The organism is Klenkia sesuvii, assembly GCF_037083825.1.
GTDB lineage: Bacteria > Actinomycetota > Actinomycetes > Mycobacteriales > Geodermatophilaceae > Klenkia > Klenkia sesuvii.
The window spans coordinates 1-56,942 of the sequence record NZ_JBAPLU010000019.1 but is presented as its reverse complement, the minus strand read 5'-3'; the positions used below and the strand labels follow the sequence as shown (position 1 = coordinate 56,942).

The following is a 56,942-nucleotide window of genomic DNA, read 5'->3' as shown; positions in this document are numbered from 1 at the left end:
CAACCCGGCGGCGTGCAGGCCGGGGACGACGCCGTCCCAGCTGCCGGCGTGCTGCGGGAAGCCGTGCAGCAGCACCACCGGCTCGCCGTCGGCCGGCCCGGCGTCGCGCACGTCGAAGGTGAGTCCGGAGCGGGTGAAGGAGTCCACCCCGACAGCATGCCTGGCACCTCCGACACGGGTGCGTCCGCGCGCATCCGGTTGAGCACGGCCAGATGGGGCATCACCGGCCCATGCCGATCACACCCACGGGGTTCGCCCACGTCCGCCTGACCGTCACCGACATCGAGCGCAGCAAGCAGTTCTACGACCAGGTCCTCGGCCTGCCCGTGGCCGTCGACGGCCGGGACGGCGACCCGGCGTGGACGTTCGGCGGCGTCGTCTACCAGATCGACGAGCAGACCCTGCTCGGCCTGCGCCCCGTCGGCGGGGACCGGTTCGACGAGGACCGCACCGGTCTGGACCACCTGTCGCTGTGGGTGGAGTCCAAGGAGGCCCTCGACGACGCCGTCCGGCACCTGGATGCCCTCGGCATCCCGCACGAGGACGTCAAGGACATCGACCTCATGTGGATCCTCGAGTTCCGCGACCCCGACGGCGTGGCCCTGGAGCTGTCGGCCCCCAAGTAGGAGGCGGGCCTCGTAGGGTGCGGGGGGTGGGGGCACTCGGCGGGTTGGTCGATCGGGGCTTGATGGCGCCGGACTGGGCGGAGGCCATGGCCCCCGTCGAGGAGCGCATCGCCGCCCTCGGCCAGTTCCTGCGCGACGAGGTCGCCGCCGGCCGTCCCTACCTCCCGCACGGCGACCAGGTGTTCCGGGCGTTCCAGGCGCCGCTGGCCGACGTCCGGGTGCTGGTCGTGGGCCAGGACCCCTACCCGACACCCGGGCACCCCATCGGGCTGAGCTTCGCCGTCGACCGGCACGTGCGGCCGCTGCCGAAGTCGCTGGTCAACATCTACCGCGAGCTGCGCGACGACCTCGGCATCGAGCCCGCGGCCCACGGTGACCTGACGCCGTGGCGCGACCGCGGGGTCATGCTGCTCAACCGCGCGCTCACCGTCCGCCCCGGTGAGCCGGCCTCGCACCGCGGGCAGGGCTGGGAGCACGTGACCGCGCACGCCATCTCCGTGCTCGTCGAGCGGGCCGTCGCCGGTCAGCCGATGGCCGCGATCCTCTGGGGCAAGGACGCCCAGGGCCTCGAGCCGCACCTGGGCCCGGTGCCGTTCGTCGCCTCGCCGCACCCCTCGCCGCTGTCGGCCTCCCGCGGCTTCTTCGGGTCGAAGCCGTTCAGCCGGGTGAACGCCCTGCTCGCCGAGCAGGGCGCCCCGGGGATCGACTGGTCACTGCCGGCCGCCGACGACCTCGGCTGAACCCCGGGCACGGGAGCCCGTGCACCCGGTCGCGGGGCCCGTCGCCGGGTGCACGGGCTCCCATGCCGGCCAGCACGGGGTGGCCGGCCGGCGCGGGGTGTCCGGGACAGCGCGGGGTGGCCGGTTCGGGCGCAGCGGGCTGGCCGGGTCAAGCGGACGGCGGCGGCCACTCCTTCGCGACCATCGTCAGGACGTCGTAGGTGGCCACCGGCTGGCCCTGCGAGTCGACGACGACGGCATCCCAGCGGACCTCGCCGTGCTCGGCGCCCCCACGCGGGGTGATCTGCTTGCAGGTCAGCGTCACGGTGACCTGCTCGCCGGGCTTCACCGGGGTCAGGAAGCGCAGGTTGTCCACGCCGTAGTTCGCCAGCACCGGGCCCGGGTCGGGGTCGACGAACAGCCCCGCCGCCCAGCTCACGATGAGGTACCCGTGCGCCACCCGGCCGCCGAACAGCGGGTTGGCCGCGGCGGCCACCTCGTCCATGTGCGCGTAGAAGGTGTCGCCGGTGAACTCGGCGAAGTGCTCGACGTCGGCCAGCGTGATCTCCCGCGGGCCGGCGGTGACCGAGTCACCGATCCGCAGCTCGGCCAGCGACTTGCGGAAGGGGTGCACGCCGTCGTCGTTGCGTGCAGCGCCGGTCACCCAGCGTCGGCCGACACCGGTGAGCACGTCGGGGGAGCCCTGGACGGCGGTGCGCTGCATGTGGTGCAGCACGCCGCGGGCGCCGCCCAGTTCCTCGCCGCCGCCGGCGCGCCCGGGGCCGCCGTGCACCAGCACCGGCAGCGGGGAGCCGTGGCCGGTGGACTCGCGGGCGTCGTCCCGGTCGAGCACGTGGATGCGGCCGTGCGCCGAGCCCGCACCGAGCACGAACTGCCGGGCCACGGCCGGGTCGTGGGTGACCAGCGAGGCCACCAGGGACCCCTGGCCGCGGCGGGCGAGGGCGACTGCGTCGTCCAGGCCGTCGTAGGTGAGCACGGTGGAGACCGGGCCGAAGGCCTCGACGTCGTGCGGCTCGGGAGCGGCCGGGTCGTCGCAGCGCAGCAGCATCGGCGGCAGGAACGCGCCGCGCTCGCGGTCGGCGCCGACCACCCGGAAGTCCGAGGGGTCCCCGACGACGAGCGAGGCGTGGGTGCGCAGCCGCTCGACGGCCCGCAGCACCTCGTCGACCTGGTCGCGGGAGGCCAGCGCCCCCATGGTCACGCCGTCGGCGCCCGGGGCGCCCACGACGACGTCGGCCAACCGCGCCCGCAGCGCCTCGACGACGGCGTCGGCGTGGTCGCGGGGCACGATCGCGCGGCGGATCGCGGTGCACTTCTGGCCCGCCTTGACCGTCATCTCGGTGACCACGCCGTCGACGAACAGGTCGAACTCCGGCGTCCCCGGGCCGGCGTCGGGGCCCAGCACCGAGCAGTTCAGCGAGTCGGCCTCGGCGTTGAACCGCACGGCCCGCTCGGTGACCGCGGGGTGCGAGCGCAGCAGCGCGGCGGTCGACGCCGAGCCGGTGAACCCGACCAGGTCCTGGCCGTCGAGGTGGTCGAGCAGCCCGGACCCCGAGCCGGCGAGCAGCTGCACCGACCCCTCGGGCAGCAACCCGGTCTCCACCATCGCCCGGAACACCGCCTCGGTGAGGTAGGCGGTCTGCGAGGCCGGCTTCACGATGGTCGGCATCCCGGCCAGGAACGCCGGCGCGAGCTTCTCGAGCATCCCCCAGACCGGGAAGTTGAAGGCGTTGATCTGCACCGCGACACCGGTCAGCGAGGTGTACACGTGCTGGCCGAGGAAGGTTCCGCGCTTGCCGAGCGGGGTCGGGAGGCCGTCGAGCACGAGGACGTCGTCGGGCAGCTCGCGGCGACCGGTGGAGGCGTAGGAGAGCAGGGTGCCGAAGCCGCCGTCGACGTCGACGAGGTTGTCGGCGGCCGTGGCCCCGGTGCGGTGGGAGACGGCGGAGAACTCGTCCTTGCGGCCCATGAGGTGCAGGCCGACCGCCTTGAGCAGCGCGGCTCGCTGGTGGAAGGTCAGCTCGCGCAGCGCCGGGCCGCCGACGGCCCGGGCGTGGTCGACCATGGCGCCGACGTCCAGGCCTCGGCTGCCGATGCGGGCCACGGTCTCGCCGGTGACGGCGTCGGGCAGCGGGGTGCCCTCGTCGGCCGAGGCCCACCAGCGGCCGGCGACGTAGCTCTCGAGCAGCGGGGCAGCGGTCACGAGGTGCTCCTCAATCCGGAGAACAGGGTGGTGACCAGGCCGTCGGCGAGGTCGTCGGACCCGAGGTCACCGCCGGGGCGGTACCACTCGGTCAGGGAGTTGACGGTGCCGAAGAGCAGCCTGCTGGTGAGCGCGGGGTCGACGTCCGGGCGCACGGAGCCCTCGGCGACGCAGGCGCGCACCAGCTCGGTGACCGCCCGGTCGAACTCGCGCCGCCGTCCGAGCGCCCGGGCCTCGACCGGGGAGTTGCCCCGCACCCGCAGCAGCAGGGTGACGAAGGGCAGCTCGGTGGTGAGCACGCGGACCGACCCGCGGACGACGGCCTCCAGCCGGTCGATGGCCGGGCCCTCGCCGGCGTGGTCGAGCACGGCGAACAGCCCGTCCAGCGCGCGGTCCAGGGCCAGCTCCAGCAGCTCGACCTTCGAGCGCACGTGGTGGTAGATCGCCGACTTCGTGACCCCCAGCCGCTCGGCCAGGACGTCCATCGAGGTGGCCTCGTAGCCGCGCTCGATGAACACCGCGACGGCGGTGTCGAGCAGGGAGTCCAGCGAGTGGCCCGGCCGTCCGCGCCGGACGGGTGCGGTCACCGGCTGCGCTTGTCGGTCAGCCGCTGCAGCTTGCCCATCGACCGGGGGAGGGTCTCGGGGTCGACGACGACCACCTCGACGCTGGTGCCCACGGTCTCCTTGAGGCCGACCTGCACCTCGGCCGCCGCCGGGGCGCGCCGGTCGGGTGGGCAGTCGGGCCGGGCCTCGACGCTGACGACGAGGTGGTCCAGGCGGCCGCGGGTCGACAGCTCCAGCGCGAAGTGCGGCGACAGGCCCGGGGTGCGCAGCACGACCTCCTCGATCTGGGTGGGGAAGAGGTTCACCCCGCGCAGGATGATCATGTCGTCGGTGCGGCCGGTGACCTTCTGCATGCGCCGCATCCCCGGCCGCGCGGTGCCCGGCAGCAACCGGGTGAGGTCGCGGGTGCGGTACCGGATGATCGGCAGCGCCTCCTTGGTGAGCGAGGTGAACAGCAGCTCGCCCTCCTCGCCGTCGGCGAGCGGTTCGGCGGTCAGCGGGTCGACGACCTCGGGGTAGAAGTGGTCCTCCCAGACGTGCAGGCCGTCCTTGGTCTCGACGCACTCCTGGCTGACGCCGGGGCCCATGACCTCGCTCAGCCCGTAGATGTCGACCGCGTGGATGTCGAGCCGGTCCTCCATCTCGCGGCGCATCTGCTCGGTCCACGGCTCGGCGCCGAAGATGCCGATCTGCAGGCTCGACGAGCGCGGGTCCACGCCCTGCCGCTCGAACTCGTCGACCAGGGCGAGCATGTAGGACGGCGTCACCATGATGATCCGCGGGCCGAAGTCGCCGATCAGCTGCACCTGTCGCGGGGTCATGCCACCGGAGATCGGCACGACGGTGCAGCCCAGCGCCTCGGCCCCGTAGTGCGCACCCAGGCCCCCGGTGAACAGCCCGTAGCCGTAGGCGTTGTGCAGCATGTCGCCGCTGCGCCCACCGGCCGCCCGGATCGAGCGGGCCATGACGGTGGCCCAGGTGTCGACGTCCTTGCGGGTGTAGCCGACGACGGTGGGCTTGCCGGTGGTGCCCGAGCTCGCGTGCACCCGGGCGACCTGGTCCTGCGGGACGGCGAACATGCCGAAGGGGTAGTTCTCGCGCAGGTCGGCCTTCGACGTGGTGGGGAACTTCGCCAGGTCGGCCAGCTCGTGGCAGTCGTCGGGGTGCACGCCGTGCGCGTCGAAGGACCGGCGGTAGTGGGGCACGTTCTCGTAGGCGTGCCGGAGCGTCCACTGCAGCCGCTCCAGCTGCAGGGCCCGCAGCTCGTCGGTGCCCATCCGCTCCGCCGGGTCCAGCAGGGCCGGGTCGGGGGCCTCGCCGAGGCGCTGCGGTGCGGACGTCGTCACGTGGTCTCCCGGGTCTGACGATTACTGACCGATCGGTCAGTCATGCAAGACCCGGGGACGGCGGCTGTCAACCCGCGGTCATGTCCCCGGTGGCCGGGGTGCCCTCGCCCAGGCCGTAGCGCAGCAGGACCGTGCCGGTCGGCGTCGCGGCCGGCGGGTCGAGCAGGTGCAGGTTGGTGGGCACCGCGCCGTCGGCGACGACCTTCTTGCCGGCGCCGAGCGTGATCGGGTGCAGCCACAGATGCAGCTCGTCGAACAGCTTCTCCCGCAGCAGGGTCTGCACCAGGTCGAGGCTGCCGACGACCTTGACCACCTCGTGCCGTTCCCGGACCTCCCGGACGGCGGCGGGCAGGTCCGGGCCCAGCAGGGTGGACCCGGCCCAGCTCAGCTCGGGGGCGCCGCGGGAGGCCACGTACTTGGGGACGGCGTTGAACAGCTCGGCGAACGGGCCGGTCTGTCGCGGCCAGTACGCGGCGAAGATGTCGTAGGTGCGCCGGCCCAGCAGCAGCGCATCGGTGCCCGCGTAGGACGCCTGCACCTGCGCGCCGGCGTCGGGGTGCATCAGCGGCGCCTGCCAGCCGCCGAAGCCGAACCCGCCGCTGGGGTCCTCGTCCGGCCCGCCGGGCGCCTGGCCCACGAGGTCGAGGGTGGCGAACAGCTCGAGGTGGATCTGGCCCATGGCGTGCTCCCGGGTCTCGGTGGTGTCTGCGTGCTGTCGGGGTGGGGACCGGTCGCCGCGCCGGGACTCATCGGGGTTGTGCGGCGCCGCGATCCGGGGCACACTCATTACCGACCGGATGGTCAGTAATTGCCGCAGGAGGTTCGCCGGATGTCCGCACCGACCGCTGTCCGCCCGACCGAGGACGAGCTGCAGGCGCAGTTCGACGCCACCATCGCCGCCGACCGCCGCATCGAGCCGCGCGACTGGATGCCGGAGAAGTACCGGGCCGGCCTGGTGCGCCAGATCGCCCAGCACGCGCACTCGGAGATCATCGGCATGCAGCCCGAGGGCGACTGGCTGCTCAAGGCCCCCTCGCTGCGCCGCAAGGCCGTGCTGCTGGCCAAGGTGCAGGACGAGGCCGGCCACGGCATGTACCTCTACTCCGCGGCCGAGACGCTCGGCGCCGACCGGGCCGACCTCACCGACAAGCTGGTCAACGGCAAGCAGAAGTACTCCTCGATCTTCAACTACCCGACGCTGACCTACGCCGACTGCGGGGTCATCGGCTGGCTGGTCGACGGCGCGGCCATCTGCAACCAGGTTCCGCTGTGCCGCTCCAGCTACGGGCCCTACGCCCGCGCCATGATCCGGGTCTGCAAGGAGGAGTCCTTCCACCAACGGCAGGGCTACGAGCTGCTCATGACGATGATGCGCGGCACCGACGCGCAGCGGGCCATGGTGCAGGACGCCGTGGACCGCTGGTGGTGGCCCTCGCTCATGATGTTCGGCCCGCCGGACGACGACAGCCCCAACTCGGCGCAGTCCATGGCCTGGGGCGTGAAGCGGCACAGCAACGACGAGCTGCGCCAGCGCTTCGTCGACATGTCGGTGCCGCAGGCGGAGGCCCTCGGCGTCACGCTGCCCGACCCCGAACTGGCCCTGGACGAGACCACCGGCCGGTACCGGTTCGGCCAGATCGACTGGACCGAGTTCAAGCAGGTCATCTCGGGCAACGGCCCGTGCAACGAGGAGCGGATCACCCGCCGCCGGGCCGCGCGCGACGACAACGCCTGGGTCACCGAGGCCGCCACCGCCTACGCCGCGAAGCACTCGGCATGAGCGACCCGACCGCCGAGACCACCGCGGAGGGCGGGCACGGCGCCGTCCCCACGAGCCCCGAGGTGCCCAGCGGCGCCCACCCTTCGCCCTCGGGCGCGGCGCGCCGGGACTGGCCGCTCTACGAGTGCTTCGTGCGCGGCAAGCGCGGGCTCAACCACGTGCACGTCGGGTCGCTGCACGCCCCCGACGACGAGATGGCCGTGCACGCCGCCCGCGACCTGTTCACCCGCCGCAACGAGGGCGTGAGCATCTGGGTGGTACGGGCGTCCCACATCACCGCGTCGAGCCCCGACGAGAAGGACCCGATGTTCGCCCCCGCCGGCGACAAGGTCTACCGCCACCCCACGTTCTACGAGATCCCCGAGGACGTCCCCCACATCTGAAGGACCCCCTCCCACCCCCGGACGCCCTCGTTCCTCGGTCGCCCGGGGCCCCTGGGAGGGGGCCGTTCCAGACACCGGCTGCGAGAACCAGGAGCGTTGCGTTGGCGCACGAGGAGACCGTCTACGACGCGTTGGACCACGCCCACGGGGGCGAGGGCCAGTGGGCGTTCGGCACCGGGTTCGACGACCCGCTCGCCGGGGTCGACACGACGATCCCGGACGGCGTGGACGCGGCCGACCTGGGCGCCTACTGCCTGATGCTCGGCGACGACGCCCTGGTGCTGTGCCAGCGGCTCACCGAGTGGGCCACCCGCGCGCCGGAGCTCGAGGAGGAGGTCGCGATCGCCAACTGCGGCCTCGACCTGCTCGGCCAGGCCCGGCTGCTGCTGGCCCGCGCCGGCAGCTGCGGGGTGCTCGGCCGCAGCCGCCAGCACGCCACCGACTCGATCCCCGACGAGGACGCGCTGGCCTACTTCCGCGACCCCGACGAGTTCGTGAACCACCAGCTGGTGGAGGCCGACGGCGGCGACTTCGCGCAGACCATGGTGCGGCTGCTGGTCGCCAGCACCGCCCGCTTGGCGCTGTTCGTCCGGCTGCGCGAGTCCCGCGACCCCGTGGTCAGCGCCATCGCGGCCAAGGGCGTGCCCGAGCTGACCTACCACCGCGACCACGCCGCCCGCTGGGTGCTGCGCCTCGGCGACGGCACCGCCGAGTCCCACCGTCGCGCGCAGGCCGCCGTCGACGCGGTGTGGCCGCTCACCGCCGACCTGTTCACCGCCACGGACGTCGAGCGGCGCCTGGTGGAGCAGGGCGTGGCCGTGGACCCCGCGCCCACCCGCGACGAGGTGCGCGACGTCCTCACCATGGTGCTCGAGCGGGCGACCCTGACCGTGCCCGCGTGGCCGGCCGACCGGCCCAGCCCGGGCCGGGCGGGGGAGCACACCGACGAGCTGGCACCGCTGCTGGCCACCCTGCAGGGCCTGGCCCGCGAGCACCCGGCGGCCACCTGGTGAGCACCGCGCTCGAGGTGGCGCAGACCGTCACCGACCCCGAGTTGCCGATGCTCACGCTGGCCGACCTCGGCGTGCTGCGGGACGTCCGCACCGAGGGGGAGCAGGTGGTCGTCGAGATCACCCCCACCTACTCGGGCTGCCCGGCGATGGGGGTCATGCGCGCCGACCTGGTGCACGCGCTGCACCGGGCCGGGTTCGCCGACGTCGACGTCCGCACCGTGCTCTCGCCGCCGTGGTCGACCGACTGGATCAGCGACGAGGGCCGCCGCAAGCTCGCCGCCGGCGGCATCGCCCCGCCCGGCCCGGCCACGAGGCACACCGGCCCGATCCCGCTGTCCCTCGGCCCCACCCGCCGGACGGCGACCTGCCCGGTGTGCGGGTCGGCCGACACCGAGGAGCTCAGCGAGTTCAGCGGCACCGCCTGCAAGGCGCTGCGCCGCTGCCGCACCTGCCGGGAACCGTTCGAGCACGTCAAGGAGATCTAGTGGCGCGCACCCGTCCGACCTTCCACCCGCTGACGGTGGCCCGGGTCGAGCAGCTCACCGACGACGCCGTCGCGGTCACCTTCGACGTGCCCGACCACCTCGCCGAGGACTACGCCTTCGCCCCCGGCCAGGCGCTCACCCTGCGCCGCGTGGACGGCGACCGCGACGAGCGCCGCTCGTACTCCATCTGCGCGCCGGTCGGCGCCGCCCCGCGGGTGGGCGTGCGCGAGGTGCCCGGCGGCTACTTCTCGGCGTGGTTGGTCAACGAGGTGCGACCCGGCCAGCAGATCGACGTCCTGCCCCCGTCGGGCACGTTCACCGCCGACCTGTCCACCCCGGCCGACCACGTGTTCGTCGTCGCCGGGTCCGGGGTCACCCCGGCGCTGAGCCTGGCGGGCACCGTGCTGCGCGACGGCGAGTCCATGGTGACGGTGTTCTACGGCAACCGCCGCACCAACACGGTGATGTTCGCCGACGAGCTGGCCGACCTCAAGGACCGCTACGGGGCTCGGCTGCAGCTGGTGCACGTGCTCTCCCGCGAGCCCCGCGACGCCGAGGTCACCAGCGGCCGGCTGGACGGCGAGCGGCTGCGCACCCTGGTCGGCGCCCTGGTCGACGTCCCCGAGGTCGACCACTGGTGGCTGTGCGGCCCGCACGGCATGGTCACCGAGGCCCGCGACCTGCTCGCCGAGCTGGGCGTGCCGCGCGAGCGGGTGCACCAGGAGCTGTTCTTCGTCGACGACGCGCCGCCGGAGCCGGTGCGCGGCGACGAGCAGACCGTGGACGGCCCCTCCAGCCAGGTGACGATCGTGCTCGACGGCCGGTCCACCACGCTGGCGCTGGAGCAGGGCGTGCCGGTGCTCGACAGCGCGCAGCGGGTGCGCTCGGACCTGCCCTTCGCCTGCAAGGGCGGCGTCTGCGGCACCTGCCGGGCCAAGGTCACCGCCGGCGAGGTCGAGATGCGGCGCAACTACGCCCTCGACCCCGACGAGGTGGCCAAGGGCTACGTGCTCACCTGCCAGACGGTGCCGGTGTCCCCGGAGGTCACCGTCGACTTCGACGCCTGACTACCCTGGGCTCGTGACGCGGAGAGTGGGGGCCGGGGGCTCCCGCGAGGAGCGGCAGGGGGGCTCGTCGCAGGCCGGGAGGGCCGTCGGCCGCGGTGGTCGTCCGGAGGACGACGGTGCCACCGAAGAGCTGATCGTGCTGCTGGACGACGACGGCACCGAGATCGGGACCATGCCCAAGCGGCTGGTCCACCACGGCGACACCCCGCTGCACCGGGCGTTCTCCGCCTACCTGTTCGACGACGCGGGCCGGCTGCTGGTGACCCGCCGCGCGCTGGACAAGCAGACCTTCCCCGGCATGTGGACCAACACCGTGTGCGGGCACCCCGGCCCCGGTGAGCCCGACGCCGACGCGATCGCCCGCCGTGCCGCCGACGAGCTGGGCCTGGCGGTCTCCGACCTGCGGCCGGCGCTGCCGGACTACCGCTACCGGGCCGAGCTGTTCGGCATCGTGGAGAACGAGATCTGCCCGGTGTACCTGGGCGTCTTCCGGGGCGAGCCGGTGCCCGCCGCCGGTGAGGTGGGGGAGTGGGAGGTGCTCGACTGGGCCGCCTTCCGCGCCCGGCAGGCCGCCGAGGGCGACGCGTGGTCGCCGTGGTGCCGTGAGCAGGCCGGCCTCATCGAGTCCCGAGGCCTGCTGCCGGCGGCCGGGGGGCCGGGCTCAGCTGCCTGACCCGGGGTCGTCCTCGGGGTGGCGCGGGTCGATCACCAGCCGGACGACGCACCCGTCGCCGTCGCGCAACGGAGCCGTGGTCATGCGGTCGACCGCCCGCCGGGCCAGCCACAGGCCCATGCCGCCGACGCTCAGGTCGCGGCCGTGGGCCGGCCCGTAGCCGGCCAGCGGCTCGTCGAAGCCGGGCCCGCGGTCGGCGACCGCGCACAGCACGCGGTGCTCGGTCACCCACAGCCGCACGTCGACCGGTGGCATGCCGTGCTCACCGGCGTTGACCACCACCTCGTCGATGGCCAGCACCAGGTCCTCGGCCTCGTCGGGGTCCAGCGGGCCGTCGGCCAGCGCCCCGGCCAGCGCCCGGCGCAGCTCCCGCATGCTGCCGACGTCGGCCACCTCCAGGGTGGGCGGGGTGGCCTCGACGGGGTCGGGGCCGGGCTCGGTCCACAGCGACCGCAGCACGTGGGCCGGCTCGCGCCACCCCTGGTTGCCCACCACGTCGGCGTCGGCGTCGGCGGGCAGCAGCCACGGGTGGCACGACTGCGCCGTCGTCAGGTCGTCGCCGAGCCGGGCGGGGTCGAGCACGCAGAAGTGGTCGACCGGCCGGTCGACGAGCACGTGGTTGAGCAGGGCCTCGGTCTGCAGCCACGCCACCACGCCGGCGGTGGACTGGCAGTCGCTGTCGGTGATCAGCTGCAGCCGGGTGCCCGGGGCGGTGAACCGGTCGAGCACCGACGTGTAGCCGGCCAGCGCGTCGGGGGCCCGGCCGGCCAGCAGGTCGGGGTCGACCACGTGCACCGCGGCCGGGGCCAGCTGCGCCTCCAGCGCGGTGCGCAGCCCGGGCGAGCAGGCCAGCAGCACCGGCGCCCCGCCGTCGAGGCCCCGTCGCAGCGCCGGGAGCAGGTGCTGCGCGCACCCGGCATCGGGCGCTCCCCGGTGGGCGACGTGCCGGTACCCCTCGACCTGCACGACCTCACCCCGTCCTCGACCTGACCGAGACCACTGCTTGCCCGCTGGAGCGCGTCGCACACATCAGCAGGCGCAGATCACGCGCCGCGCGGTTGGCACCCCCCTCGCGCAGGGCAGCAGGGGCAGGTGACGACGACCACCGCCGGGACCACCGCCGGGACCACCGCCGGGACCGCTCCCGGGGATGCTGCCTGCCCCAAGCGCATGGTGCACGGTCCCTGTGGCGGTGTGCGCGACGACGGCCGCTGCGAGGTCGCCGACCACCCCTGCACCTTCCTGTACCACCCCCTGCCGAGCTGGCCCGTACCCGTGCCCGCGCCCGCGCCCCGCCCGGGCGGTCTGCTCGACCGGGCCACCCGCGGCGCGGTGGTGCTGACCGACCTGACGGTCGCCCCGTTCGACCCCGCGTCGGTGCGGGCCGTGGTCGCCGAGGTCGGCGGCGTCAGCGACGCCGTCCTGGTCGGGGAGCACCAGAACCGCCCCGACCTGCCGCCGGTGCAGATGGCCGCCGAGGTGCTCGCCGCCGGTGGTCGGCCGTGGACGACGCTGGCCTGCCGCGACCGCAACCGGCTCGTGCTGGAGCAGGAGCTGGTGGGTCTCGCGCTGACCGGGGTGGACGGGGTCCTCTGCGTCACCGGTGACGGCCGGGGCCCGGGCGTGCGCCCCGGCGTCACCCAGGTGTTCGACCTCGACGGCCCCCGGCTGACCGCGCTGGCGGCGGGAACAGGCCTGTCGGTCGCCGTGCCCGAGTCGCCCGAGGCCCCGCCGCGGGACCTCCGCCCCGCCCGGGTGGCCCGCAAGCAGCGGGCCGGCGCCGCGCTGTGCGTGCTCAACCACGTATCCGGTGCCGACCGGGTCGCCACCTTCGTGCGGGCGGCCCGGGCAGCCGGTGCCACGCTGCCGTTCATCGCTGCGGTCGCGGTCTACAGCGACGAGCGCTCGGCCCGGGTGCTGCAGGCCTTCCCCGGCCTGCACCTCGACGGCGCCGCCGTGCAGCGGGTGCTCGACGCCCCGGACCCCGTCGAGGCCGGCATCGCCGCGGCGGTGGCCGAGGCCCGCGCCCTGCTCGCCGTGCCCGGGGTGATCGGGGTCAACCTCTCCGGGCTGGCGTCCGACCGCGGGGTGCTCGCCGGCGCGCGGGTCAAGGCCGAGGTCGCCCGCCGGGTGCGCGGGGCCGGGGGTGCGGCATGAGCGCGATGGACGACGAGTTCGACGTCGTGGCGGCCTGGACGGAGGAGGCGGCGCGGGCGCTGGGACCCGGGCACGCGGTGCCGGCCGGCTGCCGGGGTTCGGGCAGCCTGGGCTCGCTGCGGTGGTTGGCCGACCGGCTGGACCTGCGACCGGGGGCGCGACTGGTCGACTCCGGCTCCGGCGTCGGTGGGCCGGCCGCCTGGCTGGCCGGGGACCGGCAGGTGCAGCCGGTGTGCGTCGAGCCCATGGTCGGGGCGGTGCACGCCTCACGGCGGTTGTTCGGCCTGCCCACCGTGCTCGGCGCGGCCCAGGCCCTGCCGCTGGCCGACCGCACGGCGGACGGAGCCTGGTGCCTGGGCGTGCTGTGCACCACCGACGACAAGGCCGGTGCGCTGGCCGAGCTGCACCGCGTGCTGGTGCCCGGTGGCCGGCTGGGGTTGCTGGTCTTCGTGCAGGACGGGCCGCTGCACGCACCCGCCCCGGAGGGCAACGTGTTCCCGTCGTCGGCCGAGCTGACCACGCAGCTGGCCGAGGCCGGGTTCGCCGTCCGGGAGCGGGCCGTCGCCGACCTGCACGACAACCCGCACGAGTGGGCCGACGCCGCCGACGCCGTCGAGGCCGAGGTCGAGCGTCGGCACGGCGACGACGCCCGGTGGGCGCGGGCGCAGGAGCAGTCCGGCCGCATGGGCACGCTGTTGGGGTCCGGGGACCTCGAACCGCTGCTGGTGGTGGCGCAGCGCTCGGCATGAGCCGGCCCGCCGCGCTGTTGGGCGCGGTGTGCACGCGGACGTGGTGGTGGTCGGGGCCGGGCAGGCCGGCCTGTCGGCGGCGCACCACCTGCGGCGGGCCGGGGCCGACTTCGTCGTGCTCGACGCCGACGACGCGCCGGGCGGGGCCTGGCAGCACCGCTGGGACTCCCTGCGCCTGGACCGGGCCAACGGCATCGCCGACCTGCCCGGGCTACCGCTGACCGGGGACCCGCAGGAGCGGGCGTCGGTCGCGATGGCCCGGTACTTCGGCGAGTACGAGGCGCACTTCGACCTGCCGGTGCGGCGCCCGGTCGCCGTCCGCCGGGTGACCCGGACCGAGGACGGGTTCGCCCTCGACACCACCGCCGGCCGCTGGACCGCGCGTGGCCTCGTCAACGCCACCGGCACCTGGACCCGGCCGTTCTGGCCGGCCTACCCGGGCCGGGAGACCTTCCGCGGTCGACAGCTGCACGCCGCGCAGTACCCGGGCGCGGCGGCCTTCGCCGGGCAGCACGTGCTGGTCGTGGGCGGCGGGATCTCGGCGCTGCAGCTGCTCCTGGAGATCGCCGAGGTCACCCGCACCACGTGGGTGACCCGGCGGCCACCGGTCTGGCGGGACGGCGACTTCGACCCCGACGCCGGGCGCGCCGCCGTCGCACTGGTCGACCAGCGCGTGCGGGCCGGCCTGCCGCCGGGCAGCGTCGTGTCGGTGACGGGCCTGCCCGTCACGCCGGACGTCGTCCGGGCCCGCGAGCGGGGGCTGCTCGACCCGCTGCCGGCGCCCTCCCGCCTGACCCCGACCGGGGTCGCGTGGGACGACCCGCCGCGGACCCTCGACGTCGACGTCGTCCTGTGGGCCACCGGCTTCCGGGCGGCCCTGGACCATCTGGCCCCCCTGCACCTGCGCGCCCCCGGCGGCGGCATCGCCGTCGAGGGCACCCGGGTGGTCGCCGAGCCCCGGCTGCACCTGACCGGCTACGGACCCTCGGCCTCCACCATCGGCGCGAACCGGGCCGGCCGCACCGCCGTCCGGGAGCTGCTGGCCACGCTGGCGGCGTGAGTCACCGGTCGGGACGCGGGCGGTCCTGCTGGTGCATGCGGACGGCGAGCAGGGCGACGTCGTCCTCGGCGCGCTCGGGCAGCAGCTGGCCCAGCAGCGCGTCGACCAGCTCGTGCACCGGGAGGTCGCCGAGCGCGGACAACCGCCGGCGCAGGTCGGTGATGCCGTCGTCGAAGACCTGGTCGCGGCGCTCGACCAACCCGTCGGTGTAGAGCAGCACCGTCGAGCCGCGCGCCAGGACCGCCTCGTGCTGCTGGCGGGGCAGTGCCGGCTGCACGCCCAGCAGCAGGTCCGGCTGGTCGGCGTCGAGCAGCTCGGTGGACCCCTCGGGGGTCAGCACCACCGGGGGGAGGTGCCCGGCGTTGGACCAGACCAGCCGGGTGACCCCCTCGCCCTTCTCGTCGGAGGTCTGCTCGAGGCGGGCCACCAGCACCGAGGCCATGGCGTCCATCTGCAGCCCGGCCGCGGTGTGGTCGAGCCGGCGCAGCACCTGCGCCGGCCCGTCGCCGGTGTCGTAGGCGATGCCGCGCAGCAGGCCGCGCAGCTGGCCCATGACCGCGGCTGCCTCGGTGTCGTGGCCCACGACGTCGCCGATCACCAGCATCGTGGCGCCGTCGGGCTGCACGAACACGTCGTACCAGTCGCCGCCGACCTCGGCCTCGCGGGCGGCCGGGACGTAGCGCACGGCCATCTGCAGGTGGTCGGGCTGCGGGGGCTCGGACAGCATGCTGCGCTGGAGCGTCTCGGCGGCGCGGGCCACCCGGCGCGACCGTGCGTAGAGGGCCTCGAGCAGGTTGTGGCGCAGCTCCTTGGCCTCGGCCAGCTCGGCCTGTGTCCACGGCTCGGAGCGGCCGCGCACGGTCTCCTCCCACCGGGCGAAGGACTTGCGCGGGGAGATGCGCACCTCGTCGCCCTCGACCACGACGTCGGCCTTGCGGGTGGGGTCACCGCCCCAGTCCACGGTGCGGATCTTCTCCTGCCGGGCCCAGAGCACGTACTGGCCGTCGGGCAGCGGCACCACCAGCGCACCGCAGACGGTGTCGGTGGGGATCGCCAGGGCGGCGGCGTCGGCCACCAAGCTGTCGGTGGCGGCCACCTCGGCCGCCCGGTCGGCGGCCCAGCCGGCGATCGCGGCGTGCAGCTCGGGGGCCAGCGGCGCACCGCGCAGCGCCGTGTGGCCCTGCAGGTCGACCACCACGGTGTCGGCGTCGACCAGGTCGAGCAGGTCGGGGGTGCCGAGCAGGGCATCGGCCAGCGGCCGCTCCTCGTCGAGCGTCGCCGCGGTGAGCCAGGCCAGCGTGGAGCGCGCCCGCAGCGCCCGGCGCACCTCCTCCTCGGCGGCCCGGTCGACCAACCGCAGCGACAGGGTGGAGCCGAGGAACTCGGCGGCCGCGCGGGTGGCGTAGGGCGGGGCGTGCGGACCGCTGTAGTGGTGGCACGCGATGAGCCCCCACAGCTTGTCGTCGCGCAGCAGGGACAGCGACATCGACGCGGTGACGCCCATGTTGAGCAGGTACTCCACGTGGATCGGGGAGACGCTGCGCAGCGTGGAGAACGTGAGGTCCAGGGGCTGGCCGGTGGCCGGGTGGTCGACCGGGTGGATCGGCGCGGGGGTGTAGGGCACCTCCGAGATGAGCCGGATCCAGTTCTTCTCGTACAGCGCACGCGCCTGCGCCGGGATGTCCGAGGCGGGGTAGTGCAGCCCGAGGAAGGTCTCCAACCCGCCGTGCTGCGCCTCGGCGACCACCTCGCCGTTGTAGTCGGCGTCGTAGCGGTACAGCATCACGCGGTCGAAGCCGGTGAGGCTGCGCACCGCCTCGACGGTGGTGTCGTACAGGGCCTGCAGGTCGGTCGTGCGGTTGAGCTCGGCGATGGTGCTCCGCACGGCCTGGTAGGTGTTCGGGAAGCTGAACGGCCGGGGGCCGAAGGCCGGTTCGAGCTCCACGACCAGGCTGGTGGTCGGCGCCTGCCCGACACCCTCGCCCGGGTGCTGGGTGGCTCCCGCCGGGCCGTGCACGGCGCGGTGCAGGATCGCGTCCACCGGCACCGGGGTGCCGTCGAGGTCGAGGGTCAGCTCGACCGGGTTGCGCTCGCGCAGGTCGCCGAAGGCAGCCGCACTGCGTGCCACGGCCTGCGCCGGCACCGTGCCGATGACCTCGGCCAGCGGGCGGCCGAGGGCGGTCTCCCACGCCGTGCCGACGACGTCGGCCAGGTTCGCCGACACCTGCTCGACGACCAGGTCGGGCTCGCTGACGGCGATGAGCACCCCGCGCGGCTGGATGCTGCCCGGGACGTGGATGGGTTCGCGCTCGCAGTTGGACAGGTCGACCTGGGTGCCTGGGGCCAACCACTGCACGGGCTGGGTCTCCGTCACGCGGGGACACCTCCACCGGGTCGCGTGGGATCGGCGGGGGACGGCGACGCACTCTGCTGGACGTCGCGGCACCACAGCGCCATGGATCGGAAGGTACGTCGTGCCGCCGACACGAGCGCGTCGGCGTCGCCGCCGCGGGCCACGTGGTCGCGGGTGACGCGCCGGAAGGCGGCCCACCGGGCGCCGGTCGCCTCGCCGTACGGGCTGAAGGACGCCAGGGGCCCGACCCCGGCCATGGCCGGCAGGCCGGCGAGGTGCCGGTCGATGAACACCCCGCCCAGGGTCGAGCCCTCCAGCACGTAGAGCGTCCCCAGCGCCTCGTCGGTGGTCCCCGGCACGGGGACGTCGGCGGGCCGGGTGGGGTCGGGGGTGCCGCCCAGGGCGGCGAGGTCGGCGGCGAGGACGTGCGCGCGCCGGCGGTCGGCCCACTCGACGGCGGCGGCGTCGGCGGGCTCGGTCGCGGCCCAGGCGTCCAACCCGGCCTCCACCTCGACCCAGAAGGCGTGCATGCGCTGCAGCACGGCGCCCAGCCGCCGCGGCGTGAGGTCCGGGTCCAGCAGGTCGAGGGTGCCCTCGAGCTCGCGGTGCTCGTCGGTGGTCGCGGTGCGCAGCCGCAGCATGACGTCGGCGGCGGACTGCGGGTCGGGGCCGGGGTCGTGCGTCATCGGTCCCCCCTCATCAGACCGTCGACCCTAGTTGACCCCCGCGCGGTCGTCCGCGAGCCGTGGTCACCGGCGGTCAGCCGGGCGCTGCGCAGGGTCAGGTGCAGGGCCAGCCGGTCGCCGCCGTCGGCCAGGTCCAGCCCGGTCAGGGCGGCGATGCGGCCGAGCCGGTAGTACAGCGTCTGCCGGTGCACGACCAGCTCGGCGGCTGCCCGCTGGGGGGACCCGGCCCGGTCCAGCCACACCTCGGCGGTGCGGGTCAGCACCGGGTCCTCCAGCAGCGCCGCGAACGCCGGGTCCGGGCCGGCCAGCTGCACGACCTGGCGCCACGCCCCGAGCTCCCCCCACGACGCGACCGGGGCCAGCGCGGGCTCGACCGCGGCCACCCGGGCGGCGTCCACCGCCTCGCGCCACTGGGCCGGCAGCGACCGGCACCCCCGACGCGGTGCGGCCACCCCGGCGGTGCTGCCCGCGGGCAGCCGGTGCAGGGCCGCCGCGGAGAGCGCCACCGCCGGCCGGTCGTCGGCCACGTGCGGCAGCGGAAGCAGGACGGCGACCAGCGGCCCCACGGCGGCGCTGCGCGCACCGGCGCCGGGTGGCACCCAGGTGCCGGGCAACCCGGCCTCACCGGGCCGCAGCGCCACGAGGGTGACCGGGGTGTCCGCGCCCAGCCGGTCGGCCAGGCGGTGCGTGGCCGGCTCGTCCCCGGCCAGGGCCGGGTGCAGGTCGGCCGCGTCGTCGCTGCCGGGCCGGGTGGCCAGCAGCTCGCCGGCCCGGTCGGCCAGCCGGCGGGCCTCGGCCAGGCCGGGCTGGTCCGGGTGCTCGAGGTCGGTGCGGCCCTCGTCGAGCAGCCACAGCCAGCCGTGCAGCCGACCGCGGTGCCGCACCGGGAGGCACAGCCGGGTGAGGATGCCGGCGTCCGGGTCGGCGGGGGTGCGCAGCGGGCCGGTGGCCCGGTCGATGCCGAAACCGGCGAACCAGCGCCGGGTGTCGGCGGTGGACCCGCGGGTCAGGATCGACCGCGTGCGCACGGCGTCCAGACCCGTCAGGGCCTCGTCGCCCTGGGCGCAGAAGGCCAGCAGGGTGAAGTCGGGGTCCTCGAGCGTCGCGGGCGCGTCGAGCAGGCGGGAGACCTCGTCCACGATCTCCTGCAGGTCGTCGCGCACCAGACGATCGTACGAACGGATCCCGACAGCTGTCCGTGGCGATGGCCGCCGCACCCCTCCTAGGTTCCAGTCACCCACTGCTGCTGGAGGTCCCGTGCTCGGTCAGGCCCTGCTCGTCGCGTCCCGCCGACCCGGCCTGCGCCGCGTGGTCGTCGGCACCCCGGTCACCCGCCGGGTGGTCGACCGGTTCGTCGCCGGGGAGCAGCTGCCCGACGCGTTGGCCGCCGTCCGGGCGCTGCGGTCGGCCGGCCTGGCCGTCACGCTGGACCACCTGGGTGAGGACATCACCTCCCGCGCCGCGGCCGTCGCCTCCCGCGACGCCTACCTGGCGCTGCTGGACGCGCTGGCCCCGCTGCAGCTCGGCTCGGCCGCCGAGGTGTCGGTGAAGCTGTCGGCGTTCGGCCAGGCGCTGCCCGGTGGGCACGACCTGGCGCTGCAGCTGGTCCGGCCGGTCGCGGAGGCGGCCACGGCGCTGGGCACCACGGTGACCCTGGACATGGAGGACCACACCACCGTCGACTCCACCCTCGCCGTCCTCGCCGAGCTGCGTCGTGAGCACCCGGGCACCGGTGCGGTCCTGCAGTCTGCGCTGCACCGCACGGAGGCCGACGCGCGCGACCTGGCCGTCGCCGGCTCCCGGGTGCGGCTGGTCAAGGGTGCCTACGCCGAGCCGCGCACCGTGGCCTTCACCGACAGGGCCGAGGTGGACGCCGCCTACCTGCGCTGCCTCGACGTCCTGTTCCGGGGCGAGGGCTACCCGATGGCCGGCACCCACGACCCGGCCATGATCGCCCGGGTGCTGGAGCTGGTGCACGAGACCGGCCGCGCAGCCGACAGCTACGAGTTCCAGCTCCTCCACGGCATCCGCACCGGCGAGCAGCGGCGGCTGGCCCGCGAGGGGCACACCGTGCGCACCTACGTGCCCTACGGCGCCGACTGGTACGGCTACTTCATGCGCCGGCTGGCCGAGCGCCCGGCCAACCTGCAGTTCTTCCTCCGCTCCCTCGTGAAAGGCTGATCACCCCGTGGACGGCATCACCCAGGTCCCCGCCCCGCGCAACGAGCCGGTGCTCGACTACGCCCCCGGCTCGCCGGAGCGCACCGCGCTGCAGGCCGAGCTGACCCGCCTGGCGGCCTCGCCCGAGGAGCTCACCGCCACGATCGGCGGCCGGCAGCGGATGGCCGGCGGCGCGCCGTTCGACGTCGTCGCCCCGCACGCGCACGCCCAGGTCCTGGGGACGTCGGCGCACGCCACCGGCGACGACGCCCGCGACGCGCTGGCCGCCGCGAAGGCCGCCGCCCCCAGCTGGGCCGAGCTCTCCCAGGACGACCGCGCCGCGGTGTTCCTCAAGGCCGCCGACCTGCTGGCCGGGCCGTGGCGGCAGACCCTCAACGCCGCCACGATGCTGGGCCAGTCCAAGACCGCCCAGCAGGCCGAGATCGACAGCGCCTGCGAGCTGGCCGACTTCTGGCGCTACAACGCGCACTTCGCCCAGCGCATCCACGCCGAGCAACCGGTCAGCTCGCCCGGGGTGTGGAACCGGGTCGACCACCGCCCGCTGGAGGGCGTCGTCTACGCGGTCACCCCGTTCAACTTCACCGCCATCGCCGGCAACCTGCCCACCGCGCCCGCGCTGATGGGCAACACCGTGGTGTGGAAGCCCGCGCCCACCCAGCAGTTCGCGGCCCACCAGCTGATGCGGTTGCTCGAGGCCGCCGGGCTGCCCGACGGCGTGGTCAACATGCTGCCCGGCGACGGCGTGGCGGTCTCCGACGTCGTGCTCGCCGACCGCGACCTGGCCGGCATCCACTTCACCGGCTCGACCGCGGTGTTCCAGCACCTGTGGCGCACGGTGGGGCAGAACATCGCCGACTACCGCACCTACCCGCGCATCGTGGGCGAGACCGGCGGGAAGGACTTCGTCTTCGCCCACCCGTCGGCCGACCTCGAGGTGCTGCGCACCGCGCTGGTCCGCGGCGCCTTCGAGTACCAGGGGCAGAAGTGCTCGGCGGCCTCGCGCGCCTACGTGCCCCGCTCGCTGTGGACGAAGCTGCGCGACGACCTCGCCGGGCTGGTCGACTCGCTGCCGATGGGTCCGGTCACCGACTTCTCGAACTTCCTGGGCGCGGTGATCGACGCGACGTCCTTCTCGAAGCTCTCCGGCGTGCTGGACCGGGCCCGCACCGACGACGCGCTCACCGTGGTCGCCGGCGGCACCTGCGACGACGCGGAGGGGTACTTCGTGCGGCCCACCGTGCTCGAGGGCACCGACCCCGGGCACGACGTGTTCCGCACCGAGTTCTTCGGGCCGGTGCTCGCCGTCCACGTGTACGAGGACGCCGACCACGACGCCGTCCTGGCCCAGATGGAGTCGGTGGCCCCCTACGCCCTCACCGGCGCGGTCATCGCCCAGGACCGCGCCGCCATCGCGCACGCCACCCGGGCGCTGCGCAACGCGGCCGGCAACTTCTACGTCAACGACAAGCCCACCGGCGCCGTCGTCGGCCAGCAGCCCTTCGGCGGGGCCCGCGCGTCGGGCACCAACGACAAGGCCGGCGCCCCGCAGAACCTGCAGCGCTGGACGAGCACCCGGGTCATCAAGGAGACCTTCGCCCCGCCGCGGGACCACCGGTACCCCTATCAACTGTGACCCTCCGGGTCACACCGCGGCCAACGGCCGTCCCCGGCTGCGCTGAGCCGGTCCGCTCCCTCCTCGGGGAGGAGACCTCGTTCCTCGGCCCCTCCCGTCGTCGGGACGGGCTGTGGTCAGCTCCGGCGCTCGGTCTCCAGCTCGGCGAGGAGGGCGTCGACCGTCTGCTGGGCGGAGCCCTGGCCGGAGTAGGCGTGGCCGGGCTCGTCGGCGGCCAGCGGCTCGAGCGTGGCCAGCTGGCTGTCCAGCAGCGACCCGGGCATGTAGTGGCCCTTCCGCTGCCGCAGCCGCTCGACCAGGACGTCGCGCGGGGTGTCGATGTGGGCGAACCACACCGACGGGTGCCCGTCACCGAGCAGGTCGCGGTAGGACCGCTTGAGCGCCGAGCAGGTGATCACCAGGTCGGTGCCGGCTGCCTCGTGCGCACCGATGCGGTCGGCCACCGCGCGCAGCCACGGCCACCGGTCCTGGTCCTCCAACGGGGTGCCCGAGCTCATCTTCTCCACGTTGGCCGGCGGGTGCAGGTCGTCGCCCTCCACGAAGTCGCAGCCCAGGGCCTCGGCGAGGCCCACCCCCACGGTCGACTTCCCGGTCCCCGACACCCCCATGACGACGACGGTGACGGTGGTCGGCGGGGGAGCGGTGTCGGCCATGGCCCGACCGTATCGGTGTCGGGGGATGATCGCGGCTGCAGATGGACGAGGCGGCGGAGCAGGAGACGGGCCCGGTGTGGCGGTCCTCCGCCGTCCGGGCGTTGCTGGCCGCGTCGCTGCTGGGGTTCACCAGCTACGCGGTGACCCTGGCCGCGCTGCCCTCCTACGCCGTCCGCGGGGGCGCCGGCGTCGCGGCCGCCGGGCTGGTCACCACGGTGTTCCTCGCCGCCACCGTGCTGACCCAGCTGGCCGTCCCGCGGCTGGTCGGCCGGTTCGGCCTCGGGGCGGTGCTGGCCGGTGGCCTGCTGACGATCGGCGCCCCGGCGCCCCTGTACCTGGTCGAGGACGGGGTGGGTTGGCTGTGCGCGGTGTCGGCCGTGCGCGGCACCGGGTTCGGCGTGCTGACCGTGCTGGGCGCGACGATCGCCGCCCGGGTGGTGCCGCCGTCCCGGCGCGGGGAGTCCCTCGGCCTGTACGGCCTGGCCCTCGGCCTGCCCACCCTGGCCGCCACACCCGGCGGCGTGGCACTGGTGCTGTCCGACCGGTTCCCCGTCGTGGTGGCGGTCGCCGTGCTGCCGGTGCTCGGCCTGCTCGCGGTGCCGCGGTTGGTGCGGGCTGTGCCCAGCACCGTCACCGCGCCCTCCGGTGACCCGGTCGGCCCGGCGGTGCGCGCAGCAGCACCCCCGTCGGCGGTGCTGCTGGTGGTCACCCTCGCCGGGGCCGGGGTGGTCACCTTCCTGCCGATCGCCCGCCCCGACGGCGCCGTCGCCACGGTGGGGCTGCTGGTGTTCGGGCTCACCGGCGCGCTGTGCCGGTGGGCCGGTGGTGTGCTGACCGACCGGTACGGCACGCACCTCCTGCTGCCCGGCGCACTGGCGCTCGGCGTGGTCGGGTTGGTGCTGCTGGCGGCGGGGCTCGACGTCGACGCCCTGGTGCTCGCGGGGGCGGCGGTGTTCGGGATGGCCTACGGCGGCTCGCAGAACACCACGCTCGTGGTGGCCATGGCCCGCGCGGGTGACCGGGGGACGACGACGGCCAGCGCGGTGTGGAACGCCGCCTTCGACGCCGGCACCGGGCTGGGGGCCCTCGCGGTGGGGGTGGTGGCGGCCGCGGTCGGGCTGGAGCTGGCCTACGCGGTGCTGGCCGGTCTCGTGGTGCTGGCGCTGCCGCTGGCGGTGCGGGTCAGTCGTCGCTGACCGGGGCGGCGGCGCGGGCGGCCGCGAGAGCCTGCATGTGCTGGACGAGCGCGGCCTCCCGGGCCAGGGCGTGCAGCCAGGGCCGCAGCGCCTCGGGATCGCGGCCGGCGGCGTCGCGCTGGGTGGCCAACCGCATGTGCCGGCCGGTGGCCTGGGCGCGCTGGGCCGGCGAGAGCTCCCGTGCTCCGCTGCGCGACAGCACGGTGAAGGCAGCACCCAGGTAGGTGATGCCGGCCAGGTCGGTGGCCGAGGCGAGCACGGCGTCGGCGTCGTCCTGCCGTCCCGCGGCGACCAGGGCCAGGTGCTCCTCGGCGCGGCGGCGCCCTTCCTCGGCGGTGCTCATGGCGCCCCTCCCCGGGTCCGGACAGCAGAACGGCCCCGCCGGTGAGGACGGGGCCGATCGGGACTGTGCGCCATCAGGGACTTGAACCCCGAACCCGCTGATTAAGAGTCAGCTGCTCTGCCAATTGAGCTAATGGCGCGGTGCCACCACGTCGCGGCGACCGGCAGAACACTACACGGCCCCCGTCGGCCGGGGCGAGCCGGGGTGGCGTGGCCTGCATGACAGCGAGTTGTCAGCACCGAGGCGCACACTGGACGACGACGGCTGGTGGCACACCCGCGCCCCGGCCCGGTAGGGGGGAAGTCCTAGGTGGTCCTGCAGATCGATCGTCGTTCCGTGCTCGCGCTGGGCGCTGCCGGGGTGCTGGTGGTGCTCGCCGGCTGCGGTCCCGACGCCGACGGGGGCGGGTCCGCCGCATCCACCACACCCCCCGCCGAGCCGGCCGCGGTCACGCTGTCGGTGGCCGACGGCGCCACCGACGTCTCGCCGGCCACCGCGCTGCAGGCCACCGTCGTCGGCGGTTCGGTCACCGGCATCACGGTCACCGACGCGACCGGCACCCCGGTGGCCGGCACGGTCGTCGAGGCGACGGCACCGTCCACGCCGGAGCCCGGGACGTCCGACCCCGCCACGGCCGATCCTGCTGCGGGCGAGTCCGCCGCGGGTGAGTCCGCCACGGCCGAGACCACCCCGGCGACCTCGGCGGCCGGGGTGACCACCACCTGGACCCCGTCGGCGCCGCTGGGGTACGGCAGCACCTACACCGTCCGGGCCGTGGCCGAGAACGCCGACGGCGTCGAGTCCGACGCCAGCGGGTCGTTCACCACCGTCGTGCCCGGCTCGTTGAGCACGCCCTCGATCGGCCCGCTCGACGGCACCACCGTGGGCGTGGGCATGCCCATCCGGGTCTTCTTCGACGAGCCGGTGGTCAACAAGGCCGAGGTCGAGCGCGACCTCGTCGTCACCAGCAGCACCCCCACCGACGGGCGGTGGAACTGGATCAGCGACAGCGAGGTGCACTTCCGCCCCTCCACCTACTGGCCGGCCAACACCGAGGTGACCCTCGACGCGAACCTCTACGGCGTCGACATGGGCGACGGCGTGTGGGGGGAGAAGAACCGCACGGTGTCCTTCACCGTGGGGGCCAAGCACGTGTCGGTGGCCGACGCGGCAGCGCACACCCTGACCGTCTCCTCCGGGGACCAGGTCGTGCAGACCTACCCGATGAGCGCCGGCAGCTCCGCCAACCCGACCCGCAATGGCCCGCACGTGGTGCTCGAGAAGTTCGCCGACATCACCATGGACTCCTCGACCTTCGGGCTGGCCGTCGACGCCCCCGGTGGCTACCGCACCGACGTCCAGTACGCGACCCGCATCTCCAACAACGGCGAGTTCGTGCACGCGGCCCCGTGGTCGGTCCGCCAGCAGGGGTCGTCGAACGTCTCGCACGGCTGCATCAACCTGTCCACCGAGCGGGCGCAGTGGTTCTACGACTTCAGCCAGCCCGGCGACGTCGTCGAGGTGGTCAACTCGGTCGGCCCGACCCTGTCCCGGGTCGACGGCGACATCTACGACTGGGCCATCCCGTGGGACCAGTGGGTGGCCGGCAGCGCCCTGCCGTGACCCCGTACGCCGACAGGCCCCCGATCCGCGAGGGATCGGGGGCCTGTCGACGTCCTGGGGCAGGACCCGAGCGGGCACCGGCCGACCGGGGCCCAGGCGCAGGGCGGACGCCCGGTCCGGTGATCAGCACGGGTCGGTTGCTGCCTCACCGCAGCGGAGACCGCACCTGGCCCGGGGTGATCGTGCGCTGGGCACTGCCCGGGACGGCAGAACCCCCGGCCACGAGATGACCGGGGGCTCCATGGGGTGAGTGACGGGACTCGAACCCGCGACATCCAGGATCACAACCTGGCGCTCTACCAGCTGAGCTACACCCACCGTCGCCCGCGAGCGGGCGGTCGGTGCGACCCGCGCGAGGCGGGCCGTCGAGAAGAGTACCGGAGGGCTCAGCCCTGCTGCGGAGGGGTCAGCAGCGCTGAGTACGTGTCGGTGGCCGCGGCCGCGGCGGCCTGGGCCTGCTCCGTGGTGGGGCCCGGCGCCGGGGCGAAGACGGCCCCGCGGTAGTAGGCCAGCTCGCGGATGGACTCGAGGATGTCGGCCAGCGCGCGGTGGGCCAGCCCCTTGGGGGGCTGGTTGAAGTAGACCCGGGGGTACCAGCGGCGGGCGAGCTCCTTGACCGAGGACACGTCGACCATGCGGTAGTGCAGGTGGTCGTCGAGGGCCGGCATGTCGCGGGCGAGGAAACCCCGGTCGGTGCCGATGGAGTTGCCGCACAGCGGGGCGGTGCGGCGCTCGGGGGCGAACCGCTTGACGTAGGCCAGCACCTGCTGCTCGGCCTCGGCCAGCGTGGTGGTCGAGGCGCGCACCGCCTCGGTCAGGCCCGACTTGGCGTGCATGGCCACCACGACGTCGTCCATGCCGGCGAGCGCGTCGTCGTCGGCGTGGATGACGACGTCCAGGCCCTCGTCGAGCACGTTCAGCTCGGAGTCGGTGACCACGACGGCGATCTCGATCAGCTGGTCGCGGGCCAGGTCCAGCCCGGTCATCTCGCAGTCGATCCAGACCAGGTTGTGCGCTCCGTTGCCTGCCACGGCTGGCGACAGTACGCACCCCCGCCGCCGACCAGCGCGCACCGCTGGGGCCCATACGCCAGAAACGCACCATCCGCCACTCGGGAGTGCTGACCCGCGGGCCGGACGCCGATACGCTGCGGTCTCGCCCACGGCAGGAGTTGCTCCCATGACCTTGGACACCCGTTCGGCCGCCGCCGTTCGACCGGCGCCGCCGTCGGTGCGCGCCGCGCTGCGCCACCCCGTCGCCGCCCTGCGGTGGCTGTGGGCCTACGCCATGACCCCCGGTGCGCCCGGACGGCCCACCACCGAGCCGGAGCTGCGCTGGCTCTACGGCGGCTGGCTGCTGGCGTTCGCGCTCAAGATGCTGGGGTCCTCGTGGGACGTGTCGTGGCACTTCAAGTGGCTGCGCGACGACCTGGCGCCCCCGCACCTGCTGAACTCGGCGGGCACGGTGCTGGTCGTGGCCTTGGTGGTGGTGCACACCTACAGCGGTCGCGGGGTCGACCGGCGCGCCCTGCGCTGGATGCAGTGGGGCACGGCGACGTTCCTCGTCGCGGTGCCGGTCGACATCGTCAACCACCGCGTCAACGGGCTCGACATCACCAGCTGGAGCCCCAGCCACATGATCCTGTACGTCGGCACCGCGATCATGCTGGCGGGGGCGATCCGTGGCTGGTGGCTGTACGCCGCACCGGGCCGGGTGCGCACCCTCGTGCACCTCGGGCTGTGGCTGTTCTTCGTCGAGAACGTGCTGTTCCCCAACCAGCACCAGGAGTACGGCGTGCTGTCGCTGGCCGACTACCGGGCCGGGCAGACCACCGCCGAGCCGCAGCTGCTGGACTTCGCCGCGGCCCAGGGTTCCTCGCCGACCAGCTTCATGCTCCCGGTGCCGCCGTGGGTGCACCCCACCTGGCTGATCTGCGCCGGTCTGCTCTCCCTCGTGGTGGCGCGCAGGGTCGTCGGCAAGCGCTGGACGGCGACGGTCCTGGTCGGCACCTACCTGGCCTACCGGGCCGTCGTCTGGGGCTTGCTCGTGGCCACCGGGTTCCCGCCCTCGGTGCTGCCGGTGATGCTGGTCGTGGGCGCGGTGCTGGTGGACTGCGCCGTCACCTGGCGCGTGCCCGGCTGGCTGGCGGGTGTGCCGGTGGCCGCCGCGGTCTTCCTGGCCGCCTTCCTGCAGGAGTTCCTCGCCGTCGTCCCGCCGTGGGAGTGGGCGGCGGCACCGTTCGTCTGCCTGGGCTTCGCCCTCCTGTGGGCCGCCGTCGACCGGGTGGCGAGCAGCCGGTGGTGGGTGCGCTGGTCGACGCCGTCGGTGTCCGCGGAACCCGGGGCGAGCGGCGCGCCAGCCCGATGAGCGACCGGCGGGTCGCCGCGATGTCGTAACGTCGACGCGATGACCCACGAGGAGGCGCGGTGCTGATCCTCACGCCCTCGGGGCTCGAGACCGCTGCCGAGCGGGCCTTCTTCACCGAGCTGGCCGGCTGGGACACCGGTGGCTCGGTGCGCGGTGCGCTGGTCGCCTCCCTGGCGCTGTCCGACGGCCCGATGGACCGCCGGATCAGCGACGCCGTCGTGCTGGTGCCCGAGGGGGTCGCCGTCGTGCGGGTCGTCGAGGTGGTGCGGCAGGCCGGGGTGGTCACCGTCCTGCCGGAGGGGTCCTGGACCATCGGGCCGGGCGCCGGTCCCGGCGACGTCCTCCAGCTGGCCGGCGGCGGGTCGACCCCGCTCGACGGGCTCATGCGGGCAGGCATGGAGGTCGCGGTGCGCCTGCGCCGGGCCGGGCTCGAGCCCGGGCGCATCGCCCGGCTGACCGTGCTGCACGGCCAGCTCAGCGGGCTGGTCCCCGCCGACGGGGACCTCGGCGAGGGTGACCAGGTGTCGCTGCTGGAGTCGCGGTCGCTCCTGCTGGGCATCGCGCGGGCCAGCCGCTACACCGGCACCGACAACCCCCGCCTGTGGACGACGGCCGACGTGCGGGCCGCGCTGGAGGCCCTCGGGGTGGGTGGCCGCAGCCCCGCCGTCGAGGAGCTCAACGGCGAGGGCTTCCCCTACTCGCCCTACGTGCTGCGTCGCCGCGAGCTCCTCGCGCCGGCGACCCTGGCCAGCCAGCCGGCGACCCGGTCGGCCGGGCCCACCGCCGGCCCCACCGCGGGCGCGCCCTCGCCGCTCGCCCCCGTGCCCGGGCACGACCCCTGGGCCCGTCCCGACGCCGGGCGCCCCCTCGTCGACCCGGCGGCGGCCGCGGCGCTGGCCGCCGCGGCCGCCGCCCGCCAGGACGCCCACCCCGAGCTGCCCGAGGCGTTGCGCACCAGCGGCGGGGACACCGTCGCGCTGCCGGGCCCGGGGACGACGGGGTCGTCCGGCGCCGACCGTGCCCCCGGGCAGTCGGCACCAGCCGAGCCAGCACCAGCGGAGTCGGCACCAGCTGGGCCGGCACCGGCGGAGCCGGGCCCCGGTTGGCAGGCCACCCAGCAGATCCGGCCCGTCGCGCCCGGCCAGCCGTCCTCCGCCGAGGCGCACGGCGCGGCGGCCTGGCCCGACGCCGAGCCGCCGGCCGCCGACGAGACCGGCGGCATCGGCGGCATCTTCGGCGCCCGCGGGGTCGCGGACGGCGAGCCGCCGCGCACGCCCGCCCCGGCCCCCGCTCCGGCAGGGGTGCGGGACGGGGACCCGCCGTCCCCCCGCGGTCGACGGCGTGCCGTGCTCGCGGTCGCGGCCGTCCTGGCCGTGCTGCTCGTGGGGCTGGGTGCCGTGCTGGTCAGCGGTGGGCCGGGTGGGTCCGACGACGGCGGGTCCACCGAGGCCACCGCGTCGACGACGGCCCCGACGACCACCGCCAGCGGCCCCACCACGCCGACCGCGCTCCCGGTGGGCACGGTGCAGCAGGGCGGGGAGACCGACTACACCCTGCAGGTCACCTCCTACGACAGCACCTGCCGCGGCCACGCCTACGGGGCAGTGGTCGGCTTCTTCTCCACCACCGACTGCGCGGGGCTCTCGCGCTCGCTGTGGTCGGCCGAGGTGGGCGGCCAGCAGGCCGTGGTGTCGGTCTCCCGGGTGGCGATGCCCGACCCGGCGCGCGCGCAGGCGTTGCTGTCGCTCACCGACGTCTCGGGCACCGGCAACGTCAGCGACCTGCTCCGGGAGGGGTCGCGCTACGAGGGTGGTCCCGAGGCGCTGTCCTCGGCCCAGTACGCCAGCCAGGTCGTCGACGACGTCGCGGTCGTCGTGGAGACCTCCTGGGTCGGCGAGCCCGGCGCGGACGGCGCCCTGCAGCAACTGGCCGACGACGCGCTGGACCTCGACCCCACCCGCTGACACTCGCTGGCACCTGCTGGCACCTGCTGGCACCTGCGGACCCGGTGCCGGCGCCTGCCGGGTCAGGCAGTGGCGGCCGCGGTGGCCATCGTGGTCAGCAGAGCGACCATCGCCGCGCGGGAGAGCCGGCCGCCGCTGTGCGGGGTCGAGTTGATGAGGCCGAAGAGCGCGTGGGCCCGCGCCCGGCAGGCCGGCGTGCTGGCGTCGGGGTCCAGCGCGGTGAGGACGGCGACCCACTGCTCCACGTAGCGGCGCTGCAGCCGGCGGACCTGTCGCGCGTCGTCGGCCGACAGGGCCCCCAGGTCCCGGTCCTGCACGGTGATGAGCGCCGGGTTGTCCAGGGCGAAGTCGACCTGGAAGGCGACCAGGGCGGCGAGCTGGTCGCGGGGGTCGTCCCCCGCGGCGGCCACCACCTGCTCGGCGCCGGCCTGCAACCGCTCGCTGATGCGCAGCAGCATCTCGGCCAGCATCGCGTCCTTGCCGGCGAAGTGCCGGTAGATGGCCGGCCCGGTGACCCCGACCGCGGCGCCGATGTCGTCCACCCCGACGCTGCGTGACCCGCGCTCGGCGAACAGCCGGGCAGCCGCCTGCAGGATCTGCTCCCGCCGCGAGGGGCGCGCCGCGTCGGCGTGCAGCGCGCTGTCGGGCTCGGCGGTCACCCCCTCAGGTTAGGGCCCCGCCGGGTACCTGTGTGCACGCGTCGCAGTGGACCCCCGACGTGAACCGTGGTTAACATCCCGGGGTGGACGCACCGGTGCTGAGCAGTGCCCCGCCGGCCGACCCCGACGCCGCGGTCCGGTGGGCCGCCCGGCACCGGGAGCTGGTCGACGACCTCGCCGAGCAGCTGCGGCAGGCCGCCCTCGGGGGCGGGGACCGCGCACGTGCCCGGCACACCGACCGGGGCAAGCTGCTGCCGCGGGACCGGGTCGACGCGCTGCTGGACCCCGGCAGCCCCTTCCTCGAGCTCTCCCCGCTGGCCGCGCACGGCCTCTACGACGGCGACGCCCCGGCCGCCGGCATCATCACCGGCGTCGGCCGGGTGGCCGGCCGCGAGGTGGTGGTGGTGGCCAACGACGCCACCGTCAAGGGCGGCACCTACTACCCCATGACGGTGAAGAAGCACCTGCGCGCCCAGGAGGTGGCGCTGCAGAACGAGCTGCCCTGCCTCTACCTGGTCGACTCCGGCGGCGCCTTCCTGCCCCGGCAGGACGAGGTCTTCCCCGACCGCGACCACTTCGGCCGGATCTTCTACAACCAGGCGCAGCTGTCCCGCCGCGGCATCCCGCAGCTGGCCGCCGTCCTGGGGTCCTGCACCGCCGGCGGTGCCTACGTCCCGGCGATGAGCGACGAGGCGGTCATCGTCCGCGAGCAGGGCACGATCTTCCTGGGCGGCCCGCCGCTGGTGAAGGCCGCCACCGGCGAGGTGGTCACCGCCGAGGACCTGGGCGGGGGCGACCTGCACAGCCGCACCAGCGGGGTCACCGACCACCTTGCCGAGGACGACGAGCACGCGCTCCAGATCCTGCGCCGCATCGTCGGCACCCTCGGCCCGGTCACGCCCGCGCCGTGGGACGTGCACCCCACCGAGGAGCCGGCCCACCCCGCCGAGACCCTCTACGACGTCGTCCCCCCGGACAGCCGCACGCCCTACGACGTCCGCGAGGTCATCGCCCGGCTGGTCGACGGCAGCCGCTTCCAGGAGTTCAAGGCCCTGTACGGGCAGACCCTGGTCACCGGTTTCGCCCGCATCCACGGTCACCCGGTCGGGATCGTGGCCAACAACGGCATCCTGTTCGGCGAGTCCGCGGTCAAGGGCGCGCACTTCGTCGAGCTGTGCGACAAGCGCAAGGTCCCGCTGCTGTTCCTGCAGAACATCAGCGGGTTCATGGTCGGTCGCGACTACGAGGCCGGCGGCATCGCCAAGCACGGCGCCAAGATGGTCACCGCCGTCGCCTGCGCCCGGGTGCCCAAGCTGACCGTGGTCATCGGCGGGTCCTTCGGCGCCGGCAACTACTCCATGTGCGGCCGGGCCTACTCGCCCCGCTTCCTGTGGACCTGGCCGAACGCCCGCATCTCGGTGATGGGCGGCGAGCAGGCAGCCGGGGTGCTGGCCACCGTCCGCCGGGACGGCCTCGAGGCCCGCGGCGAGGAGTGGTCGGCCGAGGACGAGGAGGCCTTCAAGGCCCCCGTCCGCGAGCAGTACGAACGGCAGGGGCACCCCTACTACGCGACGGCCCGGCTCTGGGACGACGGGGTCATCGACCCCGCCGACACCAGGACCGTGCTCGGGCTCGCGCTCTCGGCGTGCTCGCACGCCGCTCTCGAGGAGGTCGGCTATGGCGTCTTCCGCATGTGACGCGGTGCCCCGCTCAGGCGCCGGCGACCCGCGGCGCCGTGGGGTCGGTGCCCTCGCCGGCGGCGGCCTCGCGCTGCACGTAGTCCTCGATCTGCTCGACGTCGTGGGCGCTGCGCCGGGCGACGGCCAGCAGGTCGCTCATCTTGCTGACCTCCTCGACCTGCTCCTTGATGAACCACTGCATGAACTGGTCGGAGGCGAAGTCGTGCTCCCGGCGGGCGATCGCGGTGAGCTCGTTGATCTGCTGGGTGACCCGCTTCTCCTGCTCCAGGGCCAGCGCCACCGGGGCCACGACGTCGGCGAAGTCGCAGACCGGGGCCGGCAGGGCGGGGATGCGCACCTCGGCGTCGGCGTCGAGCAGGTAGCGCACCATCATCATCGCGTGGCTGCGCTCCTCGGCGGCCTGGTCGAAGAACAGCTGCGCGGTCTGCTGCATCGTCTGCTGGTCGTAGTACACGGCGCAGGCGACGTACTGCTGGTGCGCGGCGAACTCGTTGCCGATCTGCACGTTGAGCTGGTGGACGAAGGCTTCGGCGGCCACGGTCTCTCTCCCTCGGGGCTGGACGTCGGTGCGACCGTACCGGCCGTCCCCGCCGGCCCCTTCCGCTCCGGGGCAGGCATGGCTAACCTCACTGCGTGCCGGACAAGCGCGGGGCCAAGCAGCGCATGCCGAAGAAGAAGTGCTGCGTCGACAAGCCGCGGTGCGGGCGCTGCCCGCTGCGGGCGCTCGCCGAGGGCACGCTCCCACCGGGCTACACGGTCAAGAAGCGCCGCCTGGTCAAGGTGGGCAAGGCGGACAAGGTGCTGGGCAAGGCCGCTTGACCCCCCGCAGCTGACCACCCTGGCGGTGGTGGGCTGATGTTCACCACCGTCCTGGTCGCCAACCGCGGTGAGATCGCGGTGCGGGTGATCCGCACGCTCCGCTCCATGGGCATCCGCTCGGTGGCGGTGTTCAGCGACGCCGACGCCGGCGCGCTGCACACCCAGGTCGCCGACCTCGCCGTCCCGATCGGGCCGGCGCCGGCGGCGCAGAGCTACCTGTCGATCGAGCGCGTCGTCGCTGCGTGCCGGGCCACCGGCGCGCAGGCGGTGCACCCCGGCTACGGCTTCCTGTCCGAGAACGTCGAGTTCGCCCGGGCCCTGGAGGCCGCCGGCATCACCTTCATCGGCCCGCCGGTGGCCGCGATCGAGGCGATGGGCGACAAGATCCGGGCCAAGGCGACCGTGCGGGCCGCCGGCGTCCCGGTCGTCCCCGGGTCCTCCGAGCCGGGCATGGACGACGCCGCCGTGGCCGCGGCCGCCGTCGAGGCCGGGTTCCCCGTGCTGCTCAAGCCCTCGGCCGGCGGTGGCGGCAAGGGCATGCGGGTGGTGCGCGAGGAGTCCGAGCTGGCCGAGCAGATCGCCGGTGCCCGGCGCGAGGCCCGGTCCTCCTTCGGCGACGACACGCTGCTCGTGGAGCGCTACGTGGGCAATAGCCGGCACATCGAGGTGCAGGTCATGGCCGACATCCACGGCACCGTCGTCCACCTCGGGGAGCGCGAGTGCTCGCTGCAGCGGCGGCACCAGAAGGTCGTCGAGGAGGCCCCCTCGCCCCTGCTGTCGGCCCGCATGCGGGCCACCATGGGGCAGGCGGCCGTCGACGCCGCGGCCGCCGTCGGCTACACCGGCGCCGGCACGGTCGAGTTCATCGTCGACGCCGACAACCCGCGCGACTTCTTCTTCCTGGAGATGAACACCCGGCTGCAGGTCGAGCACCCGGTCACCGAGGCGGTCACCGGGCTGGACCTGGTCGAGCTGCAGGTGCGCGTCGCGGCGGGGGAGCAGCTGCCCCTCGAGCAGGCCGACGTCTCCCTCGACGGGCACGCGATCGAGGCCCGGGTCTACGCCGAGGACCCGGCCCGCGGGTTCCTGCCGCAGGCCGGCACGGTGGTGTCGCTGACCGAGCCGGCCGGTGCGGGCATCCGGGTGGACAGCTCGCTGGCCGAGGGCGGGGTGGTCGGCACCGACTACGACCCCATGCTGGCCAAGGTCGTCGCGTGGGGTCCCACGCGGGAGACCGCGCGGGGCCGGCTGGTGGCCGCGCTGGGGCGCACCGCCGTCCTCGGGGTGTCGACGAACGTGCCGTTCCTGCGGGCCCTGCTCGCCGACCCCGACGTCGTCGCCGGTGACCTGGACACCGGGCTCATCGAGCGCCGCGGCGAGGCGTTGACCCGGGCCGACGACCCACCACCGGGGGCGTACGCCGCGGTGGCGCTGGCGCTCCTGCTGGACGACGAGCCGGCCGGGGCGACCGCGGGCGGGGTCCGGGGGCAGGGCGGGGTGGTCGTCGACCCCTGGGCGGTGCCCGGGGGGTGGCGGGTCGGCGAGCACGCCTGGACCCCGCGCACGCTCGTCGTCCCCGGCGGCGACCCGGTGGTCGTGCGCACCCGGGGCCGCGCGGCCGACGCCGAGGTCCGGGTGGGCGAGGGCGAGGCGCTGCCGGCCCGGGTCTGGCGTCGGGGGGAGCGGCTGGCCGTCACGGTCGGCGACGTGACCACCTGGTACGTGGCCGCCCGCGACGGCGGGACGGTCTGGCTGGGCATCGAGGGGTTCGCGCTGCCCTTCCGGCTGGTCGAGCGGTCGGCCGGCGCAGGTGCCGCAGCCGTGTCCGACGGGGCGGTGACCGCGCCGATGCCGGGCACGGTCACCGTCGTCCGGGCCGCGGTCGGCGACGAGGTGGTGGCGGGGACCCCGCTGCTGGTCGTCGAGGCGATGAAGATGGAGCACGTGCTGACCGCGCCGATCGACGGCGTGGTCACCGAGCTCCCCGTGACCACCGGCCACCAGGTCCGGTTGGACGAGCAGGTGGCCGTGGTGACCCCACGGGCGACCGAGGGGGACTGAGCAATGGCGCTGGACTACCGCCTGGACACCGAGACCGAGGCGCTGCGGACGATGGTCCGCGAGTTCGCGAACGAGGTGGTGCGCCCGCAGATCGGGGCGTTCTACGAGGCCGACGAGTTCCCGACCGCGATCGTGGCGCAGATGGGCGAGCTGGGGTTGTTCGGGCTGCCCTTCCCCGAGGAGTACGGCGGCTCGGGCGGGGACTACTTCACCCTCTGCGTCGCGCTCGAGGAGCTGGCCCGGGTCGACTCCTCGGTCGCCATCACCCTGGAGGCAGGGGTCTCCCTCGGCGCCATGCCGATCTTCCGGTTCGGCAGCGAGGAGCAGAAGAAGGAGTGGCTGCCCCGGCTGTGCGCCGGGGAGGCCCTCGGTGCCTTCGGGCTCACCGAGGCCGGCGGCGGGTCCGACGCCGGGTCCACCCGGACGACGGCGAAGCTCGAGGACGGCCACTGGGTCATCAACGGGTCCAAGGCCTTCATCACCAACTCCGGCACCGACCTCACCGAGCTGGTCACGGTCACCGCGGTCACCGGCACCAAGCCCGACGGCGGCAAGGAGATCTCGGCGATCGTCGTGCCGTCGGGCACGCCCGGCTTCGTCGTCGGCCAGCGGTACTCCAAGGTCGGCTGGAACGCCTCCGACACCCGCGAGCTGAGCTTCACCGACGTCCGGGTGCCCGAGGAGAACCTGGTGGGGGAGCGGGGCCGCGGCTACGCGCAGTTCCTCTCGATCCTCGACGAGGGCCGCATCGCGATCGCCGCGCTGGCGGTCGGGCTGGCGCAGGGCTGCGTCGACGAGAGCGTGAAGTACGCCGCCGAGCGCGAGGCCTTCGGATCGCCGATCGGCCGCAACCAGGCGATCCAGTTCATGGTCGCCGACATGGAGGTGCGGGCCTCGACCGCGCGGTTGGCCTACTACCGGGCGGCGGAGAAGATGCTGCGCGGCGAGCCGTTCAAGCGTGAGGCCGCGATCGCCAAGCTGTACAGCTCGGAGATGGCGATGGAGAACGCCCGCTACGCCACCCAGGTGCACGGCGGCTACGGGTTCATGAACGAGTTCCCGGTGGCCCGCTTCTACCGGGACGCGAAGATCCTGGAGATCGGCGAGGGCACCAGCGAGGTGCAGCGCATGCTCATCGCCCGCTCCCTGGGCGTCGGCGCCTGAGCACCCGCCGCGGGGGCGGTTGCCCCCGCGGCGGACCGGCTCAGGGAGTGGCGTCGGTCGGCGCCGGACGCCGTCCCCGCTGCACCACCAGGACGCCGACGACCGCGACCAGCACCCCGATCACCGGCGGGATGCCCCACCCGGTCTCGTTGCTGGCCCAGGCGGCGAGGGAGGCGACCGCGTAGGCGCCCACGTTGCGCCACTCGACCGCCGCCCGCGGCCCGCCGACCATCCCGCCCCGCCACCGGGCGAGGAAGTCGCCGATGACCACCCCGCCCAGCGGGGGGATCAGGACGCCCAGCCAGACCAGGTAGGCGATCAGCCCGTCGTAGATGCCGGTGACGGCCAGCAGGGTGCCCAGCACCACGCCGCCCACGACGAAGGGCTTCTTGGACCGCGAGTTCGCGATCTCGGCGCCGGCGACCCCGAAGTTGTAGGCGGTGTTGTCGTTGGTGGTCCACAGGTTGGCCACCAGGAAGACCAGTCCCCACCCGACCAGGCCGAGCTGGAACAGCACCAGGACGAAGTCGCCCTCGCCGAAGGCCACCGCGCCCACCGCGCCGAACCCCAGCATGAGCAGCTGCCCGACCAGGAAGGCCACCAGGCAGGCCCAGAAGCCGGCGGTCGGGGTCCGGGCGAACCGGGTCCAGTTCGGCGCCTGGGTGCCGCCGGAGGCGAAGGTGCCGACGACGACGGTGACCGCCACGGCCACCGTCATGGTCTCGGTGGGCACCACGTCGGCCAGCCCACTCCAGCCCCCGACCTCCTCCAGCGAGCGCCAGGTGACCCAGCCGGCCAGCACGAGCAGCAGCGGTACCGACACCAGCGAGAGGGCGTACATGCCGCGGTAGCCGAAGTAGGCCGTGGCCCCCATGACCGCGCCGCCCAGCACCATCAGCAGCACCTCGCTGCCCCGGCCCTCCCAGCCGAGCGCGCTGGCGGTGAGCCCGGCCAGGGTCGCCACCGTGACGCCGTACCAGCCGACCTGGGTGCCGCCCAGCAGCAGCGACGAGAGCTTGGCCCCCCGGCTGCCGAAGGCGTACCGGCACATCATCACGGTGGTCAGCCCGGTGCGGGCGCCGATGCCACCGATCACCGCCACGTAGACGCCGAGGACGGCGCTGCCCAGCAGCAGGACCCAGGCCAGCTCCCCCACGGGGAACGCGGCGCCGATCTGGGCCCCGGCGAGCATCGTCGGGGTGAAGAACGTGAACCCCAGCAGGACGACGGCGAGGGAGAACAGCGACGTGCGCGCCGCCCGGGGCACCGGGTCGATGGGGTAGTCCGGGTCGACGGCGTCGACCGGGGTGGTCAGGTCGGCACCGGCGCTCACCGGGTCGCCCCCGCCCCGGTGCCGGCCGCCGACCCGGCTGCCTCCTCGACGCCGATGTCCTCGAACCACAGCTGCGGTGCGGCGGCGATGAACGAGGTCATCAGGTCCACGCACGCCGGATCGTCCAGGACCACGACGTCGACGCCGTGCTCGGCCAGCCAGTCGTGCCCGCCGGTGAAGGTCTGCGACTCCCCGATGACCACCCGGGAGATGCCGAACTGGCGGACCAGGCCGCTGCAGTACCAGCACGGGGACAGCGTGGTGACCATCGTGGTGCCGCGGTAGGAGGCCCGCCGGCCGGCGGCGCGGAAGGCCGCCGTCTCGGCGTGCACCGACGGGTCGCCGTCCTGCACGCGGCGGTTGTGGCCCCGGCCCCAGACCTCCCCGTCGGGTCCGACCAGCGCGGCCCCGATGGGCACCCCGCCGGTGGCCAGGCCGGCGCGGGCCTCGGCCACGGCGACGTCGAGCCAGGCGCGGTCCTGGGCCCGGTGGGTGGTGGGCGGTGTGCTCTGCATGCGGTGCCTCCTCGGGGTCGCGCCCGGGGCGGCCGGGGCGGTCACCCGAGCATCGTCAGCGCGGGTGGGATCGACAACGGACACCGCGTCGGACATCGTCGGTGCGCAACCGGACACATCGTCGGAGGTCCCGTGGCGCTCACCCTGGCCGAGTTCCTGCTGCTGCCCTCCGTGCAGGCGGCCCACCCGGTGCTCGCCGTCCCGCACACCCAGCTCGGTGCCCAGGTCCGGTGGGCGCACTCGAGCGAGATCTACGAGATCGGCCCGCTGCTGACCGCCGGGGACCTGCTGCTGACGACGGGCCTCGGCCTGTCCGGTGTCGATGCAGGAGCGCGGCGGCACTGGGTCAGGGAGCTGGCCGCCCGCGGGGTGTGCGCGGTGCTGCTGGAGCTGGGGCGTTCGTTGCCCGACCTGCCCGGGGAGATCGTGGACGAGGCCACCCGGGCCGACCTCCCGCTGTACGTGCTCGGCCAGGTCGTGCCGTTCATCCGCATCTGCGAGGAGGCGAACGAGGCCATCCTGGTGGCCGAGGCGGTGCGGTTGCGGATGGCCGACGAGGTGCTGCACCAGGTGCACGCCGCCCTGGCCGCGGGCGGGGGCATCCCGGCGGTGGTGTCGTGCGCGGCCGGCGCCACGGGTGGGCCGGTGGCCCTGGTCACCAGGTCGGGCCAGGTGGTGGCCGCCGCGGGCGTGGGGGACCAGCGGGCCACCGAACGGCTGCTGCGCCGGCCGGTCACCAGCGCGCCGGTGCACGTGTGGGACGTCGAGTGGGGCGCGGTCGTCCTCGGGGCCGGTCCCGGTACCGACCTGCCGGGTCTGCGCGTCCTGGCGACCCGGCTGGCGAGCGTGGCGGCGGTCGCCGTCGCGGCCTCGGGCGCCGGGTCGGCCGGCGACCCGGCGGTGTCGCTGCTGGCCGACCTGCTCGCCGACGCGGTGCCGGGGGCCCGTGAGCTGCTGGTCCGCGCGGGGCTGGCGCGGTTCCACCCCGCCCCCGGCGCACGGGTGGTGGGCGTGGCCGCCTCGACCCCGGACCCACGCCTGGTGGTGGCCCGGTGGGCGGCGGCCGCCCACGCCGGCGGGCTGGACCTGCTGGCCGACCGGGTGCGCGGGGAGGCCGTGGGCCTGGTGGCGGTGCCCGACCGGCCCGACCCCGAGGGGCGGCTCGCGGCCACGGTGGCGGTCGAGGGAGCGATGGTCACCGTCGGCCCCGCCGTGGCCGTGGCGGAGGCCGGGCGGTCGCTGCGTGAGGCCCGGGACGCCCTGCCCACGGCCACGCTGCTCGGCGGCGCGGTGAGCGTCACCCGGGACCTGGTGCTGCCCGGCCTGCTGTCCCGGCTGGACGACCGGGCGCTGTCGGGCCTGGTGGCCGATGCCCTGGAACCCTTGCTGAGCTGGGACGACGCGCACGGCAGCGACCTGGTGGCGACCTTGGCGACGCACCTGCGGCACGGCACCAGCCCGACCCGCACCGCCGCGGTGATGCACGTGCAGCGGCAGTCGGTGCACGCGCGGCTGGCCCGCATCGAGGCGCTGCTGGGTCGGCCGGTGGACGACGCCACCTCCCACGAGCACCTCGTGCTCGCCACGGCGGCGTGGACGCTCCTGCGGGCGCGGACGCCCCCGGACCGGCCGGCGGCCGAGGGCCGCCCGCACCGGCGGCCACGCCCCCGCGGGCGGTGATCGGGCCGGGTCAGGCGGTGACGTCGACCAGCACCTTGCCGACGACGGCGTCCTGCACGGCCTGGTGCGCCGCAGCGGTCTCCGCCAGCGGGAACCGGTGCAGGGGCAGGCCGGCATCGGCACCCACCCGGATCGCGCCGGCGCCGAGCGCCGCGGAGATGTCGGCGACGGCCTGGGCCTTGGCCTCGGCCGGTGCGGTGTAGACCAGCACGAACTGCAGCCGCGCGTTGGTCGCCATGAACGCCCGGGTCGGGGCGCTGAACTCGGGGCCGCCGTCGTCGGCGTAGACCGCCACCGAGGCGTGCTGGGCGACCAGCTGGGTGTCGACCTCGGCGTTGGCCCGGATGTTCACCTCGACGACGGCCTGCACTCCGTCGGGGGCGATCTCGCGCACCCGGGCGGCGACGTCCTCGCGGCGGTAGTCGACGACGTGGTGGGCGCCGGCGGCGCGGGCGAGGTCGGCCTTCTCCGGCGAGCTGACGGTGGTGATGACGGTGGCGCCGGCCCAGCGGGCGAGCTGGATCGCCGCGTTGCCGACCGCGCCCGCGCCGCCCTGCACGAGCACCGGGACGCCGTCGAGGGACCCGGGTGCCAGGTGCCGGGGCAGGTGCTCGGCGACGGTGAGGCAGCGGTGCGCGGTCATGAACGGGATGCCCAGGGCGGCGCCGAGCTCGAAGGGGTGGTCACCGAGCGGCACGGCCTGCTCGGCCGGGACGACGGTGTGCTCGGCCGCGGTCCCGGTCGGGCGCTGCCAGGCGGCCTCCCACACCCACACCCGCTCGCCGACGCGGCCCGGGTCCACGCCCTCGCCGACCGCGTCGACGGTGCCGGCGCCGTCCTGGTTCGGGGTCTTCCCGTCGTCCCCGGGGTCGGCCGTGCTGCGGGACTTCCAGTCGGTCGGGTTGACCCCGGAGACCGCGAGCCGCACCCGCACCTCGCCCGCACCGGGCTCGGGGACGTCGCGGTCGGTGAGCTGCAGGACGTCGGGGCCACCGGTCTCGGTGTAGGTGATCGCGCGCACGGCCCCTGCCTACCCGGTCGCGGGTGCTGGCGCATCCGCGACCGGGCGGGGTCAGACGGTGAAGCCCCGCTGGCGACGCACCAGCTTCTTGAGCATGAACAGCGTCTGCAGCACGGTCAGCAGGTACAGCACCGGCCAGCCGATGGACAGGATCGCCGACTGGATCTGCACGGTCTGCTGGCTCCAGGCGTAGATCAGCACGGCGAACGTCGCTGCGGCGCACACCAGCGGCATGACGTAGGCCGAGCCGCGCCCTCGCTCGGCGGCGGCCTGGGCCGCCCAGTTGTCCTTGTCCGAGCGGGCGAAGAACTGCGTCCAGGCGGTCATGAAGTGCCCCATGCGCAGCCACATGTACAGCTCGGCGGGCACGACGAGCAGCGCGTAGAAGATGTCCGAGGCGCTCTTGTCGTGCATGGAGGCCGCGATGCGCAGGTTGAGCAGCGTGGCGACGGCCGGCGGGATCAGCCAGACGGGGTTGAACACGAACGCGTCGATCGACAGCGCGGCGGCCAGCAGCAGCAGGAACGCCATGCGGCTGACGATGTTGAAGACCATCGAGACGTTCTCGTACCAGCGCAGCCGCAGGTTGGGGTGCAGCGGTTGACCCTTGGTGTCCCCGCGCTGGCCGGGCCACAGCAGGTCGATGCCGCCGAAGTTCCACTTGACCTGCTGGCCGTGCAGCGCGCGCAGCGTGGTCATGGGTCCGACGTCGGCCCGGGCCCGGGCGCTGATCTTGGTGCTGTAGCCGGCGTCCTTGATCTGCAGCGAGAGCTTGGAGTCCTCGACCTCGGAGTCGCGCACCCACGGTGCCGCCTGGTGGTTGAGGTACATGACCTGCTCGAGGGCGCGGACGCTGAACAGGGAGCACTGGCCGCCCAACACGGCCATGTTGCGGCCGCGGATCAGGTTGTCCATGTTGAACCCGGCGAACTGCGCGCGCTGGCCGGCCACCAGGAACTTCGCCATCGGGCCCTGCACGGCCGACTTGTCGAAGGAGTAGATGGCCGACAGGCCGCCGATGCGCGGGTCGGTGACCATCTCCTTCTCCATCCACTCGACGCAGAAGCGGTCGAGGGTGGTGTCGCCGTCGACGCCGAGGATGTAGTCGTGCCCGCGGCTGACGTAGTAGCCGTAGTTGAGCGCGCCGACCTTCTTGTCGGGGTTCTCGCCGATGTCGTGCACGTGGACGACGGTGCTGAACCGCTCGCCCTTCACCGTCCGCTCGTGCTGGCCGGCGAACTCACCGGCGATCTCGGGGGTGTCGTCGTCGGTGTTGTTGATGACCACGTGCACGGTGTCCGGCGGCCGGGTCTGGGACAGGATCGACGTCAGCACCGCCCGGATCGTCGACTCCTCGTTGTAGGCGGGGATGACGCAGGCGATGGTGGCGTGCCGACGGGTCGAGCTCGACCGCTGGTCGGCGAACTCGGCGGGCACGAGCGTGCTGACGTCGGGGAGGTCCCCGCCGCTGCGGGCGAGCAGGGTGACCCGGTCGGTGGCGCGGCGCTGGCCCTGCACCAGGCCGGGGACGGCGAGCTCGGTCATGGGGTCTCCTCGGCGGGGGCGGGCAGGACGGGCAGGACGAGGCTGTCCAGGACGGTCTGGCGGAAGTAGCGCTGCGACCCGGGCTCGGTCTCCACGAGCAGGTCGAACTGGACGGCGAGGGTCACCGACGTGGCGGTCGCGCCGGACGGCGGCAGGCTGAGCACGGTGCCGTAGGTGAACGGCGGCTGGAGGGCGAACTCGCCCGAGTCGTCGACGACGTCGGCGCGGGTGGTCCCGTCGTCGAGGACGGCGGAGAACCGGGTCACGAGCACCTCGATCCCGGCGTCGGGGTCGCCGCCCTCGAGGTGGGCGGACAGCTGCACGGTCTTGGGGTCGGTGGCCGTCCAGGCGGTCGCCGTCTCCGTGGTCCACCAGTCGACGACGAGCTGGCGGTCGCCGGCCGGGAGGACGTGGGTCACCGATCCGGCATCGAGCTCGCCGGCCGGCCGGTCGGGGGTGGCCGGCGCGGCGACGACCGCGGCCAGCTCCTCGGCGCCGGCCGTGGTCGCCGGTGCCGACGTCGTCCGGGCCGGCGTGGCCGTGGCGGTGGGGGCGGACAGGGCCGGGCTCATGCTGACGTCGGGCAGCTCGCAGGCGCTGAGCGCGCCGACGCACAGCGCGACGGCTGCGGTCCGCAGCAGCGCGGGGCGCAGCCGGCGGTGGCGGGTTCGCGGGGGGCGGGGCATGTCGTGGGCGTCTCCTGGGAGCGGCACGGGCCGACCGGCGGGGCCGGACCTCGTGTCGGGGCGACGGGCCCGAGGGTTCGGGACGTCGTGGCGGCGCCGGGTCGACGGTGTCCCGGGCTCGCGAGGAGACTCATCGCCGGCCCGTCGGGGGGTCAAGGCCCACCCGGGAGACGGGACCCCTAGGGGGGTGGTGGGGGCCCGGAACCACCCGGGCGGGGGAGACGAGCGCGTCGCCGTCACCGTGCGTGGTGGCCGGTCGTGCGGGGCCGCAGACGCCGCGAGGCGGGGTGCGGCCCTCGGGCAGCACCCCGCCTCGCGGGGGTGGGACGGGTCAGACGGTGAAACCGCGCTGGCGGCGCACCAACTTCTTGATCATGAACAGCGTCTGCAGCACGGTGATGAGGTAGAGCACCGGCCAGCCGATGGACAGGATGGCCGACTGGATGCCCACGCTCTGCTGGCTCCAGGCGAAGATCAGCACCACGAACGTGGCCACCGCGCACACCAGGGGCATCACGTACTGCGACCCGCGGCCGCGCTCGGCAGCGGCCTGGGCGGCCCAGTTGTCCTTGTCCACCCGGGCGAAGAACTGCACCCACGCGGTGACGAAGTGGCCCATCCGGATCCACATGTAGACCTCGGCGGGGGCCACGAGCAGGGCGTAGAAGATGTCCGAGGCGCTCTTGTCGTGCATGGAGGCCGCGATGCGCAGGTTGAGCATCGTGGCCACCGCCGGCGGGATCAACCACACGGGGTTGAACACGAACGCGTCGATCGACAGGGCCGCGGCCAGCAGCAGCAGGAACGCCATGCGCGTGGTGATGTTGAAGACCATCGAGACGTTCTCGTACCAGCGCAGCCGCAGGTTGGGGTGCATCGGCTGGCCCTTGGTGTCCCCGCGCTGGCCGGGCCACAGCAGGTCGATGCCGCCGAAGTTCCACTTCACCTGCTGGCCGTGCAGGGCGCGCAGCGTGGTCATCGGGCCCACGAACGCGCGGGCCCGCGCGCTGATCTTGGTGTTGTAGCCGGCGTCCTTGATCTGCAGCGAGAGCTTGGAGTCCTCGACCTCGGAGTCGCGCACCCACGGCGCGGTCTGGTGGTTGAGGTACATGACCCGCTCGAGGGCGCGGACGCTGAACAGCGAGCACTGGCCGCCCAGCACGGCCATGTTGCGGCCGCGGACCAGGTTGTCCATGTTGAACCCGGCGAACTGCGCGCGCTGGCCGGCCACCAGGAACTTGGCCATCGGGCCCTGCACCGTGGACTTGTCGAAGGTGTAGATGGCCGACAGACCGCCGATGCGCTGGTCGGTGACCATCTCCTTCTCCAACCACTCCACGCAGCGGCGGTCGAGGGTGGTGTCACCGTCGACGCCGAGGATGTAGTCGTAGCCGCGGCTGACGTAGTAGCCGAAGTTCAGCGCGCCGACCTTCTTGTCGGGGTTCTCGCCGATGTCGTGCACGTAGACCTGGGTCGTGTACGTCTCGCCCTTGACGACCCGCTGGTGCTCGCCGACGTAGTCGGCGACGACCTCGGGGGTGTCGTCGTCGGTGTTGTTGATGACCACGTGGATCGCGTCCGGCGGCCGGGTCTGGGTGAGGATCGACGTCAGCACCGCAGCGATCGTCGACTCCTCGTTGTAGGCGGGGATGACGCAGCTGATGGTGGCGTGCCGGCGGGCCTGGTCGGAGTGCCGGCCGCCGAACTCCTCGGGCACCAGCGAGCTGATGTCGGGGACCTCGCCGCCGCTGCGGGCGAGCAGGTTGACGCGGTCGGTGGACCGCCGCATGTGGCTGACGACGAGCTCGGTCACGGGGCGTCCTCCGTGGGGTCGGGGCTGACGACGAGGGGGAGCACCAGGGTGTCGATCACCGTCTGGCGGTAGTAGCTGTCGGTGTTCCTGCCGGTCTCCACCAGCAGGTCGAACTGCACGGTGACGGTCACCGAGTCGGCACCGGGGTCGCTGGCGGGCAGCTCGAGCACGGTGCCGTAGGTGAACGGCGGCTGGAGGGCGAACTGGCCCCGGTCGTCGACGACGGTGGTGCGCGCGCTGCCGTCGTCGAGGACGGCGCTGAACCGGGTGACGTCGACGCGGATGGTCGACGCCGTCTGCTCCTGGCCCTCGAGGTGCGCCGAGAGCTGGATGGTCTTGGCCCCGGTGGGGGTCCACTGGTCGGCCTGCTGGGTGGTCCAGTAGTCGATCACCAGGGTGCGGTTGCCCGCCGCCTGCTGGTGGGTGACCGATCCGGCGTCGAGCTCACCCGAGGGGCGGACGGCGGTCGGCGCCGCCGCGGCTTGCTCCGCCCGCGCCGAGGGGGCCGCACCGGCGGCGGGGGAGGGCTGGTCCGACGACGCGGACGACGACGCGGACGACGCGGTCGACGAGGCCGCGGGGTCGGTGCTCATGCTGACGTCGGGCAACCAGCACCCGCTGAGCAGGCCCAGGGACAGGGGGAGCGCCACCAGTCCGGCGACGGTCCGGGTGGCGCGGGGGTGGGGTCGGCGGGAGCATCTCCGCACGGGACGTTCTCCTTCGGGCGCGGCCGGGCGGCCACGGGTCGAGCGATGACGGACGGGGGTCATCGGCGACCCCGAGGACCACGTGGCGCGCCTCGGCGGCCCAGCGGTCGGCCAGACAGTGTTACCGAGAGTGACCGTTGTCAAGAGGTCCTGGTGCGCCTCGGTCATGCTGGTGGCGCTGCGCGTCCGCTCGGTTGTGGAGCGTTCACCTACCGGGCGCGCACCAACCATGGTGGTGACGGTCGGTGACTGCGCGACAGCGGATCAGACCGGCTGGATCCGCAAGGTCAGGGCGCGGCGTCCGGCCTCGGTGCGGGCGGTGGCCAGCCGCTCGTCGCTCGGCGTCCCGTAGTCGGTGGTGCGCTGGCGGGCCGGGCGACCGATGGCCGCGGCCAGCGCCTCGAGCTCGGCGACGGTCTTCAGCGAGCCGTTGTCGCTGCCGGCCATCCGGCTGATGGTCTCCTCCATCAGCGTGCCGCCGAGGTCGTCGGCCCCGCCCTGCAGCACCACCTGGGTGCCGGCGTCGCCGAGCTTGACCCACGAGGTCTGGACGTGCGGGATGCGGCCGTGCAGCAGGAGGCGGGCGACGGCGTGCACGGCCCGGTTCTCCCGCATGGTCGGCCCCGGGCGGGCGACGCCGGCGAGGTAGACCGGGGAGTTGTGGTGCACGAAGGGCAGCAGCACGAACTCGCGGAACCCGCCGGTGCGGTCCTGCAGCGCGGCCAGGGTGCGCAGGTGGGCGACCCAGTGGTGGGGGGCGTCGACGTGGCCGTACATCATCGTCGAGGTCGAGGGGATGCCGACCTCGTGCGCGGTCTGCACGATCTCCAGCCAGGTCGCGGTCGGCAGCTTGCCCTTGGTGAGCACCCAGCGGACGTCGTCGTCGAGGATCTCGGCGGCGGTGCCGGGGATGGAGTCCAGCCCGGCCTCCTTCGCGGCCAGCAGGAAGTCGCGGAAGGACAGCCCGGTGCGGGCCGCGCCGTTGACGATCTCCATCGGCGAGTAGGCGTGCAGGTGGATGCCGGGCTGGCGGCGCTTCACCTCCCGCGCCAGGTCCAGGTAGGCGGTGCCGGGCAGGTCGGGGTGGATGCCGCCCTGCATGCAGATCTCGGTCGCCCCGCCGGCCCACGCCTCGTCGACCCGGTCGCCGACCTGGTCGAGGGACAGGGTGTAGGCGTCGGCGTCGGTGCGCCGCTGGGCGAAGGCGCAGAACCGGCAGCCGGTGTAGCAGACGTTGGTGAAGTTGATGTTCCGGTTCACCACGTAGGTGACGTCGTCGCCGACGGTGTCCCGGCGGACGGCGTCGGCCAGCGCGGCCAGGGCGTCGAGGTCCGGGCCGTCGGCGCCGAGCAGGGCCAGGTACTGGGCGTCGGTCAGACCGGCCGGGTCGGCCTCGGCCCGGGCGAGGGCGGCGTGCACCTCGGGGTCCCCGGCGGGGATCGCGGTCGAGGTCCCGGTGCGGGCCGCGGTGGTGCGGTCGCGCAGCTCGGACCAGTCGCCGTAGACGGCGTCGAAGTCGCCGCGCCGCTCGGTGCTGCGGCCCTCGGTGTCGATGGCGGTGTGCAGGTCGACCCGGCCGCTGGCGGTCCAGGCGTCGTCCGGCTCCTGCCACGGGAGACCCACCGGACGACGCCCCTCGACCGCCAGGCCGTCGGGTCCGGCCAGCGCGCTGACGTGCGGGCGCACCCGGGGGTCCAGCCACGGCTCGGGCTGCTGCACGTAGCCGGGCCCTGCTGCCAGCCGCTCGCGGAGGGTGAACCCGGCCCGCGCGGTCAGCTCGGCCAGCACGTCGACGTTCGGCCAGGGCCGCTCGGGGTTGACGTGGTCGGGCGTGAGCGGGGAGACCCCGCCCCAGTCGTCGACCCCGGCCCGCAGCAGCAGGCCCAGCTCGGCCGCGTCGGTGAGGTTCGGCGGCGCCTGCACCCGGTGCCTGGGGCCCAGCAGCAGGCGGGTCACCGCGACCGCGGCCAGGTACTCCTGCAGCGCGAGGTCGTCGGCGGCGGCCATGGCGGTGCGCGGCTTGGCCCGGAAGTTCTGCACGATCGTCTCCTGCACGTGCCCGTGCCGCTGCGCGGACTCCCGGATGCGCAGCACGGCGTCGACCCGCTCGGCGGGGGTCTCGCCGATGCCCAGCAGCACGCCGGTGGTGAACGGGACGGCGGAGCGGCCGGCGTCCTCGAGCACGCGCAGCCGCACGGCCGGGTCCTTGTCCGGGGAGCCGAAGTGCGGGCCGCCGGGCTCGCTGAACAGCCGGGTGGCGGTGGTCTCGAGCATCATGCCCATCGACGCCGACACCGGCTTGAGCCGCTGGATCTCCTCCCACGACAGCACGCCGGGGTTGAGGTGGGGGAGCAGCCCGGTCTCCTCCAGCACCCGGATCGCCATCGCCCGCAGGTAGCCCAGGGTGGACTCGTAGCCGTGCGCCTCCAGCCACTCCGCGGCCACCGGCCAGCGGTCCTCGGGCCGGTCGCCGAGGGTGAACAGCGCCTCCTTGCAACCCAGCGCGGCGCCGTCCCGGGCGACCTGCAGCACCTCGTCGGGGGACAGGAACGGCGCCGCGCCCTCGGCGCGCAGCTGGCCGGGCGTGGTGACGAACGTGCAGTAGTGGCAACGGTCGCGGCACAGCCGGGTCAGCGGGATGAACACCTTGCGGCTGTAGGTGACCACGCCCGGTCGCCCCGCGGAGGCGAGCCCGGCGTCGCGCACCCGGCCGGCGGCGGCCAGCAGCCGGTCCAGCGGTTCACCCTCGCCCAGGCCGCGGGCCGACAGCAGGGTCTCGGCCTCGACGGCGTCCAGCGTGCTGCCCCGCTCGGCGCGGACCAGTGCTCGACGGACGGCGGACTCGGAGAACGGTGCGTCGGTCATCGACTCCGAACGCTAGACCCGCCGCGCCACCGCGGTGGTGGCGGAGCCCCGCGGCGGGACGCTGCCTGCGGGCGGACGCCGGGGTGCTCCCGGGCGCAGCGATGGGTGAGTGCGCGCCGGGGCGGCCCTCGAGCGGCCGTGACCCGCACCGGCGCGCAGCCACGTGGGAGTGCGCGCCCCGGCGGCGTCGGCCATCTGCGTACCCGCCTGCGGGCGCACCTGCGGGCCTGGTGCGGGCTGGTGCGGGCTGGCGCGCGCCTGGTGCGCCCGGGTCAGGGACGGCGGAAGGTGCTGCCGGTGCCGTCGGTCCAGCGGCCGCGCAGCCGCAGCAGGGGGTCGCGGCGCTCGTCGAGCACCGGGACGGCGAGCACCTCCAGCAGCACCAGGGTGTGGTCGCCGGCCTCGACCGTGCTGTGCACCCGGCAGTCCAGCGCCGCCACCCCGTGCTCCAGCACGATGCCGCCGCTGTGCTCGGCCCGGCGCCACGGCACCCCCTCCAGTAGGTGGCGGGCGCTGGGCCGGCCCGCCGAGGCGAAGCGGCTGGCCAGGATCTCGTGCTCGGTGGCCAGGAACGTGAGCGCGCCCGTGCCGACGGTCTCGAGCACCTCGAGCGGGTAGCCGCCGGTGGTCAGCGCCAGGGCCACCAGCGGCGGGTCGACCGAGACGCTCATCAGCGAGGTGACCGTCGTCCCGACGTCGTCGATGTCGTCCTGGACGGCCAGCAGCGCGACCCCCGCCGCGTACTGCCGCAGGGCTGGGGCGAACTCGACCGGCATGCGGCCAGTCGACCACACCCCGAGGATGGTCGGGTGAGCACCGAGCAGACCTTCGACGTGATCGTGATCGGGGCCGGCTCGACCGGCGAGAACGTGGCCGACACCGTGGTGCGGGGCGGGTTGTCCGCCGCGGTCGTGGAGAGCGAGCTCGTCGGCGGCGAGTGCTCCTACTGGGCCTGCATGCCCAGCAAGGCGCTGCTGCGCGGCACCGAGGTGCTCGAGGAGGCGCGGGCGGTGTCCGGGGCCGCGGCAGCGGTGAGCGGCCAGCAGGACTTGCGGGCCACCCTGGAGCGGCGGAACTCCTTCACCGGCAACTGGGACGACTCCGGCCAGGCGCAGTGGGTCGAGGGGGCCGGCATCACCCTGGTCCGCGGTGCGGGCCGGCTCGACGGCGAGAAGCGGGTGGTCGTCCGCGCGGCGGACGGCACCGAGACCGTGCTGGTGGCGAACCACGCGGTGGCGGTGTGCACCGGCTCGGCGGCCGCCGTCCCGCCGCTGGACGGCATCGAGGACGTCGACGTCTGGACCGCCCGCGAGGCGACCAGCGCCCAGGAGGCCCCCGGCCGGCTGGTCATCCTCGGCGGCGGCGTGGTCGGCGTCGAGATGGCCACCGCGTGGTCGGCGCTGGGGTCGCAGGTCACCCTCCTCCAGCGCGGCGACCGGCTGCTCGCGGGCCAGGAGCCCGAGGCCGGCGACGCGGTCGCCGAGTCGCTGCGGGGCCGCGGGGTCGACGTCCGGCTGGGCACCTCGGTGTCGGCGGTGCGCCGGGACGGCGACGACGTCGTCGTGGTCACCAGCGCCGGCGAGGTGCGCGGTGACCGGTTCCTCGTCGCCGCCGGCCGCACGGCGCGCACCGAGGACATCGGCGTGGAGATCGTCGGGCTGACCGCGGGGGAGTACCTCGACGTCGACGACTCGATGCGGGTGCGCGGGGTCGACTGGCTGTACGGCATCGGCGACGTCAACGGCCGCGCGCTGCTCACCCACATGGGCAAGTACCAGGCCCGGCAGGGCGGTGCGGCGATCGTGGCGCGGGCGCAGGGCCACCAGGTGTCGCTGGCCGACTGGTCGCAGTTCGCCGCCACCGCCGACCACGCAGCCGTCCCGCAGGTGACCTTCTCGATCCCGCAGGTCGCCTCGGTGGGCATCACCGCGGCCCAGGCGGAGGAGCGCGGCCTGCCGCACACCGTCGTCCGGTACGAGCTGGGGGACGTGGCCGGGTCGGCGCTGTTCGCCGACGGCTACACCGGGAAGGCCGTCGCCGTCGTCGACACCGATCGGGACGTGCTGCTCGGCGTCACCTTCGTCGGGCCCGGGGTGTCGGAGATGCTGCAGGCGGCGACCGTCGCCGTGGTCGGTGAGGTGCCGATCAGCCGGCTGTGGCACGCCGTCCCCGCCTACCCCACGATGAACGAGGTCTGGCTCCGGCTGCTGGAGACCCTCCGCGGTTGACCTACGGCAGCGGGAACGGGTCGTTCGAGGGGGCGGGGAGGTCGCCGTCCACCGTCGCGGTGACCGTCATGCGGCCCAGCGTGGCCCGGCCGCCGAACAGCGACAGGAACGCGGTGTCGGCGGCGTCCCGGCCGTGGCAGATGCGCACCAGCGACGACGTCGGCGCCAACCGGGTGGGGTCGACGGTCTTCCACACCCCGTCGACGTCGGCCTCGACCACGGCGTGGAAGTCCATCGGCGTCAGGCCCGGGGCGTACACGGCGACCAGCCGGGCCGGCACCTCCAGCGCGCGCAGCAGCATCACGGTCAGGTGGGTGTAGTCCCGGCACACGCCCGAGCCGGCCAGCAGCGTGTCGATGGCGGTGTCGACCGGCCGGCTGGCACCCGCGACGTAGACCAGCCGGTCGCTGACCCACTGCGCCACGGTGCGCACCAGCTCGGTGCGGTCGGCGTCCTGGTCGAACTCGCGGGAGGCGTACCCCTCGACCTGGTCCGACGGGCAGTAGCGGGAGGGGCGCACGTACTCGGCGCGGTCGGCGGCGGTCACCTCCACCGGGCCGCCGCCGGGCGCCGCGGTCGCCGTGTAGGCGATCGTCGTCTCGCCGGCGGCGAGCTCCAGCTCGTGCACCCGGGCGCCGTGCACCTGGGTCTCGACGGCGGCGCGCGGGGTGCCGGCCGACACGACGGTCAGCTCCTCGGTGGCGGGGGCGGCGACGGCGACCTGCAGCAGGGCCCGGGTGGGGACCGGGGTGGACACGGTCAGGGTGCAGGCGACGTCGGTGCGCATGGGTGCCGATCATCCCCGGTGGCGCGGGGGAGAGGATGCACCGGTGACGTGGCAGCGGTTCGTGGCGGTCGGGGACTCCTTCACCGAGGGCGTCGGTGACCCCGGTCCCGGGGACGCCCTCGTCGGCTGGGCCGACCGGCTGGCCGCGCTGCTGTCGGCGGCGCAGAGCGGGGTCGAGTACGCCAACCTCGCCGTCCGCGGCCGCCTGCTGGGGCAGGTCGTCGACGAGCAGGTCCCCGTCGCCCTGGCGCTCCGACCGGACCTGGTGAGCATCGTGGCCGGCGGCAACGACCTGCTGCGGCCCGGCGCCGACCCCGATGCGTTGGCCGCGGTCATGGAGGAGGCTGTGGTGGCGCTGCGGGCCACCGGGGCCGACGTGCTGCTGGCCACCGGTGTCGACCCCCGGGCCACCCCGCTGATCGGGCGCACCCGCGGCCGCTCGGCCACCTACAACGCGCACCTGTGGTCGATCGCGGCCCGGCACGGCGCGCACGTGCTGGACCAGTGGGGCGCGGCCTGGGTGCAGGACGCCCGGATGTGGGACGTCGACCGCCTGCACCTGGCGCCCGAGGGCCACCGGCGCACCGCCCTGGCCGCCGCGGCGGCCCTGGGGCTCGACGTCGACCCGTCCTGGGCGGTCCCGCTGGACCCTGCTCCGCAGCTGCCGCGCCGCGAGCGCGTGGCCGGGGAGCTGGCGTGGGTGCGGTCCTTCGTCGTCCCGTGGGTGGGCCGGCGGCTGCGCGGCCGGTCGTCGGGGGACGGCCGGACGGCGAAGCGCCCGGTGCCGACCCCGGTCTGACGGCTCAGGCGGTGGCGGTCGCGGCGTCCGGGGTCGGGAGCGGGGCGGGCCGTCCGAAGGCGTAGCCCTGGGCCATCGTGCAGCCGTGCTCGCGCAGCCAGGTCGCCTGGTCCTCGTCCTCGATGCCCTCGGCGATGACCTCCAGACCCATGCCCTGGCCCAGCTGCAGCAGGCCCTGCACGAGCGCGGCGGTGGAGGGCTCGGTGACCACGTCGGCGACGAACGAGCGGTCGATCTTCACCGTGTGGATGGGCAACCGGTGCAGCGCGGTGATCGCCGAGTAGCCCGTGCCGAAGTCGTCGAGGGCGAGGGTGACCCCGCTGGCGGTGACCTCGGAGACCGAGCGCAGCGTCGCCTCGGCGGCGAACAGCGCGGTCGACTCGGTGATCTCCAGCTCCAGCCGGCCCGACTCCAGCCCCGACTCCGCCAGCGCCGCCGCGACCAGCTCGGAGAAGCCGGGCTCGGCCAGGTGGCGGGCGGAGATGTTCACGTGCACGCGCAGCCCGGGGTCCCAGCCGGCGGCGTCGACGCAGGCCTGCCGCAGCACCCAGGCACCCAGCTTGGAGGTCAGCCGGTTGTTCTCGGCCGCCGCGAGGAAGGCACCGGGGGGCAGCAGCCCGCGGGTGGGGTGCTGCCAGCGGATCAGGGCCTCGTAGCCCAGCAGCGTCTCGTCCGACAGCGCCACGATGGGTTGGTAGAAGAGGCGGAGCTCGCCGGCGTCCACGGCGTGCCGCAGGTCGCTCTCCAGCTGCAGCTGGTCGACGTCGCCGTCGGACAGCGCGTCGTCGTGCACCTCGACGCGCCCGCGCCCGCCGCCGGCCTTCGCCCTGGTGAGCGCCCCGTGCGCCTGCTTGAGCAGGGCGTCGGGAGCGGCGTCCTGGCCCAGGGTCAGGCCCATGCTCGCCGACAGCACGATCTCGCGGTCGTTGACGTGGAAGGGGTCGTCGAGCACGCGCATGAGCCGGTCGGCCAGGGTGCGCAGGCCGTCGATGTCGACGACCTCCTCGGCCAGCACCAAGAACTCGTCGGCGCCCAGCCGGACGGCGGTGTCCTCGACGCGCGTGGACCAGCGGAGCCGGTCGGCGACCTGGCACAGCAGCTGGTCACCGGCCTCGTGGCCGAGGGAGTCGTTGACCGCCTTGAACCGGTCGAGGTCGAGGTAGACCAGCCCGACGGGGGTGTCCTTGCGGCGGGACAGGTTCAGCGCGTGCTGCAACCTGTCGGTCAGCGAGCGCCGGTTGGGCAGCCCGGTGAGGGGGTCGGTGAGCGCCCGGCGCACGAGGTCCTCCTCGGCGCGCCGGCGGTCGGTCACGTCGACCAGCGACAGGACGACGAAGTGCGGGTCGCCGTTGGTGCGGTGCACCAGCTCGCGGGCCTGCTGCACCCACAGCGTCGTGCCGTCGGCGCGCTGCAGCCGGCGCTCGCCCAGCACCTGCAGGTGCGGGTCCAGCGGCACCGCGCCGGCGACGGGGTCGCCCAGCTGGTCCTCGACCGGGACGTCGTCGGGGTGGGCCAGCAGGTCGACGTGCTGGCCGATCAGCTCCTCCGGGGTGCGACCGGTGAGTGCGCACAGCGCCGGGTTGACGACGAGCAGCCGGCCGTCGGTGCCCACCACCGCCTTGCCGATCGGGGCCGAGAGGAACAGCGCGCGGAACAGCTGGCCGCGGTCGGCCAGCAGCGTGTCGACGGCCCGGGGCCCGCTGGGGTCGCCGGGGATGCCCGGCGGGGTCGGCGGGACGGAGAGGCTCACTCGGACACTCTCGCCCATGAACAGGGCTGGACTGCGCAATTCCGGTGGGTGCGTCGCGTTGTCGTCGGCAGGTTCCGTCACAACTTGGGGTGGTTGTCGTCAGCTGTGCTCTGCGAGGTGCGTGGGGGTGGTGTGGTCGGAGTCGCAGGGCGGGCCGGAACAGCCGGCTCGCCACCGCCGCTGCGTTGGGACATGGACCTGTTCTCCCCCGTGCAGCTCGGTGACCTCGAGCTCGCCAACCGTGTCGTGATGGCCCCCCTGACCCGCACCCGCTCCGGCGAGTCCGGGATCCCCGGCGACCTCGTCGTCGAGCACTACGCGCAGCGCGCCGGCCTCGGCCTCATCGTCACCGAGGGCACCTACCCCAGCCACGAGTCCCGCTCCTACCCCGGCCAGCCCGGCATCGTCACCGACGAGCAGGCCGCCGGGTGGGCCCGCGTGGCCGACGCCGTGCACGCCCGCGGCGGCAAGCTGGTCATGCAGGTGATGAACGGCGGCCGGGTCTCCCACCCCGCGATCACCGGCACCGACCGCATCGTCGCGCCGTCGGCGATCGCCGTCCCCGGGGAGGTGCGCACCCCGCAGGGCAAGCTGCCCTACCCGGTGCCGCACGCGCTGACCACGGAGGAGGCCGTGGCGGTCAAGGCCGAGTTCGTGGCCGCGGCCCGCCGCGCCGTCGACGCCGGGCTGGACGGCGTGGAGGTGCACGGGGCCAACGGCTACCTGCTGCACGAGTTCCTCGGTGCCGACTCCAACACCCGCACCGACGTCTACGGCGGCAGCCCGCAGGCCCGCGCGCGCTTCGTCGCCGAGGTCGTCACCGAGGTCGCGGCCGAGATCGGCGCCGGCCGGGTCGGCCTGCGCATCTCCCCGCAGCACGGCGTGCAGGGCGTGGTCGAGCCCGACGCCGACGACGTCGCCGCCACCTACGGCGCCCTGGTCGACGCGCTCGCCCCGCTCGGCCTGGCTTACCTCTCAGTGCTGCACCAGGACCCCGCCGGTGCGCTGGTGCAGGACCTCCGGCGCCGGTTCGGGGGCCCCTTCATGGTCAACACCGGGTTCGCCACGCCCACCGAGCGGGAGGACGCCCTCGGCTACGTCGGCGACGGCCTCGCCGACGTCGTCGCCGTGGGCCGGGCCGTGATCGCCAACCCCGACCTGGTCGAGCGCTGGGTCGGCGGGCATCCGGAGAACGCGCCCGACCCCTCGACCTTCTACGGCGACGGGGCGAAGGGGTACACCGACTACCCGACGCTCGCCCAGGTCTGACGCACACCCACCGGGGCCCGACCGCAGCAGCGCGGTCGGGCCCCGGTGCTGCACGGGAACACCACCAGGTGGTTGAGTGTTCAAGTGGTCGATCGAGGAGGTCACCCCATGGACAAGAAGATCGGTTTCCTCAGCTTCGGGAACTGGAACCCCGGCCGGGGGTCGCAGGTGCGCACCGGGCGCGAGGCGCTGGTGCAGAGCGTCGAGCTGGCGGTGGCCGCCGAGGAGCTCGGCCTGGACGGCGCCTTCTTCCGCGTGCACCACTTCGCCCGCCAGCTCGCTGCGCCGTTCCCGCTCCTGGCCGCCGTCGCGGCCCGCACCTCGCGCATCGAGATCGGCACCGGCGTCATCGACATGCGGTACGAGAACCCGCTGTACATGGCCGAGGAGGCGGCGATCACCGACCTGCTCTCCGACGGCCGGCTGCAGCTGGGCATCAGCCGGGGGTCACCGGAGACCGCGCTGCGCGGCGCGACCTCGTTCGGCTACCGCTTCGACGACGACGGCGGCGACCTCGCGAGGGCGCACACCGAGCTGTTCCGGGCCGCGATCGCCGGCGCCGGGGTGGCCGACGCCGACCCGCGGATGACCGGCGGGGTGAGCGGCAAGCTCGGCATCCAGCCGCAGTCGACCGGCCTGGGTGACCGCATCTGGTGGGGGTCGGGCACCCGCGGCACGGCCGAGTGGACCGGGCAGCAGGGCATGAACCTCATGAGCTCGACGCTGCTCACCGAGGACACCGGCATCCCGTTCGACGAGCTGCAGGCCGAGCAGATCGAGCGCTACCGCGCCGCCTTCGAGGGCGCGGGGTGGGGCCGCGAGCCCCGGGTGTCGGTGAGCCGCAGCGTGATGCCGGTGACCACCGACGAGGACCGGATGTACTTCGGCGACCGCTCGGGGGAGGACCAGGTGGGCATCCTCGACGGCATGCGGTCGAGGTTCGGCAAGACCTACGCCGGCCCGCCCGACCAGCTGGCCGAGGAGCTGGCCAAGGACGCCGCCGTGCGGGAGGCCGACACGCTGCTGCTCACGGTGCCGAACATGCTCGGCGTCGACTACAACGTCCGGCTGCTGGAGACCGTCGCCCGCGAGGTCGCCCCGGCCATCGGCTGGACGCCGTCGCGTTGAGGCAGCGGCACGAGGGCCCCGCACCCGGGTGGGTGCGGGGCCCTCGTCGGTGCGGGGTGGCGTGCGGTCAGGCCTGCTCGCGGATGCCGAACTGCAGACGGCCCTCGTCGTCGGCCGCGGCGTCCAGGGTCTTGCTCGCCAGCGCCGCGGACGCCGTGCCGTCGAGGAACACCCGCGCACTGCGCCCCTGGACGTCGGCGGCCTCGACCACCTCGTCGGCGGGCTCGGGACCGGCGGTGAGCGCCAGCTCCAGGGCGGGGCCGGCCTCGGCGGAGTCGCTGATGCGCAGGCCGGCGTCGGTGGGGGCCTGCGCCCCGTCGACCAGGGTGCTGATGGCGGTTGCTGCGTTCTCGGTCATGGTCAGCATGCCCTCGACGGTGCCAGCGCTCCGGGGGGTCCGTCGAGCCGACGTCCGCCCGGGCGTGTCGGTGGCAGCTGCGCGCCCGGCAGGAATCGAACCTGCGACCAAGGGATTAGAAGTCCGCCGGAGTGCAGTTCGGAGCTGTCCGGGACTGACCGGATGCGCTGGTCAGCGAGTCGTACTGTTCGGAACTGGACGATACCGA

Annotated in this window: 52 protein-coding genes and 2 tRNA genes (1 of these 54 running past the window's edge); 26 read left to right on the top strand and 28 right to left on the bottom strand. The window is 74.6% G+C overall.

All coding sequences use genetic code 11. The features are described 5' to 3' along the window. Positions 1-147 carry the 5' portion of an alpha/beta fold hydrolase gene (locus TEK04_RS16485; protein ID WP_336405441.1) on the bottom strand. It extends 681 nt beyond the left edge of the window, so 147 of the gene's 828 nt are visible here — the first part of the coding sequence; it begins with the start codon at positions 145-147; the stop codon falls past the left edge of the window. A gap of 83 nt (positions 148-230) precedes the next feature. Between TEK04_RS16485 and TEK04_RS16480 the strand changes: the two genes are divergently transcribed. Together TEK04_RS16480 and TEK04_RS16475 are read left to right on the top strand one after the other, a co-directional pair. Beyond that, the gene (locus TEK04_RS16480) at positions 231-626 is read left to right on the top strand and encodes a VOC family protein (RefSeq protein ID WP_336405440.1); all 396 of its coding nucleotides are present in this window, start codon (positions 231-233) and stop codon (positions 624-626) included. Between the two features lie 26 nt (positions 627-652). Continuing rightward, a complete protein-coding gene (locus TEK04_RS16475; protein ID WP_336405439.1) occupies positions 653-1,366 on the top strand; it encodes a uracil-DNA glycosylase in 714 nt (237 codons plus the stop codon). 148 nt (positions 1,367-1,514) lie between these two features. Here TEK04_RS16475 and paaZ read toward each other — a convergent pair whose 3' ends face one another. From paaZ to TEK04_RS16455, 4 genes are all read right to left on the bottom strand, one after another. Then, positions 1,515-3,569, bottom strand: coding sequence for a phenylacetic acid degradation bifunctional protein PaaZ (gene paaZ, locus TEK04_RS16470; protein ID WP_336405438.1), 2,055 nt, complete (start codon positions 3,567-3,569; stop codon positions 1,515-1,517). Further along, positions 3,566-4,156: a TetR/AcrR family transcriptional regulator gene (locus TEK04_RS16465; protein WP_336405437.1), complete on the bottom strand. Its 591-nt coding sequence runs from the start codon at positions 4,154-4,156 to the stop codon at positions 3,566-3,568. The genes paaZ and TEK04_RS16465 overlap by 4 nt, the downstream gene beginning before the upstream one ends. After that, positions 4,153-5,481, bottom strand: coding sequence for a phenylacetate--CoA ligase PaaK (gene paaK / locus TEK04_RS16460; RefSeq protein WP_336405436.1), 1,329 nt, complete (start codon positions 5,479-5,481; stop codon positions 4,153-4,155). The genes TEK04_RS16465 and paaK overlap by 4 nt, the downstream gene beginning before the upstream one ends. A gap of 67 nt (positions 5,482-5,548) precedes the next feature. Beyond that, positions 5,549-6,160 (bottom strand): dihydrofolate reductase family protein, encoded by a 612-nt coding sequence (locus tag TEK04_RS16455; RefSeq protein ID WP_336405435.1) that lies wholly within the window; start codon positions 6,158-6,160, stop codon positions 5,549-5,551. Between the two features lie 150 nt (positions 6,161-6,310). Between TEK04_RS16455 and paaA the strand changes: the two genes are divergently transcribed. The 6 genes from paaA (at position 6,311) to idi (ending at position 10,882) form a co-directional block, all read left to right on the top strand. Then, positions 6,311-7,261: a 1,2-phenylacetyl-CoA epoxidase subunit PaaA gene (paaA, locus tag TEK04_RS16450; protein WP_336405434.1), complete on the top strand. Its 951-nt coding sequence runs from the start codon at positions 6,311-6,313 to the stop codon at positions 7,259-7,261. Then, positions 7,258-7,644 carry a 1,2-phenylacetyl-CoA epoxidase subunit PaaB gene (gene paaB / locus TEK04_RS16445; protein ID WP_349257752.1) on the top strand — a complete coding sequence of 129 codons (387 nt, stop codon included), beginning with the start codon at positions 7,258-7,260 and terminating at the stop codon, positions 7,642-7,644. Before paaA ends, paaB begins: the two co-directional genes overlap by 4 nt. Before the next feature lie 101 nt (positions 7,645-7,745). Next, on the top strand, positions 7,746-8,657 hold the full coding sequence (gene paaC / locus TEK04_RS16440) for a 1,2-phenylacetyl-CoA epoxidase subunit PaaC (RefSeq protein ID WP_336405433.1): 912 nt from the start codon (positions 7,746-7,748) through the stop codon (positions 8,655-8,657). Beyond that, on the top strand, positions 8,654-9,142 hold the full coding sequence (gene paaD / locus TEK04_RS16435) for a 1,2-phenylacetyl-CoA epoxidase subunit PaaD (RefSeq protein ID WP_336405432.1): 489 nt from the start codon (positions 8,654-8,656) through the stop codon (positions 9,140-9,142). Before paaC ends, paaD begins: the two co-directional genes overlap by 4 nt. After that, positions 9,142-10,209 (top strand): 1,2-phenylacetyl-CoA epoxidase subunit PaaE, encoded by a 1,068-nt coding sequence (paaE, locus tag TEK04_RS16430; RefSeq protein ID WP_336405431.1) that lies wholly within the window; start codon positions 9,142-9,144, stop codon positions 10,207-10,209. Before paaD ends, paaE begins: the two co-directional genes overlap by 1 nt. A gap of 13 nt (positions 10,210-10,222) precedes the next feature. After that, positions 10,223-10,882 (top strand): isopentenyl-diphosphate Delta-isomerase, encoded by a 660-nt coding sequence (gene idi, locus TEK04_RS16425; RefSeq protein WP_336405430.1) that lies wholly within the window; start codon positions 10,223-10,225, stop codon positions 10,880-10,882. Here the strand turns inward: idi and TEK04_RS16420 are convergent. After that, entirely contained in the window at positions 10,871-11,848 is a 978-nt protein-coding gene (locus TEK04_RS16420) for an ATP-binding protein (RefSeq protein ID WP_336405429.1), read from the bottom strand. The two genes, idi and TEK04_RS16420, sit on opposite strands and share 12 nt — an antisense overlap. A gap of 126 nt (positions 11,849-11,974) precedes the next feature. On the opposite strand from TEK04_RS16420, the gene TEK04_RS16415 reads away from it, so the two are divergent. The 3 genes from TEK04_RS16415 to TEK04_RS16405 are packed head-to-tail and all read left to right on the top strand — an operon-like array spanning position 11,975 to position 14,848. Beyond that, the gene (locus tag TEK04_RS16415; RefSeq protein WP_336405428.1) at positions 11,975-13,039 is read left to right on the top strand and encodes a methylenetetrahydrofolate reductase C-terminal domain-containing protein; all 1,065 of its coding nucleotides are present in this window, start codon (positions 11,975-11,977) and stop codon (positions 13,037-13,039) included. After that, complete coding sequence (locus tag TEK04_RS16410; RefSeq protein ID WP_336405427.1) at positions 13,036-13,788, top strand: class I SAM-dependent methyltransferase; 753 nt, start codon at positions 13,036-13,038, stop codon at positions 13,786-13,788. Before TEK04_RS16415 ends, TEK04_RS16410 begins: the two co-directional genes overlap by 4 nt. 28 nt (positions 13,789-13,816) lie before the next feature. Then, on the top strand, positions 13,817-14,848 hold the full coding sequence (locus TEK04_RS16405; protein WP_336405426.1) for an FAD-dependent oxidoreductase: 1,032 nt from the start codon (positions 13,817-13,819) through the stop codon (positions 14,846-14,848). A gap of 1 nt (position 14,849) precedes the next feature. Here TEK04_RS16405 and TEK04_RS16400 read toward each other — a convergent pair whose 3' ends face one another. Genes TEK04_RS16400 through TEK04_RS16390 form a run of 3 tightly spaced genes read right to left on the bottom strand, consistent with a single transcriptional unit; the run spans position 14,850 to position 19,050 of the window. Beyond that, positions 14,850-17,222 (bottom strand): SpoIIE family protein phosphatase, encoded by a 2,373-nt coding sequence (locus TEK04_RS16400; RefSeq protein WP_336405425.1) that lies wholly within the window; start codon positions 17,220-17,222, stop codon positions 14,850-14,852. Further along, positions 17,219-17,887 (bottom strand): biliverdin-producing heme oxygenase, encoded by a 669-nt coding sequence (locus TEK04_RS16395; RefSeq protein ID WP_336405424.1) that lies wholly within the window; start codon positions 17,885-17,887, stop codon positions 17,219-17,221. Before TEK04_RS16395 ends, TEK04_RS16400 begins: the two co-directional genes overlap by 4 nt. After that, positions 17,884-19,050: a PucR family transcriptional regulator gene (locus TEK04_RS16390; protein WP_336405423.1), complete on the bottom strand. Its 1,167-nt coding sequence runs from the start codon at positions 19,048-19,050 to the stop codon at positions 17,884-17,886. The genes TEK04_RS16395 and TEK04_RS16390 overlap by 4 nt, the downstream gene beginning before the upstream one ends. A gap of 94 nt (positions 19,051-19,144) precedes the next feature. Between TEK04_RS16390 and TEK04_RS16385 the strand changes: the two genes are divergently transcribed. Together TEK04_RS16385 and pruA are read left to right on the top strand one after the other, a co-directional pair. After that, on the top strand, positions 19,145-20,068 hold the full coding sequence (locus TEK04_RS16385) for a proline dehydrogenase family protein (RefSeq protein WP_336405422.1): 924 nt from the start codon (positions 19,145-19,147) through the stop codon (positions 20,066-20,068). Between the two features lie 7 nt (positions 20,069-20,075). Beyond that, entirely contained in the window at positions 20,076-21,701 is a 1,626-nt protein-coding gene (gene pruA / locus TEK04_RS16380) for an L-glutamate gamma-semialdehyde dehydrogenase (protein WP_336405421.1), read from the top strand. Between the two features lie 116 nt (positions 21,702-21,817). Here pruA and TEK04_RS16375 read toward each other — a convergent pair whose 3' ends face one another. Next, the gene (locus tag TEK04_RS16375) at positions 21,818-22,354 is read right to left on the bottom strand and encodes a gluconokinase (RefSeq protein ID WP_336405420.1); all 537 of its coding nucleotides are present in this window, start codon (positions 22,352-22,354) and stop codon (positions 21,818-21,820) included. Between the two features lie 41 nt (positions 22,355-22,395). Here TEK04_RS16375 and TEK04_RS16370 point away from each other — a divergent pair, with 41 nt between their 5' ends. Continuing rightward, complete coding sequence (locus tag TEK04_RS16370) at positions 22,396-23,550, top strand: MFS transporter (protein WP_336405419.1); 1,155 nt, start codon at positions 22,396-22,398, stop codon at positions 23,548-23,550. On the opposite strand, the gene TEK04_RS16365 is transcribed toward TEK04_RS16370, so the two are convergent. Together TEK04_RS16365 and TEK04_RS16360 are read right to left on the bottom strand one after the other, a co-directional pair. Then, the gene (locus tag TEK04_RS16365; RefSeq protein WP_336405418.1) at positions 23,537-23,893 is read right to left on the bottom strand and encodes a hypothetical protein; all 357 of its coding nucleotides are present in this window, start codon (positions 23,891-23,893) and stop codon (positions 23,537-23,539) included. The two genes, TEK04_RS16370 and TEK04_RS16365, sit on opposite strands and share 14 nt — an antisense overlap. 66 nt (positions 23,894-23,959) lie before the next feature. Beyond that, positions 23,960-24,032 (bottom strand) — tRNA-Lys (locus TEK04_RS16360). A 170-nt stretch (positions 24,033-24,202) separates the two neighbouring features. Here TEK04_RS16360 and TEK04_RS16355 point away from each other — a divergent pair. After that, positions 24,203-25,516 (top strand): Ig-like domain-containing protein, encoded by a 1,314-nt coding sequence (locus TEK04_RS16355; protein WP_336405417.1) that lies wholly within the window; start codon positions 24,203-24,205, stop codon positions 25,514-25,516. Between the two features lie 242 nt (positions 25,517-25,758). On the opposite strand, the gene TEK04_RS16350 is transcribed toward TEK04_RS16355, so the two are convergent. Then, positions 25,759-25,834 (bottom strand) — tRNA-His (locus TEK04_RS16350). A gap of 68 nt (positions 25,835-25,902) precedes the next feature. Continuing rightward, positions 25,903-26,547: an oligoribonuclease gene (gene orn / locus TEK04_RS16345; protein WP_336405416.1), complete on the bottom strand. Its 645-nt coding sequence runs from the start codon at positions 26,545-26,547 to the stop codon at positions 25,903-25,905. A 148-nt stretch (positions 26,548-26,695) separates the two neighbouring features. Here orn and TEK04_RS16340 point away from each other — a divergent pair, with 148 nt between their 5' ends. Next, entirely contained in the window at positions 26,696-27,883 is a 1,188-nt protein-coding gene (locus TEK04_RS16340) for a hypothetical protein (protein WP_336405415.1), read from the top strand. Positions 27,884-27,942: 59 nt separating this feature from the next. After that, positions 27,943-29,847 (top strand): hypothetical protein, encoded by a 1,905-nt coding sequence (locus TEK04_RS16335; protein ID WP_336405414.1) that lies wholly within the window; start codon positions 27,943-27,945, stop codon positions 29,845-29,847. Between the two features lie 62 nt (positions 29,848-29,909). Here TEK04_RS16335 and TEK04_RS16330 read toward each other — a convergent pair whose 3' ends face one another. Further along, a complete protein-coding gene (locus TEK04_RS16330; protein WP_336405413.1) occupies positions 29,910-30,506 on the bottom strand; it encodes an SACE_7040 family transcriptional regulator in 597 nt (198 codons plus the stop codon). Positions 30,507-30,589: 83 nt separating this feature from the next. Here TEK04_RS16330 and TEK04_RS16325 point away from each other — a divergent pair, with 83 nt between their 5' ends. Next, positions 30,590-32,203: a carboxyl transferase domain-containing protein gene (locus TEK04_RS16325; RefSeq protein WP_432277348.1), complete on the top strand. Its 1,614-nt coding sequence runs from the start codon at positions 30,590-30,592 to the stop codon at positions 32,201-32,203. A 13-nt stretch (positions 32,204-32,216) separates the two neighbouring features. On the opposite strand, the gene TEK04_RS16320 is transcribed toward TEK04_RS16325, so the two are convergent. Next, entirely contained in the window at positions 32,217-32,744 is a 528-nt protein-coding gene (locus tag TEK04_RS16320; RefSeq protein WP_336405412.1) for a ferritin, read from the bottom strand. A gap of 95 nt (positions 32,745-32,839) precedes the next feature. Here TEK04_RS16320 and TEK04_RS16315 point away from each other — a divergent pair, with 95 nt between their 5' ends. Genes TEK04_RS16315 through TEK04_RS16305 form a run of 3 tightly spaced genes read left to right on the top strand, consistent with a single transcriptional unit; the run spans position 32,840 to position 36,250 of the window. Beyond that, positions 32,840-33,025 (top strand): hypothetical protein, encoded by a 186-nt coding sequence (locus TEK04_RS16315; protein ID WP_336405411.1) that lies wholly within the window; start codon positions 32,840-32,842, stop codon positions 33,023-33,025. 36 nt (positions 33,026-33,061) lie between these two features. After that, a complete protein-coding gene (locus TEK04_RS16310; RefSeq protein ID WP_336405410.1) occupies positions 33,062-35,086 on the top strand; it encodes an acetyl/propionyl/methylcrotonyl-CoA carboxylase subunit alpha in 2,025 nt (674 codons plus the stop codon). A gap of 3 nt (positions 35,087-35,089) precedes the next feature. Further along, on the top strand, positions 35,090-36,250 hold the full coding sequence (locus TEK04_RS16305; RefSeq protein ID WP_336405409.1) for an acyl-CoA dehydrogenase family protein: 1,161 nt from the start codon (positions 35,090-35,092) through the stop codon (positions 36,248-36,250). Between the two features lie 40 nt (positions 36,251-36,290). On the opposite strand, the gene codB is transcribed toward TEK04_RS16305, so the two are convergent. Continuing rightward, complete coding sequence (codB, locus tag TEK04_RS16300) at positions 36,291-37,583, bottom strand: cytosine permease (protein WP_336405408.1); 1,293 nt, start codon at positions 37,581-37,583, stop codon at positions 36,291-36,293. Further along, entirely contained in the window at positions 37,580-38,098 is a 519-nt protein-coding gene (locus tag TEK04_RS16295) for a nucleoside deaminase (RefSeq protein ID WP_336405407.1), read from the bottom strand. The genes codB and TEK04_RS16295 overlap by 4 nt, the downstream gene beginning before the upstream one ends. 132 nt (positions 38,099-38,230) lie before the next feature. Between TEK04_RS16295 and TEK04_RS16290 the strand changes: the two genes are divergently transcribed. Further along, positions 38,231-39,778, top strand: a complete 1,548-nt coding sequence (locus tag TEK04_RS16290; protein WP_336405406.1) for a helix-turn-helix domain-containing protein — start codon at positions 38,231-38,233, stop codon at positions 39,776-39,778. Positions 39,779-39,788: 10 nt separating this feature from the next. Here the strand turns inward: TEK04_RS16290 and TEK04_RS16285 are convergent, their stop codons facing one another. The 7 genes from TEK04_RS16285 to TEK04_RS16255 all read right to left on the bottom strand — a co-directional run bounded on the left by TEK04_RS16285 (position 39,789) and on the right by TEK04_RS16255 (position 49,191). Continuing rightward, positions 39,789-40,799, bottom strand: a complete 1,011-nt coding sequence (locus TEK04_RS16285) for an NADPH:quinone reductase (protein WP_336405405.1) — start codon at positions 40,797-40,799, stop codon at positions 39,789-39,791. A gap of 51 nt (positions 40,800-40,850) precedes the next feature. Continuing rightward, positions 40,851-42,344, bottom strand: coding sequence for a glycosyltransferase family 2 protein (locus TEK04_RS16280; protein WP_336405404.1), 1,494 nt, complete (start codon positions 42,342-42,344; stop codon positions 40,851-40,853). Further along, positions 42,341-43,030 carry a hypothetical protein gene (locus tag TEK04_RS16275; RefSeq protein ID WP_336405403.1) on the bottom strand — a complete coding sequence of 230 codons (690 nt, stop codon included), beginning with the start codon at positions 43,028-43,030 and terminating at the stop codon, positions 42,341-42,343. Before TEK04_RS16275 ends, TEK04_RS16280 begins: the two co-directional genes overlap by 4 nt. A 331-nt stretch (positions 43,031-43,361) precedes the next feature. Next, the gene (locus TEK04_RS16270; protein WP_336405402.1) at positions 43,362-44,843 is read right to left on the bottom strand and encodes a glycosyltransferase family 2 protein; all 1,482 of its coding nucleotides are present in this window, start codon (positions 44,841-44,843) and stop codon (positions 43,362-43,364) included. Then, positions 44,840-45,493, bottom strand: coding sequence for a hypothetical protein (locus TEK04_RS16265; protein ID WP_336405401.1), 654 nt, complete (start codon positions 45,491-45,493; stop codon positions 44,840-44,842). The genes TEK04_RS16270 and TEK04_RS16265 overlap by 4 nt, the downstream gene beginning before the upstream one ends. Positions 45,494-45,814: 321 nt before the next feature. Then, positions 45,815-48,415 (bottom strand): bifunctional FO biosynthesis protein CofGH, encoded by a 2,601-nt coding sequence (locus tag TEK04_RS16260; protein WP_336405400.1) that lies wholly within the window; start codon positions 48,413-48,415, stop codon positions 45,815-45,817. 272 nt (positions 48,416-48,687) lie between these two features. Beyond that, positions 48,688-49,191 (bottom strand): flavin reductase family protein, encoded by a 504-nt coding sequence (locus TEK04_RS16255; RefSeq protein ID WP_336405399.1) that lies wholly within the window; start codon positions 49,189-49,191, stop codon positions 48,688-48,690. A 33-nt stretch (positions 49,192-49,224) separates the two neighbouring features. On the opposite strand from TEK04_RS16255, the gene TEK04_RS16250 reads away from it, so the two are divergent. Beyond that, complete coding sequence (locus tag TEK04_RS16250) at positions 49,225-50,643, top strand: dihydrolipoyl dehydrogenase family protein (protein WP_336405398.1); 1,419 nt, start codon at positions 49,225-49,227, stop codon at positions 50,641-50,643. A gap of 1 nt (position 50,644) precedes the next feature. On the opposite strand, the gene TEK04_RS16245 is transcribed toward TEK04_RS16250, so the two are convergent. After that, a complete protein-coding gene (locus TEK04_RS16245; protein WP_336405397.1) occupies positions 50,645-51,430 on the bottom strand; it encodes a transglutaminase-like domain-containing protein in 786 nt (261 codons plus the stop codon). A gap of 43 nt (positions 51,431-51,473) precedes the next feature. On the opposite strand from TEK04_RS16245, the gene TEK04_RS16240 reads away from it, so the two are divergent. Beyond that, a complete protein-coding gene (locus TEK04_RS16240) occupies positions 51,474-52,229 on the top strand; it encodes an SGNH/GDSL hydrolase family protein (protein ID WP_336405396.1) in 756 nt (251 codons plus the stop codon). A 4-nt stretch (positions 52,230-52,233) separates the two neighbouring features. Here TEK04_RS16240 and TEK04_RS16235 read toward each other — a convergent pair whose 3' ends face one another. Continuing rightward, the gene (locus TEK04_RS16235; RefSeq protein WP_336405395.1) at positions 52,234-53,979 is read right to left on the bottom strand and encodes a putative bifunctional diguanylate cyclase/phosphodiesterase; all 1,746 of its coding nucleotides are present in this window, start codon (positions 53,977-53,979) and stop codon (positions 52,234-52,236) included. Positions 53,980-54,171: 192 nt separating this feature from the next. Between TEK04_RS16235 and TEK04_RS16230 the strand changes: the two genes are divergently transcribed. After that, complete coding sequence (locus tag TEK04_RS16230) at positions 54,172-55,248, top strand: alkene reductase (protein WP_336405394.1); 1,077 nt, start codon at positions 54,172-54,174, stop codon at positions 55,246-55,248. Between the two features lie 108 nt (positions 55,249-55,356). Then, on the top strand, positions 55,357-56,376 hold the full coding sequence (locus TEK04_RS16225; RefSeq protein ID WP_336405393.1) for an LLM class flavin-dependent oxidoreductase: 1,020 nt from the start codon (positions 55,357-55,359) through the stop codon (positions 56,374-56,376). A 67-nt stretch (positions 56,377-56,443) separates the two neighbouring features. Here the strand turns inward: TEK04_RS16225 and TEK04_RS16220 are convergent, their stop codons facing one another. Further along, positions 56,444-56,743, bottom strand: coding sequence for a Fe-S cluster assembly protein HesB (locus tag TEK04_RS16220; RefSeq protein WP_336405392.1), 300 nt, complete (start codon positions 56,741-56,743; stop codon positions 56,444-56,446). Positions 56,744-56,942 lie beyond the last annotated feature (199 nt).

Excerpts from the sequence above, each read along its gene's own strand:
- paaB (WP_349257752.1), top strand. The coding sequence starts at position 7,258 with ATGAGCGACCCGACCGCCGAGACCACCGCGGAGGGCGGGCACGGCGCC.
- TEK04_RS16295 (WP_336405407.1), bottom strand. The coding sequence starts at position 38,098 with ATGCAGAGCACACCGCCCACCACCCACCGGGCCCAGGACCGCGCCTGG.
- TEK04_RS16375 (WP_336405420.1), bottom strand. The coding sequence starts at position 22,354 with ATGGCCGACACCGCTCCCCCGCCGACCACCGTCACCGTCGTCGTCATG.
- TEK04_RS16255 (WP_336405399.1), bottom strand. The coding sequence starts at position 49,191 with ATGCCGGTCGAGTTCGCCCCAGCCCTGCGGCAGTACGCGGCGGGGGTC.
- TEK04_RS16310 (WP_336405410.1), top strand. The coding sequence starts at position 33,062 with ATGTTCACCACCGTCCTGGTCGCCAACCGCGGTGAGATCGCGGTGCGG.
- TEK04_RS16245 (WP_336405397.1), bottom strand. The coding sequence starts at position 51,430 with ATGCGCACCGACGTCGCCTGCACCCTGACCGTGTCCACCCCGGTCCCC.
- paaA (WP_336405434.1), top strand. The coding sequence starts at position 6,311 with ATGTCCGCACCGACCGCTGTCCGCCCGACCGAGGACGAGCTGCAGGCG.
- TEK04_RS16260 (WP_336405400.1), bottom strand. The coding sequence starts at position 48,415 with ATGACCGACGCACCGTTCTCCGAGTCCGCCGTCCGTCGAGCACTGGTC.
- TEK04_RS16340 (WP_336405415.1), top strand. The coding sequence starts at position 26,696 with ATGACCTTGGACACCCGTTCGGCCGCCGCCGTTCGACCGGCGCCGCCG.
- TEK04_RS16305 (WP_336405409.1), top strand. The coding sequence starts at position 35,090 with ATGGCGCTGGACTACCGCCTGGACACCGAGACCGAGGCGCTGCGGACG.
- TEK04_RS16225 (WP_336405393.1), top strand. The coding sequence starts at position 55,357 with ATGGACAAGAAGATCGGTTTCCTCAGCTTCGGGAACTGGAACCCCGGC.
- TEK04_RS16220 (WP_336405392.1), bottom strand. The coding sequence starts at position 56,743 with ATGCTGACCATGACCGAGAACGCAGCAACCGCCATCAGCACCCTGGTC.
- TEK04_RS16280 (WP_336405404.1), bottom strand. The coding sequence starts at position 42,344 with ATGACCGAGCTCGCCGTCCCCGGCCTGGTGCAGGGCCAGCGCCGCGCC.
- TEK04_RS16370 (WP_336405419.1), top strand. The coding sequence starts at position 22,396 with ATGGACGAGGCGGCGGAGCAGGAGACGGGCCCGGTGTGGCGGTCCTCC.
- TEK04_RS16480 (WP_336405440.1), top strand. The coding sequence starts at position 231 with ATGCCGATCACACCCACGGGGTTCGCCCACGTCCGCCTGACCGTCACC.
- TEK04_RS16455 (WP_336405435.1), bottom strand. The coding sequence starts at position 6,160 with ATGGGCCAGATCCACCTCGAGCTGTTCGCCACCCTCGACCTCGTGGGC.
- TEK04_RS16395 (WP_336405424.1), bottom strand. The coding sequence starts at position 17,887 with ATGACGCACGACCCCGGCCCCGACCCGCAGTCCGCCGCCGACGTCATG.
- TEK04_RS16410 (WP_336405427.1), top strand. The coding sequence starts at position 13,036 with ATGAGCGCGATGGACGACGAGTTCGACGTCGTGGCGGCCTGGACGGAG.
- TEK04_RS16275 (WP_336405403.1), bottom strand. The coding sequence starts at position 43,030 with ATGCCCCGCCCCCCGCGAACCCGCCACCGCCGGCTGCGCCCCGCGCTG.
- TEK04_RS16365 (WP_336405418.1), bottom strand. The coding sequence starts at position 23,893 with ATGAGCACCGCCGAGGAAGGGCGCCGCCGCGCCGAGGAGCACCTGGCC.
- TEK04_RS16230 (WP_336405394.1), top strand. The coding sequence starts at position 54,172 with ATGGACCTGTTCTCCCCCGTGCAGCTCGGTGACCTCGAGCTCGCCAAC.